Genomic DNA, 57,671 nt, shown 5'->3' with positions numbered 1-57,671 from the left:
TCGAAAAGTTTATATAGCAGCATCAGACCCAACAGATTACGGCGCATTCGAAAACTTTGAGTTTAGTACCGGTCTTTCATGCGAAATTGTTGTTGTTGATTATATTCAACTCGATACCAAAATTGAGCAATTACTAGATGCTACTGGCAGTTTAAATCTAACCGATGACGAGTTTCAGGAATTTGCTGATTTAGACTCAGAAAGCCAAAGAGATACAGCACCACAAGATGATGATAAAGATGATGCGCCTATCATCGTATACATCAACAAAATTTTAATGGATGCCATTAAGAAAGGGGCGTCTGATTTGCACTTTGAACCGTATGAGCACAAATACCGTATCCGCTTTCGTATTGATGGCATTTTGCATGAAGTGGCAAGCCCACCTAATACATTAGCAACCAAGCTTTCTGCACGTATTAAAGTAATGTCGCGACTCGATATTGCCGAAAAACGCAAACCACAAGATGGTCGTATAAAACTAAAAATTACTGAACGCAAAAGTATCGACTTTCGTGTAAGTACTATGCCTACCTTGTGGGGCGAAAAAATAGTAATGCGTATCCTTGATTCATCAAGCGCTATGTTAGGCATTGATGTATTAGGCTATGAGCCTGAGCAGAAAAAGCTCTATATGGATGCACTTGCCCAGCCCCAAGGGATGATACTTGTAACAGGGCCAACGGGTTCTGGTAAAACAGTATCGCTATACACAGGTTTAAATATATTAAATCAGCCAGAGCGCAATATTAGTACTGCGGAAGATCCGGTTGAGATTAACCTTGAAGGTGTAAACCAAGTACAAATTAACATTAAAGCCGATATGACTTTTGCCAATGCACTGCGTGCATTTTTACGTCAAGATCCTGATGTAGTTATGGTAGGTGAAATACGTGACCTAGAAACCGCAGAAATATCAATAAAAGCGGCGCAAACAGGTCACTTGGTTTTATCAACATTGCATACAAACTCAGCGCCGGAAACAATCACCCGTTTATTAAATATGGGTGTGCCGGCTTATAACGTAGCAAGTTCGATCAGCTTAATTATAGCCCAGCGTTTAGCACGTCGTTTATGCCCTAAATGTAAAACGCCAGAACAACTTCCGAGTGAAGAACTGGCTCGCCAAGGATTTAGCGCCAAGCAAATTGAAGAAATGACGTTATATACGCCTAAAGGGTGTGATAGTTGTACCGATGGTTATAAAGGCCGAGTGGGTATTTACGAAGTAATGCAAATTACTCCTGAAATTGCCCAAATTATTATGCGCGGTGGTAACTCGCTTGAAATAGCTGACGTTTCACTTAAAGCCGGATTTAATAATTTACGTTTATCGGGTTTACGCAAAGCAGCCGATGGTCTTACATCCCTTGGTGAAATTAATCGCGTGACTAATTTTTAAAGATCCATAGTAAAAGCTACAAGGTTCTGAACACTAAATTCAGAGCCTTACTTATACCTAGAGACTCATATCTAAGTAATGTAAAATGCAGAAAAAGATTGTAAAGAGTAAATTATGCCTACTATTGTAAACTGCCCAACCTGTAAAACTAAAGTTGAATGGTCAGAGCAAAGCCCATTTCGTCCTTTTTGCTCAAAACGCTGTCAGCTAATTGATTTAGGTGAATGGTCGTTTGAAAATAACAGAATTTCTGCACCAATCACGTCCGCAGAAGAGTTTAGCCAAGACATGATTGAAGATATTGAAGCTATGCTGGCTAAAAATGAAGATGACTTTTTTAAGTAATTTATCTTCATCATGCCCTAAATACGAAAACCAGCATTAAGCTGGTTTTTTAGTATTTACAAAAAGTATAATTAACTTTTTTGTTTACTGTGCTTTTTATTCATACGCTTTTGCATTTTAGCAAACTTCTCTTTTTGCTCAGCGTTAAGAACTTGCATTACTTGGTGCTGCGTTTTTAGTTTAATTAAACCAAATTGATCACCTTTTTCATGACGTTCATTTAATAGCTCTTTTGCTGCATTTTCGTCAAATGTTGCCGCCGAAAGTAACGCATCCATTTTAGCTTTATGCGCTTCACGCATCGCTTTACGGGCTTCTTTATCGTCGCCACGCAACGCTTTCATCTGTGTTTTTTGCGCTTCAAAAATAGCCTTTAGCTTAGTTTGCTGCTCATCTGTTAGGTTTAATTTTTCAACGCCGCGCTCAGAAAGTAAAAAACGAGCTTGAGAATGGCCTTGTTTATGTCCGTCGCCTTTAGCTAATACGCTACCAGCACCAAGCGTTGCTGTTGCTAAGCCACAGATAAGTACTAATTTTGAAAGTGTGTTTAATTTAGTCATAATCATTACCTTAATATTGGGTTGGTTGTGGCTGCTAAGCCAGTGAGTTAACTATACCTAACTCAATGCAAAGTAACGCAAAGCAGTGTAAAGGTTGTGTAAAGATTCACCTTTGCACTATTTAGCCGGTAAAATAACGCTATAAACAACTCTAAGGGTTTGTAAATGAAACTATTAATGATTGATGACGACACTGGCCTTTGTGAGCTATTAAGTGAGTATTTAACTGCCCAAGGGTTTGAAATACAAAGCGTACACGACGGTGAGCAGGGCCTTAAACTAGCACAAGCAAATGACTACGCCCTTATATTGCTAGATGTAATGTTACCAACGCTTGATGGTTTTGAAGTGCTTAAACAGCTTAGGCAAACAAAACTCACACCGGTAATAATGCTTACTGCAAAAGGTGAAGACTTTGACCGTATTTTTGGTCTAGAGCTAGGCGCTGACGATTACATACCAAAGCCTTTTAATCATCGTGAATTACTAGCCCGCGTAAAAGCAATAACACGCCGTATTGAGCACATTAATAGCTTAAATGCAGCTACCACGAGTAAGTTACTCGTTAATGGTATTACTGTTAACCTTGCAGCGCGAGAGGCCTCAATCGACGGCTCTACACTAACCCTTACCGGTACAGAGTACGAAATACTCACGCTATTGTGTAAAAATGCAGGCGAAGTTGTTAGTAAAGAGCAAATTAGCGAAGAAGTGCTAGGCAGGCGCTTAGCTTCTTTTGATCGCTCTATCGATATGCATGTAAGTAATATCCGTAAAAAAATAGCTGAGCATATTCCAGGTGAGCGAATTAAAACAATGCGAGGTACGGGTTATGTCTTTATCCAAGGCGAATAAAAGCACTTACTTTGCTTGGTTAAAACATCCTGGGCACTACCTGTTTTTTAAAGTATTTATTTGGTTTTGGTTAACTATAATCGGCACCGTAGCAGCGCTTATATTTTTAAGTAATATAACCGCTATTAATGCGGTATCTAACGAGCCACTTTATGGCCCGATGAAAAAAAACCTAATATACACCGCCAAAAGTATTGAGCGCACTGCTATTAAACATAAGCGCAGCCTAAGCGAAGTATTAGTACACCCTCGCCTATCAAAGCGTAAACTTTTATACTTAAGCGCAGCTCAAAGCGAGGACTCTCTTAGTAGTAAAGAGGTGCCAGAGAGCATCGACTTAAGTTTATTAAACTTCACTCAAAATATGTCACCGCAAATTATTTTCACTGAGAAATATCAAGCCTTCGGCCCTGTTAATATAAACGTGCCTGAAGGCAGTTTTTATCTTTACGAAATAGATATTAACCATCAACCACCGCTAATAATGCGCTTTAAGCTTATGCCTAATTGGATGAAAATAGTCATCGCAATTGTTGCCTCTCTTATTTTAAGCTTTGTATTTAGCCGTAACTTAATAGCCCCTATAAATAGCCTTAAAAAAGCGGCAATTAAACTATCAGCGGGTAACCTAAGCGCAAGAGCCGACATTTCTGTAAACCGAAAAGATGAGCTAGGAATACTAGGGCGAGATTTTAACAGCATGGCTAATCAGTTAGAGCTTTTAATTAGTTCACAAAAACGCTTATTAGCCGACATATCACATGAATTACGATCGCCTCTTACACGTTTAAAAATGGCTACCGGACTTGCACAAATGCAAGCTAACGACGCTAGCCAATCGTATTTATTACGCATAGAAAAAGAAGCTAACCAACTCGATAAAATGATTGCCGACGTGCTGCAAGTTTCTCGCTTAGAAGCAAAAAGCCAAGCGCTTTCACTGCAAAAACAATCACTGCAAATAATTGTAGATCACGTTATTAACGATGCGCAGTTTGAAGCAAAACAAAATAATAAGCAGCTAAATATAGTGGGCGCTGTAGACGTAAACATTAATTGCGACGAAGGCCTTATTGCCAGTGCGCTTGAAAACCTATTACGCAACGCTATTAAATACGCAAATAATACAATTAGCATTACTCTAAAGCATGCTGATGCCATTTATATAGAAATATGTGACGATGGCTCTGGTGTGCCAGATGATCAACTGAGCAAGCTTTGCGAGCCCTTTTTTAGACAGTCAGATGCGCGGGATCGCGTAAGTGGTGGCACGGGTTTAGGTCTTGCGATTGCTAAAAATGCTATTACTGCGCATGGCGGCAGTTTAGTATTATCAAATAAAGAACTAGGTGGCTTGTGTGCTAATATAACCTTGCCATTAATAAAAGAGTAAAGCATGTTTTATAGTAGTGAGCGTGAGCTTAAGAGTAATCAAATAACAATTAATAACTTTTATAAAAACACGCTAATTAAAGCTTATTTAGATACACCTAACGGGCAATTATTTTATGCTTATGCCATACCAGATAAAGCCAAAAATGCCATTGTAATAAGCTCTGGGCGCCTTGAAGGGTTAGATAAATATAAAGAGTTGTTATGGGAGCTGTATAACAATAATTTTGCCATATTCATAGCCGATCACCAAGGACAAGGCCGCTCTTATCGCCACCTACTAAATAAGCACAAAGGCCATGTTAATCAATTTAAAGATTACAGCGCAGACCTAAACTTATTTAATACACAAATAGTGGATACTCATTGGCAAGGTAAAAAGGTGTTAGTGAGTCATTCAATGGGCGGCGCCATAGCATTTGACTATCTTGCGCATTTTGAACACAACTTTAGTGGCGCGTTTTTATCAGCGCCTATGCTTGATATTTATACAAAAAACACACCAAAGCCTTTAGCTAAATTAATAGCAAGTACTGCAACCCTTTTGGGTCAAAAAGACAATTACGCACTAGGGCAAACCGATTACATACCCGATGAGTTTGCTACAAATGTATTAACCAGCAGCCCAGTGCGTTACGAGCTATTTAGGCAAACATATCAAGAAGAGCCATTACTACAGCTCGGCGGTGTTACTTACGGCTGGCTAAATGCGACGTTTGCATTTATAACTTCTGTGGATAACTTAAGCGTGACTATTCCACTTTATATTGCCAGTGCGCAAAACGACGAAGTGGTTGATAACAATGCCCAATATAAATTAGCAAACAGGCACGTAAACACGGTACTTAAAAGCTTTGAAGGCGCTAAACACGAGCTGTTTTTTGAACGTGATGAAATACGCCAGCCATTGCTTAAAAGCTTGTATCAGTTTTGTGAGTCGGTGACGGCTTAATAAGTACCGACAAAGGGTCGAGGTGGATCAGTATATCTACCTCAGACTCAAAGCGTTCTTTAAGCATTGCCTCTACTTCATCAGCTACGTTATGTGCGCGAATCAAACTTAAATGATCATCAAGCTCTAAGTGCATTTGGATAAACTTAACTTTTCCGCCTTGGCGCGTACGAATATCATGCACACCATGTACATCAGCATGGGCTCTGGCTATATCAAATATGCTTTGCTTTTCATCATCTGGCAGTTCTTTATCCATTAAATGATCGGCACTATCGCGAGCAATATCCCAGCTGTTATAAAGTAAGTAACCCGCTACACCTATCGCAAAAACAGGATCGGCATACAACACACCATTATAAGCTAACAAAATAGCTAATAGCACAGCAGCATTTAATATTAAATCACCTTTGTAATGTACTGAGTCGGCTTTTATAGCAATTGAATCGGTGTATTTAACCACCTTGTTTTGTACAAATACAATGACGAGCGTGCACGCAATAGCAAAAATACTTACCCACACACCTAATAAAGAATGGCTTAACTGTATAGGGTTAAATAATCGCTCAATACCATGAAAAGCAAGTAGGCAACCTGAGCCTGCAATAAACGCGGCTTGCCCAAGTCCAGCAAGTGCTTCAGCTTTTCCGTGTCCAAATCTATGGTCATCATCTGCTGGGCGCAGTGCGTAACCTAACACTAAAAAACTCATGGCGGTGGCAGTAATATCCATTAACGAATCAGTTAACGAGCCAAGCATTGAGGCAGAGCCAGAAGCCAGCCATGCCCATGTTTTTGCGCCAATCATTAAACTAACCATTACCATGGTAACAATGCTTGAAGTTTTAACCCAAAATTCGTAGCTACGGTTATGCACGTTTTAATCCGATAATTAGGAGTACTCAATAGTGTGAGTATATCATTTTTTTAAAAGGTTTCGTGTATACTGCCCTTCGTCAAACTACAGATTATTTTATAAGGCTCATTATGCTGGATATTGTTTTATACCAACCTGAAATACCGCCTAACACTGGTAATATTATTCGCCTATGTGCCAATACCGGCTATGCATTACATTTAATTGAGCCGCTAGGTTTTGAGTGGGACGATAAGCGCGTGAAACGTGCAGGACTTGATTATCATGAATTTAGTCATGTTCAACGCCATGCCTCATTTGAAGATTACCTTGAAAAATGTAAACCAAAAAAAATATATGCATGTACAACCAAAGGTAGTCAGTTTCACCATGAAGCAAGTTACGAAGCGGGTGACTGCTTGGTATTTGGCCCAGAAACTCGCGGCCTGCCTGACGATATGATCCAAGCACTGCCAAAAGAGCAGCGTGTACGTATTCCTATGCAAGCCAATAGCCGCAGCATGAACTTATCAAACGCAGTAGCCGTGTTTGTTTACGAGTCGTGGCGCCAGTTGGGTTTTCCTAACGCGCAGTAAATAGCTTTGAGCTAAACAACAAAAAACCGACATAACGTCGGTTTTTTTAGTTTTATAAACGCTTATAAAATTATTCAGAACGTTGCTCTCGGCCTAATAGCGCCATTGCAGCTTCTTTCATATCTTTATTTTCATAAAGCACTTTATAAATTTGCTCGGTAATCGGCATTTCTACACCGCTACGCTGCGCTAATAAATACACCTCTTTGGTATTTCTAAAGCCTTCAACTACTTGACCAATTGATTCAATAGCAGCATCAACGCTTTCGCCTTTACCTAACGCTAAACCAAATCGACGATTACGTGATTGGTTATCTGTACACGTTAGTATTAAATCGCCAAGGCCTGCCATTCCCATGAAGGTTTCTGGCTTAGCACCAAGAGCGCAACCTAAACGAGTAAGCTCTGCAAGACCTCGGGTGATAAGTGCGGTACGCGCATTAGCGCCAAAACCAACACCGTCCGAAATACCGGCACCAATGGCAATTACATTCTTAACCGCACCACCGAGCTGTATACCAATAAAATCATCATTGTTATACACACGGAATGAGCGACCACAATGAAGTAAATCAGCGAGCTGCTGAGCAAATTCAGGCGACGTAGAAGACACTGAAATAGCTGTAGGTGACCCCATCGCCATTTCTTTTGCAAACGTAGGACCCGACAGTACCGCAAGTGGAATATCATCACCTAATTCTTGCAAAGCCACTTCTTGTAACAAACGTCCAGTATTAGGCTCAAGCCCTTTAGTTGCCCACGCTACTTTAGCACCGTCTTGCAATGCAGGTTTAATCTGCGCAAGTGTGTCGCCAAAAGCATGGCTTGGCACAACAACAAGTATAATAGCGCTGCTAGCAACGGCATGTTGTAAGTTAGCTTCAAGAGTAAGAGTATCTGGAAAAGGAGCATCAGGTAAGTAACGTTGATTTTTCCGCTCAGCTGCAAGCGTGGCAACGTCGTCGCTATTTCTTCCCCAAAGTGTCACGTGGTGACCATTTCGGGCTAAACAAATAGCAAGGGCGGTGCCGTAAGACCCCGCCCCTAATACAGTAACAGCTGTAGTTGCTGTACTCATAAGTTATGCGTCTGCTGAAGCCTGGTCAGCTTGCGCAGTACGTTGTTGCATGTATTGTGCAAATAACGCATCAAAATTAACTGGCGCAAGGTTAAGCTGTGGGAAAGTACCACGGTTAACAAGGTTTGAAACAGCTTCACGTGCATATGGGAACAACACGTTAGGACAAAATGCACCTAGCATGTGCGCAAGTTGCACTTCTTCAACTTCAGCAATAGTAAAAATACCTGCTTGTTGAATTTCACATAAGAACGCAGTTTCTTCACCAAGAGAAGCGGTTACAGTTAGCGCTAAAACAACTTCAAATACACCTTCGTCTAGTTTATTAGAGCGTGTATCTAGGTCTAGCTTAACTTCTGGCGTCCATTCTTTTTGAAAAATGGCCGGAGAGTTTGGCGTTTCAAACGATACATCTTTAGTGTAAATACGTTGAATAGTAAATTGTGCGCCGGCTTCTGCAGCTGCTACGTTTTGATTTTCTTCGTTCATTGTTATTCCTAACTTGTTCGTTATTATAATTAAATTAAGCGTTTAGCTTGGCGTCAAGTTTACCTTGCGCTTCAATAGCCATCATGTCGTCGCAGCCACCGATATGTTCATCATTAATAAAAATTTGCGGTACTGTGCTTGCACCACCTGCTTTGGCAATCATTTCATCGCGTAGCTCAGGCTGTACACCAATATCATAATTTGTGTATTCAACGCCTTTGCTGTTTAAAAGCGAAAGAGCACGCTGACAAAATGGACAATACGCCTTGGTGTATAAAACAACATTACTCATAATAAATCCTCTATCGGCCTAGCTAAACTGATTAGCGACCTGTTGTAGTTGGTAAGCTGGCAGATTGCCACGCACCCATGCCACCTGCTAATAAGTAAACTCGTTCAAAACCAGCTTTACTCATAGCGGCTGCAGTACCTTGGGCAGTCATACCTGTAGTACATACAACTATAATGGGTTTAGTCTTGTACTTTTCAAGGCTTGAAAAGTCAGATTTTTTCGCATTCTCTGGGCTTAAGTGCTCAGCACCAGAAATACGCCCTGCATTAAACTCTTTTTGCGCACGTATATCGATTACTTGACCGTCATCACGGTTAATAAGTAACGTAAGCTGCTGAGGATTTATTTGACGAACAGCTGAAAGCTTACTTTTTATCCAGCCACTAACAATAAGGAAAACAATACCAACCCAAGCAAGGCTTAAAATGGGATGATTTGTAATAAATTCAATATATTGATCCATTCTACTTCCACTATGAAATTATGTTTTAAACCTAGGGCGTGTTGGCCTTTGTGGATTGAAATTTGTTCAATCTAGGGGCGATTAAATCGCGGCGCGAGATTTGTAACCTAGTGGGCTAAGTAAAAACCGAGCAACAAAGAGGTAATAGTCCCTAGAAAGAACCCAACGGGCAGCGTATGTTTGGTATTTATGCTACGTTATCGCCTATTTATGGGGAGTAACCACATTTCATAGGCTCTGCCTTGCCTAAAAACCAAACATACTGCTGCAAATTCAACCACCAAAGTGCAACACGCCCTAATATTTTAAGGATTTTGTACTTTAGCCACGCAAGTATACCCAAACCAACCTAAAATGCGAGTTTAGGAGCACTTAGAGACGTTTAAAAAACGATAAAGCCCCCCATATATAGTTAACAAGAACTCTGGATAATAAATCTATCTCAAGCAGAGTTCAGGTTAGTCAATGAGGTATAAGTGAAAAAATTTAATATCTTGTTTTCAATGCTGATCCTAGCTTAAAAACACGGTATGCTAAAACCACGCTAATAAACCTTTTAGGTGCACAGTATCCATCAACAGATACTAATTTTCAGGAGCTATTATGACAGAGCATAAAAAACCACTGGTATTAATGATTTTAGACGGTTGGGGATACCGCGAAGATACGCAAAGTAATGCTATTCTTGCAGCTAACACACCGGTATTAGACAATTTATGGGCCACACGGCCACACACATTAATATCAGCTTCGGGTTTAGATGTTGGTCTTCCTGATGGTCAAATGGGTAACTCAGAAGTTGGCCATGTGAACTTAGGTGCTGGTCGCATTGTTTATCAAGATTTTACCCGTATCACTAAAGCAATTAACGATGGCGAATTTGATTCAACCCCAGCCTTAGTTGAAAACATAGATAAAGCGGTAAGTGCAGGAAAAGCAGTTCACATAATGGGTCTTTTAAGCCCAGGTGGTGTGCATAGCCATGAAGACCACATAGTTGCTAGCATAAAACTTGCTGCAAAACGTGGCGCTAAAGAAGTTTACTTTCATGGCTTTTTAGATGGCCGCGATACACCTCCACGTAGTGCTAAAGCGTCAATCGAACGTATTGAAGCGTTATTTAGCGAACTTAAATGCGGTCGTTTGGCGTCACTTATTGGCCGCTACTACGCAATGGACAGAGACAACCGTTGGAACCGCGTAGAAAAAGCTTACAACGTAATTGCATTAGCTGAAGGTGACTTTAATTTTGATAACGGCGTAGAGGCACTTAATGCAGCGTACGAGCGCGACGAAAACGACGAATTTGTGGCCGCTACAACCATTACACCAACAGGCGCCGCTCCTGCTTCAATAAACGATGGCGACACTCTAATTTTTGCCAACTTTAGAGCAGATAGAGCCCGCGAAATTACTCGCGCTTTTGTTGAGCCTGATTTTGATGGATTCGCAAGAAAAAGAACGCCAGAGCTTAGTGCATTTGTAATGATGACAGAGTATGCAGCCGATATAGATGCACCTATTGCCTTTGGTTCAACACCGTTAGTAAACGTACTTGGTGAGTGGTTTGAAAAAAATAACAAAACACAGCTTCGCATTTCAGAAACTGAAAAGTACGCACACGTTACGTTTTTCTTTAGTGGCGGGCGCGAAAGTGAATTTAAAGGAGAAACACGCGAGCTAATTCCTTCGCCGCAAGTTGCAACCTACGACTTACAACCTGAAATGAACTCAGAAATGCTAACCGACAAACTAGTAGCAGCAATTAAAAGCGGTAAATACGATGCTATTATTTGTAACTACCCTAACGGCGATATGGTTGGTCACTCTGGTGTATTTGAAGCTGCTGTTAAAGCTTGTGAAGCTGTAGATAGCTGTATCGGACGTGTTGTTGATGCACTTGAAGAGTTTGGTGGTGAAGCACTAATAACAGCCGATCATGGTAATGCTGAGCAGATGGCTGATCTTAAAACAGGCCAAGCGCATACTGCCCACACTAGTGAACCGGTACATTTTATATATGTTGGTCGCGATGCAGAGCCTATGCAAGGTAAAGCATTAAGCGATGTAGCCCCTACAATGCTTCACTTAATGGGCATGGAGCAACCAAGCGAAATGACTGGTACGCCTATCATGATGTTGAAATAACACATGAATAGACGTATTAACCGGTTAATTAAGTGCGGTTTAATACTAACTTCATTAGTGACTGCATCTGCAGTTGCTAATGAGGATCGTACTAAAAAAGACTTATCAGAAGTTCAAAATGCACTTGAGCAAAGCCAAGCTGAGTATAACGCCCAAAGAAAAAAAATAGCGTCGCTACAAAAAAACCTAAAAAGCCATGAACTCGATATAGCTAAAAATGCTAAAGCACTTAACATGGCAGAACAATCAGTAAAAGAAACTAAAACACAGCAAAAAGAGCTACAAAATAAAGCCGATGAGCTCGATAAAAAGCACACTCAATTTCAGAAAATTTTAGCCGCGCAACTTAAAAGCGCCTATATGGCCGGTGGCGACGACTACTCTAAAATGCTGTTAAATCAAGAAGACACTGCAAAATTTGAGCGCACACTTAGTTATTACAACTACTTAAATAAAGCCCGTATTGAACAAATTGAAGATCTAAAAGACCTTCAAAAGCAAATAGTACAAAACCAAAAAGAGCTTGTTAAAACACAAGAAAAACTAGCGCTTTTATTTGATGAGCAAAAAAGACGTCAAACTGCATTGCTTAATGCACAAAGTGAACGCCAAGCTAATCTTAAAAATTTACAAGCTCAGCTCAACAGCACCAAAAGTTCAATAAACTATTTAAAAGAAAACCAACAAACTTTGGTAGCAACAATTGAAGAGCTCGAAAAAGAAAAAACACAGAAAATTGAATTACTGGGCCTAAATGAAAACAAAGGTAAATTGGACTGGCCGAGCAAAGGCAAGTTAGAGCACACATTCGGCCAACGTAAACATGGTGGTATTGATTGGAAAGGCGTATTAATTGGTGCAAAAGAAGGCACTAATATTAATAGCGTACATAACGGCCAAGTTGTATTTGCCGATTGGCTAAAGGGCTATGGTTGGGTAATTGTTGTAGACCATGGTGAAGGTTTTATGAGCCTATATGGTCATGCCCAAACACTGCTAAGAGATGTAGGCGACATGGTACGCGAAGGCGAAACCCTTGCTTTAGTTGGCCAAAGCGGCGGACAAGCTAGTTCTGGTCTATACTTTGAAATACGCCACAAAGGACGCGCAGTAAATCCTGTAAAATGGTGCAAACGCATTTAATTAAATAAATCGCTGCACCGCTCTGGAGCAGCTGATGACAACTAAAAAAACTGCAGTAATTACCATTGTTCAAAAAAATACAGGCTTTTATATAAGTCTGTATTTACTTGTATTACTAACCTTAATCGCTTTTTCTAGTAACGTACTAGCAAGCTCGATTAAAGATCTTAAAAGACAACAAATAGACGAAATACTCTTTAACATCCATGCCTACTACGTTGAAGATCTCACCTTACAAAATAGCCACCACATTAAATATAATAGCCAACAGTTTGAGCGCTTATATTCAAAGCTCGACTCTTACTCTAAGTACTTAAATGAGCACGAACTAACCTCATTATTTGATAACACAAACGGGCGCTATACAGGTATTGGTATTGAGGTTAAAAATATCGACGAGAATATGACTATTGTTAATGTGGTTAATAACTCCCCCGCAAAAGCAGCGGGTATTTTGCCAAGCGATATTATTGTAAGTGTAAACAACCAAGCAGCCCAAAACCGTACAATCGATGAAGTAGCAACACTAATAAGAGACAGTAAATTTTCAAATATAGAGCTAATTATAAGTCGTGATAACAATAAAAACCCACTCACGTTTCATGTAGCACGCCGCCAAATAAACCTCGAAAGCGTAACAAGCGAACTTCTAGATTTTGGTACTGGTTATATAGCTATCAATAATTTTTCTAACCACACATTGAATGAGGTTGCTCTGCAAGTTGCTGCCCTGCAAAGCCACTTTGGTTACCCACTTAAAGGCTTAGTAATTGATTTACGTGATAACCCAGGGGGTACATTACAAAGCGCAGTAGCGGTATCAGACCTATTTTTACAAAGTGGCACTATAGTGACTACTAAAGGACGTTTTTACGATGCCAACCAAGCATTTTATGCAAAGCGTGGAGACATTCTAAAAAATGCCCCCATTGTTGTGCTTATAAATGAAAACTCAGCCTCTGCAGCCGAAATACTTGCAGCAGCACTTAAAGATAATAAACGAGCAACCGTTGTTGGCAGTCAGTCTTTTGGGAAGGGTTCTGTACAATCGCTCATTCCTCTAGGTGACGGCAACACTGCATTAAAACTCACCACAGCTAAATACTTTACGCCGCTAGGTAAATCGATTGATGGAATAGGAATAACCCCAGATATGGCGGTTAATCAAACAAACCTTTCACAAAGTAATAAAGCCGTTATAATAAAAAATGAACACACTAACAGTAACGCGCAATTACTTACTGGTAACTTAGCCGACTTACAGTTAGTTAAAGCAAAACAATTACTCAGCATGCAGTAACTTGTATAAGCTGTTAAACAAAGCTAAAAAGATAATAAAAACTATAAACGTGAAAATAATAAAATGGCTAATATTAGCTATTTGTTTTAGCTCAGCAACAATTAGCGCTAAACAAATAGCAATAGTGATAGACGATATAGGCTATCATCAACGGGACTTAGAATTCCTTTCCTTACCAGGGCAATTGTCGTATTCAATTTTGCCCCACACCCCTTATTCGCAAATTTTTGCAACGCTTGCTAGTCAATCAAATAAAGAGTTATTACTTCATGTACCTATGCAGGCACTTAACGGTAAAGAACTCGGACCTGGCGCGCTTACTTTAAACATGAATAAAGAGCAGCTTCAGCAAACTCTAGGAACCGCTCTCGCTAGTTTACCGCAAGTTAAAGGCGTTAATAACCACATGGGCTCAGCGCTTACGCAGCAAAGCCAAGCTATGAAGTGGACAATGGAGGTGCTCAAAAAGCGCCATTTATATTTTTTAGATAGCCGCACAACCGATCTAAGCCAAGCACAAAACGCTGCTAACTTTTTAGGTGTTGCCAATATTAGTCGCCAAGTGTTCTTAGACAATATAACTACACCAGAACAACTCCAGCTAAGGCTTGAAGAATTAAAACAACTAGCCACTACTCATAGCTTTGCCATTGCAATTGCTCACCCCTATCCAGAAACAATTGATTTCTTGCGTGAAGCGTTACCCCAGTTAATAGATCAAGGCTTTGAACTCGTGCCGGTTTCGCAGCTGGTTGAGCGTAAATACATTCAGTTGGCGCAGGCTGAGGGTAAAGGGATTAGTGCTCGGTGATATAATCTTTAAATAAGGCTATATCCGAATGATAAACTAACCATTCGATAATACAGAGTATCGGTATTATACCAATCTGCTTAATTAAGTGATCTATTTTGAGGGCGGAAAAACGAGTTGATAGCCAGGCAAAAAAACTGCTATTTAGTTGTTCTAATTGAGAATTTTTTAACGCAGGTAGCGACACGCTTAGCCCTGCAAAATGATTAAGTATTATTGCGGATTGGTACTACTTAATTGGATATTTTATCGTTGGGTTTCGCTTCTCTCAAACCAACCTACGCGAAAGCAAAAAGCCCCGCATTTTAATGCAGGGCTTTTAAATTTGCTGCTTGAGCAATATTAGCTCATAGCACTTTGTAATTTTTTCATCGCTGTTTTTTCAAGCTGGCGAACGCGTTCAGCAGATACACTGTACTTTTGTGCAAGCTCTTGAAGAGTCGCCTTATCATCCGACAACCAACGTGCGCTAACAATATCTTGTGAACGTTCGTCTAGTGTTTTAAGTGCGCTAAATAAACGAGTATGCGCTTGCTCCTTCCACTGCTCTTGTTCAACGTCGTCAGCTAAATCAGCTGCGCCATCTGTTAAATATTGTACTGGAGAGTACGTGCTTGTTGGTGCGTCGTCGTTATCGTCGCCCGTTAGGTCAAAGCCCATGTCTTGGCCGCTCATGCGCGATTCCATTTCACGTACTTCTTTTTCACTCACACCTAGCTCGCTAGCAACGGTACTAACCTCAGCTTGATTAAACCAACCTAAACGCTTTTTGTTTTTACGAAGATTAAAAAACAATTTACGTTGCGCTTTAGTGGTTGCAACTTTAACTATGCGCCAATTTTTAAGCACAAACTCGTGAATTTCGGCTTTAATCCAATGCACTGCAAACGATACTAAACGCACACCCACTGTAGGGTCAAAACGTTTAACCGCTTTCATCAGGCCTATATTACCTTCTTGAATAAGGTCAGCTTGTGGTAAGCCGTATCCCGAGTAGCCTTTAGCAATATGTGCTACAAAGCGTAAATGCGACATAATGAGTTGCTTGGCAGCACTAAGATCACCTTCTTCCTGAAGCTTTTTAGCAAGTTCTTGCTCTTGTTCAACTTTAAGCATAGGAATAGTGCTTACCGCTTGAAGGTAACCGTCCATGCTTGCGCTTTGTTGTCCGACTGTAAGTGCCATTGCGTATAAATCTTTACTCATTTTTCACCTCGGTGATAAACATTTGAAACTATCTTAGCACTCTTTCTTTAAGAGTGCTAACCCCAATTTAAAACTTTTTTAAAGTATAAATCAAGCAGTTTTTAGTATGTGTTTAGTCTACTACAAGCGACTGAATAAGTGATGAATTGAGGGGCAGCAGCAGGTTAACCTCGCTGCATCACCTTATTTACAACTCATTACTTCATGGGAGGATAGTACATAAATATGACAGTTTTAATAACAGGAGGTACAACCCAGTTCGGTACGATACGCATATCAAGCTGGGTTGGTTCACTTATAGTTTGCAGGATTGTTTATACTTTATCGGGTTCTATTTCTTTAATATATCGATTTACAGAAAGGTACGAGCCTACAAATCCTAAGCTTGTTGCAAGTAACACTAAAAAGCCGAGCTCATTAAGCGATAATCCAATTAACGAGAAGCTTGTTTGATACACCCCCGCTACACTGCTCACAGCGCTTGAAAGCCACCACATCATTAGTCCTACGCATATAAAGGCAAATAAACCACCTATTACACCATACCAAATACCGGTCCACAAAAATGGGGCATGTATAAAGGTGTTAGTTGCGCCGACTAGCTTCATTACTTGTATTTCTTCTTTTTTATCCATGATCGACAAACGGATGGTGTTACCAATAATAAGCGTCACTGAGGTAAGCAGTAATAATGCGATGGTTATTACACTTTCTTTCAGTAAATCTAGTAATGCATTTAAACGCTCTAGCCACGCTATATCGAGCTTACCAAAATCAACTTCACGTTCACTTTCTAATTTAGTTAGCAGTACTTTAGCTGCATTTGGGTGTCTGTGACGTTTTGTAGGAGTAACAAGTACCACATCAGGTAATGGGTTTTTATCTAAGTACTCTAAAGCTTGCCCAAAGCCAGATACGTCTTTAAATTCAGTTAATGCTTTTTGCTTTGATATAAATTCAACGCTTTCCACTTCTGGATAAAGTGCTAAACGCTTTACTAATGTTTGCGTTTCTTGCTCGTTCATACTTTCTTTTACAAACAACGATATTTCACTCGCTTCTTCAAAACCACTACTTACTTGCTGGACGTTTTTAACAACGAGATAAAGTGTTGCAGGTAACGTTAGGCTCAAACCAAGTACAGCAATAGTCATCATAGATGCAAGCGGCGTACGCCACATTTCACCTAAGCTATGAACACCTTGGCGAAAAATATTAATAATGAAAAAATAACCGCCAGCTAATACTGATTTTTTTTGCTTGTCGTTACTATTTTGACGACTTTTAAAAAGTAAACTCATAGTGCTCCCTCAGCGAGCGGATCTTGAAGCATGCGGCCATCTTTTAAGGTTAGACTGCGGTACTTCATACGTGCAACCAAACCTAAGTCATGCGTCGCTATAAGAACAGTGGTGCCGTGTTTATTAAAGTCCTCAAACAGCTTTAGGATTTCCATTGAAAGCTCAGGGTCTAGGTTACCTGTAGGCTCATCGGCTAACAGAATTGGCGGGGAATTTACGATTGCTCTGGCAATACCAACACGTTGCTGCTCGCCTCCAGAGAGCATAGACGGATGACATTTTATTTTGTCTATCAGGCCTACTTTATCAAGCGCACCATGAACACGTTTAGCTATTTGCTTATGGTGAGTACCCTCAATAATAAGAGGCAGTGCCACGTTATCAAAAATAGTATAGCGCTCTAGTAAACGGTGGTTTTGAAAAATAATACCTATATCACGGCGAGCATAAGGAATTTGACGCGAGTTTACTTTATTTAAATCAACACCGTTGATAAATACACTGCCTGCCGATGGACGTTCCATTAAGCTAATTAACTTAAGCAACGTACTTTTACCCGCACCACTGTGGCCGGTTAAAAAGGCAAGTTCACCCGGTTTAACATGAAAATTAACTTTTTCGAGGGCGCGGTGCCCTCCAGGATAAGTCTTACTTACTTGCTGAAAATTTATCATCTTTTTATTATGCCAATTCAATTAGTTTACTAATAAAATTGGTATTCCTCGCAATTAAAAAGGGAGCAAGCTCCCTCTTTTGGTAAATTAAACGTCGTCCTCATCTTGGCTAAATAACGCATCAATAAAGTCATCGCTTTTAAAAGCGCGTAAATCATCAATACCTTCACCAACACCAATGTAACGAATTGGAATATTAAACTTATCTGCAACCGCAAAAATAACACCACCCTTTGCAGTTCCATCAAGTTTTGAAAGCGTAATACCAGTTAAGCCAACGCATTGATTAAATAAGTTCACTTGGCTAATTGCATTTTGACCTGTGCCAGCATCAATGGTTAACATCACTTCGTGCGGCGCATCAGGATCAATTTTTTTCATAACACGAGCTATTTTTTCAAGCTCTTGCATTAAGTTATCTTTATTTTGCAAGCGACCCGCTGTATCTGCAATTAACACATCTATATTACGTGCTTTTGCAGCTTGGAATGCATCAAAAACAACCGATGCACTATCTGCACCCGTATGCTGTGCAATAACAGGAATGCTGTTACGTTCACCCCAAACCTGAAGTTGCTCAACAGCAGCCGCTCTAAACGTATCGCCAGCAGCCAGCATAACCGACTTACCTTCGCTTTGAAATTGCTTAGCCATCTTACCAATAGTCGTTGTTTTACCAACGCCATTTACGCCCACCATTAAAATAACAAATGGCTTTTTATCTTTGGTAATTACTAAAGGCTGTTCAGCCGTTTTTAGCATCGCCGCCATTTCTTGTTTCATTAACTCATAAAGCGCATCACCATCTTTTAACTGCTTACGGTTTGCAGCATCAGTTAAGCTATCAATCAACTTCATGGTGGTATCAACGCCTAAATCGGCGGTGAGCAGCTGTGTTTCAAGATCTTCAAATAATTCGTCATCTATTTTTTTACCACTAAAAATAGATGCAAAACCAGAACCTATATTAACGCGAGTTTTTAACAAGCCCTTTTTAAGACGAGAGAAAAACCCTTCTTTTTTCGGCTTTTCTGCTTTTTTAGCTTCTTCAATTGCAAGCTCTGCTGTTATACGTTCTTGTTCTAAACGCTCGTTTTCTGCTTTTCCCGCTGCAATGCGCTCTTGCTCTAAACGTTCATTTTCTGCTTTTTCCGCAGTAATGCGTTCTTGCTCTAAACGCTCGCTTTCTACTTTTTCAGCAGCAGTACGTACTTGCTCTAGACGTTCGCTTTCTGCTTTATCAGCTGCAATGCGTTCTTGCTCTAAACGCATTTGCGCTTCTTGTTCTGCTAAACGTTTTGCTTGATCTTGTCTTTGTGCTTCAGCATCTGCTTGTTCTTTTGCTAATAACTCAGCATTCGCTTGCTCTATTGCAAGCTTTTCAGCTTTTACAGCTTCATCCTTTTTTTCAAGGCGTATTTGCTCTAGTCGCTCAGCCTCTACTTTTTCTGCAGCCAATCGCTCTTGCTCTAAGCGCATCTGCGTTTCTTGATCGGCTAAACGTTGTGCATATTCTTGTCTTTGCGCTTCTGCATCAGCTTGTTGTTTTGCAAGCAATTCAGCATTGGCCTGCTCAATGGCAATCTTTTCTGCGTTTTCAGCACGCTCTTGCTCTAAACGTTTTGCTTCAATTTGTTCAGAAGCAATACGCTCCTGCTCTAAGCGCTCTGTTTCGGCCTCTGCTTTTAAACGTTCAGCTTCAGCTTGCTCCTGTGCTAGCTTTTCTTGCTCTAAACGTTTAGCTTCAATTTGTTCAGCAGCAATACGCTCCTGCTCTAAGCGCTCTGTTTCGGCTTCTGCTTTTAAACGTTCAGCTTCAGCTTGCTCCTGTGCTAGCTTTTCTTGCTCTAAACGTTTGGCTTCAATTTGTTCAGCAGCAATACGCTCTAGCTCTAAACGCTCTGTTTCCGCCTCGGCTCGTAAACGTTCAACTTCAGCTTGCTGTGCAAGCTTTTCTTGCTCTAGCTTCTGCGCTTCTTCTTGCGCTAATGCTTGTTGTTTATCAGCGGCTGCTTTTTGCTCTGCTTCTTTTTTATCTGACTTGCCAAAACCGAGCCACGACATGAATTTACTTTTTTTTGTCATACTTGCTAATAACCACTTATAAAAATCTGATAAACTAAAATTTGAAATAGCTTGGCAATGCCCAGCAATAGTTGCTAATAAATACAACCATTCAAAACGTAAGTGTTCAATAGTAACACTTTTAATACGGTTGAAAAATGAAGCTACACGTAATCACCCATAATATTATCTGAGCTAGATACCATATACCATTTTTTAGTGAGCTAAATGAGAAAAAAAACAACGCAAAATAAAGCTACTAACAAGCCCAGTGATGGCTTTATTAGAGTGATTAGTGGCCAATTTCGAGGCCGAAAACTCCCTGTTAAAAATGTAGAAGGCTTAAGACCTACTACCGATCGAATTAAAGAAACTGTATTTAATTGGCTAATGCAAGATACGCGTGACACAAATGTACTTGATTGTTTTGCAGGTTCTGGTGGGTTAGGATTTGAAGCGCTATCTCGATTTGCTAAAAACGCCACATTTATCGAGCTCGACTCGTCAGCTGCCAAGCAATTAGAACAAAACATTAGCACTTTAAAACTCGACAACGCATACGTTAAACATACTAATTCACTCTCCTTTTTAGAGCAAAAAAACACAAACGAAGCGTTTAATCTTGTATTTGTTGACCCACCATTTCGTAAAGATTTAGCGCAAACAACCTGCGATTTATTAGAAAAAAACCAATGGTTAAGCGATGATGCATTAATTTATGTTGAAGTAGAAACAGAGTTAACCACCTTCAATAACCCGAGCAACTGGTTGTTAATTAAAGAAAAAAAGGCAGGCCAAGTGTTTTGCAAACTCTACCAGCGCCAAGCAAATTAATACTGTTTTACATGATGCGTTTCTGTTAATATTGTCCTTTACATGTGGTGTTGCTTCGGATTACAATACCGCACCATTTTTGAACCACTTGATCAATGTTTGATCAACTTGAGCAACGCTCATAATTTAGGTAGGTGAATTTTTAATGCCAGTAATTAAAGTAAGAGAGAACGAACCGTTTGACGTAGCACTTCGTCGCTTCAAGCGTTCATGTGAAAAAGCAGGAATCCTTTCAGAAGTTCGTCGTCGCGAGCACTATGAAAAGCCAACAGCTGAGCGTAAGCGTAAAAAAGCTGCTGCAGTAAAACGTCACATGAAAAAACTTTCTCGTGATAACGCACGTCGCGTTAAATTATACTAATATATTAGGTCTTGTATAAATGAGCCTTTTAATAACGCTAAAAGATGCGCAAAAAGATGCGATGAGAGCTAAAGACAAACAACGTCTTAACCCTATTCGTATGGTACTTGCTGCAATCAAGCAACGTGAAATTGACGAGCGCATAGAACTAGACGACGCAGGTATTACCTCCGTTATAGTGAAGCTTGTTAAACAACGTCGTGACTCTTACACTCAGTACAAAGATGCTGGGCGTGATGATTTAGCTGATATTGAAGCCAATGAAATAGTGGCACTTGAAACTTTCTTACCTCAAAAATTGAGTGAAGAAGAAATCATTGCTCTCATTGATGCGGCTATTGCTGATACTAACGCAGCAGGTATGCAAGACATGGGTAAAGTAATGGGTATAATCAAAAGCAAAGCCGAAGGTCGTGCCGATATGGGCAAAATCTCTGGTTTAATTAAGCAACGATTAACTGCCTAATACTCCCACATACATTAAAGTATGATTGAAGTGAACCGAGCCTTGCGCTCGGTTTCTTTGTTTTTAACTTTAATAAAAAAATACACCTACTAGGTTACTTTAAAATGAAATTTTTTATAGCTTCCCTATTTATTTTGTTATCATTTTGGTAAGTTAAAGCACGCTATACTTTGCATCAAGCAAGTATAAAAAAGTAAATTTCATATTCGTTATTCTTCTTATTATTTCAGGACTGTATTTTACTAATGGCTGGAAAGATCCCACGTAACTTTATAGACGATTTACTTGCCAGAACCGATATTGTCGACCTGATAGACTCAAAAGTAGGTCTAAAAAAAGCAGGTAAGGATTATCAAGCTTGTTGCCCATTCCATAACGAAAAATCGCCCTCATTTACCGTATCGCAAGACAAACAGTTTTATCATTGCTTTGGTTGTGGCGCTAATGGTAATGCTATTTCGTTTGTAATGGAGTATGAAAAGCTTGAGTTTGTAGATGCTATTGAAGAAATAGCAAGCATGCTTAACTTAGAAGTACCTCGAGAACAAGGCACAAACTCAGCACCAGAACGTACTGCTGCGCAAAAGCGCTCTGATTACGATTTAATGCTTCATACTGCGCGCTTTTATCAGCACCAATTAAAACACCACAGTAATTCTGCCGCCGTTATTGAATATGTAAAAGGCCGTGGTTTAAGTGGTGAGACAGTTAAAAAGTTTATGATTGGCTACGCCCCCAGCGAATGGGATGGATTATGTCTTCAGCTTGGCCGTAATAAAGAACAAAAAGAGCAATTAGTTGAATTAAAGCTAGCTTCAGAAAAAACACCGGGCAGACAATTTGATTTTTTCCGCGACCGATTAATGTTCCCTATTCGCGATAAACGCGGACGCGTTATTGCATTTGGTGGGCGTGTAATGCAAGCCGACCAAGGGCCAAAATATTTAAACTCGCCAGAGACCCGAATTTTTCATAAAGGCTTTGAGCTTTACGGACTTTATGAAGCAAAGCAAGCCCATAAAAAACTTGAGCATGTAATGGTTGTGGAAGGTTACATGGATGTTGTTGCCTTAGCCGAGCAAGGGATTGAATATGCCGTTGCATCACTAGGTACCGCAACAACAAGCGAGCACATGCATACGCTGTTTAGAACAACAGATAAAGTAATCTGTTGTTACGATGGCGACAGAGCTGGCCGTGATGCAGCTTGGAGGGCGCTTGAAAACGCACTTCCTTATTTAAATGACGGTAAAGCACTGCAATTTACTTTTTTACCCGATGGCGAAGACCCTGACTCTCTTGTACAAAAAGAAGGTAAGGAGCAATTCGAATTGCGCCTAAGCCAAGCAGATGACTTTACCAAAGTATTGTTTAATAAATTAAGCCAAGAAGTTGATTTAACACTCGACTCAGGAAAAGCTAAATTACTCAGTGCAGCACTTCCACTCATTGAAAAAATCCCAAGTGAATTTTATCAAGAAAACATTCTTGAACAGTTAGGGCGTTTAATCGGAAGAACACGTGAGCAATTAAATAACCGTTTAAAAACGCCAAAGCAACAGCATTCGATTGAACGTAAGTTTAAAATAACACCAATGCGTCAAGCGATTGGTATTTTAATTCAACATCCTAATTTGGCTAAAAATGTGCCATATTTGCCTGAACTCGCACAAATGAATATTGCTGGTATAGGGCTATTATTACGCTTACAAGAGCAAGCTTTAGAAAAAGAAAGCATTACCACAGCGCAACTACTCGAATTTTTTAGAGGAACTGAAGATTACGAGCCCTTAATCAAGCTTGCAACGTGGCAACACGACATAAATGAAGAGCGTTTAGAGACGGTTTTTAAAAATACTTTCAAGTTTATTGAAGATCAGTGTTTAAATTATCGACTCGAGACCCTATTAATAAAGGACAAGACTCAAGGCCTTAGTAGCGACGAAAGACTTGAGTGTCATTTGTTAATGACAGCGTTAAAAGCCACTAACAGCTAGTCAAAATTGATTTAAACTGTTATACTGTGCTATTCACTGCGTCACATTATTCTAGTTAGCTTTAATGCAAACTACATGATGGCGCCTGTTGTATCAACTTATCAGAGTGGAAGAAACAATCTCTATGGATCCAACTCCTCAGTCACAATTAAAACTTCTGATTCAAAAAGGTAAAGAGCAAGGCTACTTAACTTTTGCAGAAGTAAATGATCACCTTCCACAAGACATTATAGACTCAGATCAAGTAGAAGATATCATAAGCATGATTAATGATATGGGTATCAAGGTTAGCGAAAACGCGCCTGATGCTGATGAATTAATGATGCAAGAAACAACGACAGACGAAGACGCAGCTGAAGCTGCCGCTGCAGCCCTTGCGACTGTAGAAAAAGAAATCGGCCGTACAACGGATCCGGTTCGCATGTACATGCGTGAAATGGGTACTGTTGAACTTCTTACACGTGAAGGCGAAATTGTAATCGCTAAACGTATCGAAGAAGGCATTAACCAAGTACAGATTTCTGTTGCAGAGTACCCTGAAGCAATCACTTACCTGCTAGAGCAGTGGGATAAGTTTGAAGCTGAAGAAATGCGTTTAAGCGATATCATCGTTGGATTTATCGATCCTAATGAAGATACAGCGCCAATTTCAGCAACTAATATCGGTTCAGAATTAAGTGCTAAGCAACTTGATGACGATAAAGATGACAAAGATGATGCTGATAGCGATGACGAAGATGAAGAAGAAGTAGACACAGGGCCAGATCCTGAAGAAGCGCGCATTCATTTTGAAAATTTACGTGATTTATACAATAAAGCACGTGATACGTTTGAAGCTAAAGGTCGTTCGCATCCTGAATCACAAGCCGCCATTTTTGAAATTGGTGAGCTTTTCAGAACCTTTAAATTAATACCTAAACAGTTTGACCGCATGGTAAATAACATGCGTGAAATGATGGATCGTGTTCGCGTTCAAGAACGTCTAATCATGAAACAAGCTGTACAAATTGCTAAATTACCGAAGAAAACATTCGTTAAGCATTTTGCTAATAACGAAACTGACGCTTCGTGGGTAGATTTAGAAATTTCAGGTAACGAAAAGTATTCAGCTAAACTTGAAGAAGTTAAGCCAGAAATCATTCGTAGCATTAATAAACTATCTGTTATTGAACAAACAACAGGTTTAAGCATTGAGCGTATTAAAGACATTAACCGTCGAATGAGCATTGGTGAAGCGAAAGCACGCCGTGCGAAAAAAGAAATGGTTGAAGCTAACTTACGTCTTGTAATCTCAATTGCTAAAAAATATACAAACCGTGGCTTACAATTCTTGGATTTAATTCAAGAAGGTAACATTGGTCTGATGAAAGCAGTTGATAAGTTTGAATATCGCCGTGGTTATAAGTTCTCTACTTATGCTACGTGGTGGATACGTCAAGCAATCACTCGCTCTATTGCTGACCAAGCAAGAACAATCCGTATTCCAGTACATATGATTGAAACGATTAATAAACTTAACCGTATTTCTCGTCAAATGTTACAAGAAATGGGTCGTGAGCCAAATCCAGAAGAATTAGCAGAACGCATGATGATGCCTGAGGATAAAATCCGTAAGGTACTTAAGATTGCTAAAGAGCCAATTTCAATGGAAACACCAATCGGTGATGATGAAGATTCTCACTTAGGTGACTTTATCGAAGATACAACTATTGATTCGCCAATCGATTCGGCAACAATGGAGTCTCTTCGTGGCGCAACTAACGATGTACTTGCAGGCCTAACAGCCCGTGAAGCTAAAGTACTACGTATGCGTTTTGGTATTGATATGAATACCGACCACACCTTAGAAGAAGTAGGTAAACAGTTTGACGTAACACGTGAACGTATTCGTCAAATAGAAGCGAAAGCGCTGCGTAAATTACGCCACCCTTCTCGCTCAGATTTACTGAAAAGCTTTTTAGACGCTAAATAATTTAGCGCTACTATATAAACTAAAAAGGCCGCTATAGCGGCCTTTTTTCTATTTGAAGGAAATAATCATGGCTTGGATCCAAATTCGTATTAACGCCAATGCTGCAACAGCAGATGCAGTAAGTGACCTATTAATGGAAGCGGGTAGTGCTTCAGTAACCTTTATTGACGCAAAAGACACCCCTATTTACGAACCCAAAATTGGCACCGTTGTATTTTGGGCTGATACAACAGTAATTGGCTTGTTTGAAGCTAATCACGATATGAATGCAGTCGTTGCGTTATTGAAACGCCATGATGAACTAAAAGACAATTTAGTATACAAAATAGAGCAGCTTGAGGATAAAGACTGGGAACGTGAATGGATGGATAACTTTCACCCTATTCAATTTGGTGAAAGGCTATGGATTTGTCCAAGCTGGCGCGACATTCCAGATCCTGATGCAGTAAATGTACTGCTTGACCCTGGCCTTGCTTTTGGTACGGGCACACATGCAACAACGGCCTTATGTCTTAAGTGGTTAGAAAGCCAAGATCTAACAGGTAAAACGGTTGTTGATTTTGGTTGTGGCTCAGGCATTTTAGGTATTGCAGCTATAAAACTAGGCGCAGAGCGCATGATTGGGATTGATATTGATCCTCAAGCGCTTGAGGCAAGCTTAGATAATGCTAACCGTAATGGCGTTGCAGACAAACTTGAAGTATACCTTCCAGAAAACCAACCTGAGTTTACCGCCGACATAGTAGTGGCAAATATATTAGCCCAGCCACTTCGCGAATTGCACAGTGTAATTTTAGGTTTATTAAAGCCTGGTGGAAAAATTGCCATGTCGGGTATTTTAGAAGAACAAGCACAATCAGTTGCTGATATTTATGCACCGTTTATTGAACTAGATGACATTGCCGTTGAAGGTGATTGGACTCGAGTAAGTGGCACTAAAAAAGCGTAATAAACTGCACAACCAAATTTAGAGCATTAACTCAAAACCTGCATGTAAAGCCTGTATTTAACAGGCTTTACTATTTTTTTACATATTAAAAGTTTTCTGATTATTGTGTAAAAAATAAAACTTGTATAAATTTCAAACAAATCAACCTACTTGTCATGTGGTTATCAAATGTCAATACGAAAAGGGCAAAAAAAAGTTACTTTTGTTCAATTTATAGCCTTTGATTTTTGTGAAAAAAACCGTAAACTTAGCGCCCCTTGAAAAGAGGCCTATTGAATATAGTGCGTATCGGTAAATACCAACTTGAGAATAATGTAATTGTCGCGCCAATGGCTGGCATTACAGACAGACCATTTAGACAACTTTGCCGTCGTTTAGGCGCAGGGCTAGCTGTTTCTGAAATGCTATCGTCTAATCCTAAGGTTTGGAAAACGGAAAAGTCGATGAACCGTATGGATCACAGCGGTGAGTCGGGTATACGCGCTGTGCAAATTGCAGGAGCAGATCCTGAGCTTATGGCGCAGGCCGCACAATTCAATGTTGCTAACGGTGCACAGATCATAGATATCAATATGGGGTGCCCAGCAAAAAAAGTGAACAAGAAACTCGCAGGCTCTGCCTTATTACAGTTTCCTGAACTTGTGGAAGAGATTATTGATGCAGTCGTTAATGCTGTTGATATACCTGTGACACTTAAAATCCGTACAGGATGGGATCCGGATAACCGTAATGGTGTAGAGATTGCGAGAATAGCTGAACGTTATGGCATTGCATCACTTGCTGTACATGGGCGTACGCGCGCATGTATGTACAAAGGTGATGCTGAGTACGCCACGATTAGGGATATAAAACGTTCAGTGTCGATTCCTGTTGTTGCCAATGGTGATATTACATCACCAGAAAAAGCAAAACAGGTTTTAGACTATACGGGTGCAGATGCCATTATGATTGGCCGAGCCGCCCAAGGTCGCCCTTGGATATTTAGGGAGATAGACCACTATTTGCGAACTGGGGAACACTTACAGCCGCCTGCTATTGCAGAGGTGCGCAGTATTTTAATGGAGCATTTAACAAACCTCCATCTGTTTTACGGTGAGCCAATGGGAGCGCGAATTGCTCGCAAACATGTATCTTGGTATTTGCAAACCCATGACAGTGATGGTCAGTTTAGGCGAGTATTTAATGCGCTCGACAACCCACAAGTACAAGTCGTCGCATTAGAGCAATACTTTAAAACACTAGCAGCTAACTAAGAAAGAAAGAGACTTAATAATGTTCGAACAAAACGTGACTTCTCCATTTATCACTAACCCTCATGTTCAGTCACACGAGAAACCGCAGCCATTGCGTGATGCAGTAAAAAAAGCTGTTCACCACTATTTAAAGCAGCTTAACGGTCAAGATGTGCAAGACGTTTACGACCTTGTTCTTTCAGAGCTAGAAGCGCCATTACTTGAAGAAGTAATGACATATACACGTGGTAACCAAACTCGTGCAGCAATTTTACTAGGTATCAACCGTGGTACTTTACGTAAAAAGCTTAAAAAATACGGCATGAACTAATATGCTGGCTGTGATTTATCACAGCTAATTATTAAAAAAGCACCCTAGGGTGCTTTTTTTATGCCCGTAGTTTAATAGCCGAGTTGCAAAATGCTCACCCTCATCGGCGCTTTATAAGTCGTTTTTTGAGTTGTAATCAGTTAAAATGCCCGCTTCTAAGCTAGCTCATTAACTGAGGAAATCAAACTACAATGGATACTCATCGTCCCATTCGTCGCGCACTATTAAGTGTGTCTGATAAAACCGGTATTGTTGAATTTGCCCGCGCACTAGAAGCGCAAGGCGTTGATATATTATCAACTGGCGGCACATGTAAACTACTTGCTGATAACGGCATAAAAGTGACTGAAGTATCAGATCACACAGGCCACCCTGAAATCATGGATGGTCGCGTAAAAACTCTTCACCCAAAAATTCACGGCGGCATATTAGCCCGTCGCGGACAAGATGAAAGCGTAATGGCAGATAACAACATTTCTGCTATCGACATAGTTGTAGTTAACTTATACCCCTTTGCGAATACAGTCGCTCAAGAAAACTGCAGCCTTGAAGATGCTATTGAAAATATTGATATTGGCGGCCCTACAATGGTTCGTGCAGCCGCTAAAAACCACAAAGACGTAACAATCGTGGTAAACGCGAGTGACTACGACCGTGTTATTAGTGAAATGCAAAACAATAATGGCTCTACTACATATAAAACACGTTTTGACTTAGCGATTGCAGCTTACGAGCACACTGCCGCATACGATGGCATGATTGCTAACTACTTCGGTAAAATGGTTCCTGATTACACCGAGGAAGCTGCTGTAGAGACTAAATTCCCACGTACTATCAATATGCAGTTCACTAAAAAGCAAGATATGCGTTACGGTGAAAACTCACATCAAGATGCTGCTTTTTATGTTGAAAGTGACATTGCTGAAGCATCAGTTGCAACAGCAACTCAATTGCAAGGTAAGGCCCTTTCGTTTAACAACATTGCAGATACCGATGCAGCACTTGAATGTGTTAAAGAATTTGACGTACCTGCGTGCGTAATTGTAAAACATGCTAACCCGTGTGGTGTTTCAATTGGGGACAATATTCTACAAGCATACGAGCGCGCTTTTAAAACAGACCCTACATCAGCATTTGGTGGCATTATTGCCTTTAACCGAGAGCTAGATGCAGCAACTGCACAAGCAATTGTTGATCGTCAGTTTGTTGAAGTAATTATCGCACCTAGTATTTCGAGCGACGCTGCAAAAATTGTTGAAGCTAAAAAGAACGTTCGTTTATTAGAATGTGGGCAGTGGACAGGTAAAGCAGCTGGCCAAGATATTAAACGCGTTAACGGCGGTATTTTAGTTCAAGACCGCGATTTAGGCATGGTAACGCAAGGCGACTTAAAAGTTGTTTCTAAGCGCCAGCCTACAGAGCAAGAACTTAAAGATTTACTATTTTGTTGGAAAGTAGCTAAGTTTGTTAAATCAAACGCAATTGTTTATGCCCGTGACGGTATGACCATTGGTGTAGGCGCAGGCCAAATGAGCCGCGTATACTCAGCTAAAATTGCAGGCATAAAAGCTGCAGACGAAAACCTTGAAGTTAAAGGCTCAGTTATGGCGTCTGATGCGTTCTTCCCATTCCGTGATGGAATTGACGCAGCAGCAGCCGCAGGTATTACTGCGGTAATTCAGCCAGGTGGCTCAATGCGTGATGAAGAAGTGATTGCAGCTGCTGATGAAGCTGGCATGGCAATGGTACTTACTGGTATGCGCCATTTCCGCCACTAATCACACAAAGGGTTAAACGTTGGTTTAACCCTTTTTGTTTGCTATAAATTCACGTATTCTGATTATTCAATAACCTATTTAAAATTATAATGTGAAGGAACAAACAATGAAATTTGCGCTAAAATCGCTACTTGTAGCCACACTAACGATGACATCGACTATGGCGCTTAGCCATAACCACGAATCGAGCCTTGAGCATGCACTTCAATCAAGCGAACGTAGCGCTAAAAACAGCGTTCGTGACGAATATCGTCACCCAGCTCAAACACTTGCATTTTTTGGCTTTAAACCCACTATGACAGTTGTTGAAATTGCGCCAGGCGGTGGTTGGTATAGTGAAATTTTAGCGCCAGCACTAAAAGAGCAAGGCACTTATTATGCCGCGCACTTTCCTGCTGATTCATCAGTTGGCTACTACCAACGCTCTCTTGCGGGCTTTAAACAAAAAGTAGCTGAAGATGAGCGCTTTAGTAGCGTTAAAATTACTGAGTTTGCACCTGTAACACATTTAGATATTGCGCCAGCTGGCAGTGCCGATATGGTTTTAACTTTCCGTAATGTACATAACTGGTATATGGGCAAAGATAAAAGCGGTGCATTAAGTGCATTCCAAGCTTTTTATAAAGCCCTTAAACCAGGTGGTACATTAGGTTTAGTTGAACACCGTTTAGCTGAAGAACGTGCTGACGAAGATCAAAAAACATCAGGTTATATGAAGCAGAGCTACGTAGTAGACCTTGCTGAGCAAGCTGGGTTTGAATTAGTAGCAAGCAGTGAAATAAATGCAAATCCAAAAGATACAGCCGATCACCCTAAAGGTGTATGGACGCTACCACCAAGCTTAAGACTCGGCGAACAAGATGCTGACAAATATAAAGCCATTGGTGAAAGCGACCGCATGACGCTGAAATTTAAGAAACCGCTTTAAATAGGAATTTTCGCCATGAATGTTTTAGTCATTGGCAGCGGCGGCCGCGAACACGCACTTGCGTTTAAAGCCGCTCAAAACACCAAAGTAAATACTGTATTTGTAGCCCCTGGTAATGCAGGTACTGCACTTGAACCAAAACTTGAAAACGTAGCAATAAACGTTGACGACTTAGAGGGTTTACTTAGTTTTGCACAGCAAAACAAGGTAGAGCTTACTATTGTAGGTCCAGAAATACCGTTAGTACTGGGTGTTGTTGATAAGTTTCGTGAACATAACATGGCTATTTTTGGCCCAACGGCAGGCGCAGCCCAGCTTGAAGGCTCTAAATCGTTTACTAAAGATTTTTTAGCGCGCCACAATATTCCATCAGGCGATTATCAAACGTTTGAACAAATTGACCCTGCCCTTGCTTATTTAAAAGAAAAAGGCGCGCCAATTGTTGTAAAAGCAGATGGTTTGGCTGCGGGTAAAGGCGTAATTGTAGCAATGACGGAAGCCGATGCCGAAGATGCTATTCGCGACATGCTTGCGGGTAATGCTTTTGGCGATGCGGGAAGCCGTGTTGTTATTGAAGAATTTTTAGAGGGTGAAGAAGCGTCTTTCATTGTAATGGTTGATGGCAAAAACGTATTACCATTTGCTACCAGTCAAGACCATAAACGCGCTTACAATGGCGATGCCGGTCCTAACACGGGTGGCATGGGTGCATACTCACCTGCGCCAGTTGTTACGGATGAAATCCACCAGCGTATTATGAACGAAGTGATCTACCCTACGGTAGAAGGCATGGCAAGCGAAGGCCATCCGTACACAGGATTTTTATACGCAGGTTTGATGATTGACGAAACAGGTACCCCTAAAGTAATTGAGTACAACTGTCGCTTTGGCGACCCTGAAACTCAACCAATGATGCTACGTTTACAATCAGACTTAGTTGAATTGATTGAAGCTGCTAACCGTGTAGAACTTGATAAAACAACGATTAAGTTTGACCCACGCGCAGCCGTTGGTGTTGTACTTGCAGCTAAAGGTTACCCTGGTGATTACCCTAAAGGTGATGCAATTTCGGGGCTAAAAGTTGATTACCCTGCGGGTGAAAAAGTGTTTCATGCGGGTACTAAGCAAAGTGGCAATGACGTTGTAACCGCAGGCGGTCGCGTATTATGCGCAACAGCACTTGGTAACACTGTTACAGAAGCGCAGCAGCGCGCCTATGAGCTTGTTAAACAAATTAGCTGGGATGGTATGGAATATCGTACTGATATAGCTTACCGTGCTATTGCACGTGAGCAATAGCCTGTAATACCTATTCATTGGTATAACCAGTTAATTTAACTACAAAAGCGCAGTTTATCTGCGCTTTTTTAGTGCTACACTAATTAAAAGGTTTTTTAAAAGTAAATTAACGTTGGAACTAAGAACTTTACGTTACCATGCAATTGCTGTTGCCATACTGATATTTATATTTTTTATAATCAGTACATTGGCATCGAACCTTGTCGTGCCTACACGATATACAATTGATAAAACGGCTCCAATGTACCTCGATTACGCCTACTATATTGACGAAACCAAAACTAAAACATTCGATACCATCATTAACCAACCTGAATTACTTACTCATCAACCATTTTCAGATGTTCCATGGAGTTTTAGCCAGCAAAACTATTGGTTGTTTCTTGATTTAGAAAATAAAAGCCTTAACAAGCAAAATATTGTGGCACATTTTGACAACCCTATGGTCGATCACCTTACGGTTTATCGCCTCGATAAAAACAACAAACTAATTGAAACATACAAACTCGGCGATAAAGAAGAAGCCCTCTCTTTGTTTGAATACAGCGTACCGCATATTCGTTTTTTAGTAGAAAGAAAATCGTCACAGCGCCTAGTAATGAAAATAGACACAGTCGGCATAAGTAAAACACCTGTAAACTTATATCGTGATAAAGAGTTTATTGACTTAGTGCGCTCTCAAACTGGGATCTGGGGTATTTTTGTAGGCGTGCTATTGATGGCTGCGCTTTATAACTTGGTGCTTTATTTTGGCATAAAAGACCGTGTTTATTTAATTTATATTGGCTATATCATTAGTGCGTTAACCTTATTGGGTGCAGTGCTTGGTTTTGGATTTTATTTATGGCCAGTGCAATGGCAGTTATATATTCACGAAAAAGTCATATTTTTTAACTACGCAATATCATTTTTCACTCTCGCCTTTTGTACTATGTTTTTACGCTATCACAAGGACAATTGCTGGCGATACAAAATGAGCGTAAAACTGCTTTTGTTTATGTCAGTAATGGCTATAGCTAGTTTATTTATTCCTGAGTACATTGCAGCCCCGTTGTTTTTTTGTGTAATGGCACTTTTATACGTTGTTTGTATTATTTTAATTTATAACAAGCTACGTAGCGGCTTTAGGTGGGCTAAGTTTTATGTACTTTCGTGGATACCACTGATATTTGGTGCGGTAATACAGCCTATGGAGCTCACTGGCTTTTTGGCTTATAGCTTTACCTCCCGCCATGCCTTTTTAATGGCTATTTTGTGCGAAGTTATTTTAATGGCAATGGCGTTAGCAGACCGAGTAAGGTATCAGCGCGAACGTGCGCTTTACCATGCCACGCACACACAACAAACAAAGTTACTTAATAGCTCCAAGCTAAAACAAGCATTTATGGCGCTACAAAGCCAAAACCGCTCAACAACTTTATGTTTAATAAAAATACGTCACTTTAATTCGCTCAATACAATTATTACCTCTTCTCAGGGCTACACACTTATAAAGCATGTAGCCAAAGAGCTTGAATTAGAACTCAGCCATGAACGCGAATTTACAAACCTCGAAACAGATTTAAACACCAGCCCACGCTTAGCCGATTTAAGCAGTGGCGTATTTGCCTGTATTTCTACTAAAACACAAAACCAAGAAATGCTAGAAGCACTACTGACTAAAATAATTAGCAGCCTACCAAAACAATATGAAATTAAAGGGCTAAACCTGCAGCTTAGTTACAGTATAGGTATTAGTAGTGCAGGTAAGAGTAACGACTTTGAATATTGGTTAAAGCGTGGTTATTTAGCGCTTAAAAAAGCAAAAGGTAGCGTTAATCAAGTTGGGTCATCGTCAAACGGTAATAATCTAATGATGGACGTTGCTCTAGCCGCTAAGCTGCAACAAGCCATCAAAACAAATCAACTGGCACTTTATTACCAACCTCAAATAAACTTATTAAGTAACCACGTAAGTGGTGCTGAAGCTTTATTACGTTGGCCCGACCCAACTTACAGCAACTTATCAATTGAAGAACTAATAATACTTGCTGAGCACACAGGCATTATTAACGAGCTAACACTGTGGGTAATAGAGCAAGCCTGTAAAGACATAGTCAAGCTTACAAAAAATGGCTATAACGAGCACACAATTAGCGTAAATTTAAGCGCTAAAAACTTAACTATAAATAACTTAGCCGAAAAAGTAGAAAATATTTTAATTAAATACCAAGTGCCGGCACAGTTACTTAAATTTGAACTAACCGAATCGGCCTTCGTAGATAGCCAGGATGCACTTATAAAGTTAGTTGATGAGCTAACCGCATTAGGTATTAAAGTAGTACTGGATGACTTTGGGACAGGCTATGCGTCACTTAGCTACTTAGTCAATTATCACTTTAGTGAACTTAAAATAGATAAGTCATTTGTTTTTGATTTACCTAATAACCCTACTCACCAGGTTATTGTACAAACAGCCATTGATATGGCGCATAACCTCAATTTATCAATAACAATTGAGGGGGTAGAAACCCAAGAAATCCATCACTTACTCAAAGATATGAACGCTGACTACGCCCAAGGTTATTTATACGCAAAAGCACTGCCTTACACCGACTATTTACACTTCTTAAAAAGCCAATATAGCTTAAAAATGTTAGACTCCTCTTTTTAACATCTTTAGGGGCCAAGTAAAGATGCAAGGCACACTGCGTAAATTAAAATCGAGCTTAACCGAACCAGTACAATATCACTTACCTGTAGGTGAACACCTAGTAGACTTAAATGCATTTATAGGTAAGGAGCTTACGCTTACCTTTAGTGGCACTATTTTATGTTCTAACTGCGGTAAAAAAACCAAAAAAAGCTATTCTCAAGGTCACTGTTTTGTATGCATGCGCAAGCTCGCTAGTTGCGATATGTGTATTATGAAACCAGAAACCTGCCACTACGATCAAGGCACTTGCCGAGAGCCACAGTGGGGCGAAGAAAACTGCATGATCCCACACTATGTATATCTCGCTAACACCTCTGGGTTAAAAGTAGGTATTACCCGCCACACACAAATACCGACTCGTTGGGTTGATCAAGGCGCGACTCAGGCATTACCTATTTTTAAAGTGCAAACTCGCCTGCAATCAGGTTTAGTGGAAGTTGCATTGGCTGAATTTATTGCCGATAAAACTAATTGGCGCAATATGCTAAAAGGTCAAAACGAAGCGATTGACTTAAAAGCAGCTGCAGCCGAGCTGATCCCACAAATTAGTGAAAAGCTAAACGAGCTCAGTGAATTATTTGGCGCAACAGCAATAGAACAACTTGATGAAGATGTGGTTGATTTAAACTTTCCAGTAACCGAATACCCAACAAAAATCAGCTCATTTAACTTTGATAAAGACCCTGTTGTAAGTGGTGTTTTACAAGGTATTAAAGGCCAATACTTAATTTTTGAAAAAGGCGTTATTAATATTCGTAAATTTACGTCTTATGAAGTAACCGTAGGCTAACGGGCTATGCTAAACAGCTACCCACAGTTATTGGTTATTTATAATGAGCTTGAGATAGCCCATAACCAACAAGAGCAACAAGAGTGCTTACACAGCGTTATGCAAAGTGAACTAAGCGATGTGCGAGTACTTAATAAGCAAGGTGACTACCTTAATTTACAAGGCACTGCTTGCCCTGAATTGAATGGCGAGCAACTAGCACAGCTTGTTACAGCTTACTTATTAAATGAAGGACAATGCTGCCTTGGTAAAATCAAAACCCTAAGCACAGCGCAAGCGTTTGATTTATTAGGGCTATAAACACTCTCTTTATTTAGATATCAGTAAGCACTTTTATATGCGCTACAGCACTGCGACCTAAAGCTGATAGCGCATAGCCACCTTCTAAGTACGAAATAACACCTTTGCAGCCGCCCTCTTTAGCAACACCACATAGTTGCTCGGTAAGCCAAATGTAGTCATCCTCTACAAACTTTAAGCTCGCCATATCATCTTCTAGGTGTGCATCAAACCCTGCGCTTATAAAAAGTAATTCAGGCTTAAACGCTTTTAATTTTGGTAGCCATTGCCCAGTAAACACTTCTTTTAGGTCGTCGCCATTACTAGCAATTGGCAGAGGTGAATTAACTATATGACTATTATTTTTAACCGCTGTATTTGGGTAAAACGGATACTGAAATAACGAACAAAGCAGTACGTTTTCGTCATCAATAAAAATGTCTTGTGTGCCATTCCCATGGTGTACATCAAAGTCAGCAATCGCAATCCGCTTAATCCCTTTGCTTTGTGCGTACTTAACGGCAATAGCTAAGTTATTAAACACACAAAACCCAGATGATGAATCCTTATTAGCATGATGCCCTGGCGGGCGTACTGAGCAAAAAGCAGCATCGAGTTTATCAGCAAGTATTTCATCAACAGCTAACAACCCGGCACCTACTGCCCGCTCAATCGCTTTAAACGAATCGGGGCACAACCACGTATCGCCATCTAAATTAGCGAGTCCTTCGGTTGGGAGTGTAGTTTCTACGTGCTTAACTAAAGCTTCATCGTGAGCAAGTAAATAATGTTCACGCTCAGCCTTAGGTGCCTGCAGGTGTGTTAAGCCAACATCTACACCGCTGGCTAATAACCTGTCGGTAATTGCATCTAAGCGCTCTGGGCACTCAGGATGGTCGTCTATCATTTTATGCTTACGGCAATGAGGATGTGAAATAACTGCTGTACGCATAAAATGCTCCTAGCCAAAGTAAATTGAGTGTTTAATATAACAAAGCCACCTAATGGTGGCTTTGCGACTTTGGTGTATATCGATACTTTAAATATCGGTACTTTAAATACTAATGTTATTAGCTATTTTGCTTTTAAATGCAGGTTTCTAAAATCAAAGCTAAAGTCGGTAACTTGTGTTGATACTGCACGCATTTTAGCGCTGTTTACACGGTTTTGTGAGCTCATTTCAAAACGAATAAACGCATCCGCTTCAAGCAGCTTTTCATCCCACTTAACTATAAATGTATTACCAGTGTAATGCTCAAGAGTGCCTTTTAAGCGCTTGGTATGCGTAAAATCAATATGTAACTTACTATCAAGCTGTTCAATAATTACATCGCCATACCAATCATCATGTAATGTACCGGTATAGTTAATATTTGGTAATTGTGGTTGGTAGTCAGCGGGTGCTTCTGGTTTTGCATTAGCGTACGCGTGTTGCTTACCTTCAAAATGACTTTTAGCTAAATCCTCTACCCAGTCTTTATCTTCAAGCTCAAGCGCATCTTCAAGTACTTCATGGGTTACCGCCGAAAGCGCACCAAAAGCTTGTTGATTAGATAAAATAACAATACCAAGTTTTTTCTCAGGCAATAAAGTAACTTGCGATACCATCCCTAAAATACCACCGCCATGACCTAGCTTTTTAAAGCCGTGGTAGTCTTCAATACTCCAACCTAACCCATAACCCCTAAACTGCTGATGATACGATTCAAACGCACTTTTAGACGCCATAGACGTAATATGTGGGTGCCACATTTGCGCTTGTTGCTTTTCGCTAAACAGCTGCTCGCCACTTGGCATTTTACCGCCCGCTAATTGCGTACGAAGCCATTGGCTCATGTCGCTTACACTTGAAGCAATGGCACCTGCGCCTCTAAAATCTTCTAAGTAATTCACAAAAAATGGATGAAGCGTGCCATCCATAGGAATATGACCTGTCGCCCAATTTTTATTACTTTTTGGAATACGTGAAAATCCCGCGCGTGAGTTATCCATGTGCAGCGGCTGTAATATATTTTTTTCGATGTAATCGTTCCAGCTGATACCCGACACACGTGCAACCACCTCACCAGCGGTAACAAACATCAAGTTGTTATAAGCATACTTACTACGAAAACTGCTCGCTGGTTTTAAATACTGTAATCCCGCTAAAATTTCATCAACTGACTTATCGGTACTTGGCCAAATCATTAAATCGCCCTGCCCAAGCCCTAGCCCACTGCGGTGACTTAATAAATCACGAATACGCATTTCGCGTGTTACGTATGAGTCGTATAATCTAAACTCTGGTAAATGATCAATTACGCGGTCATCCCAGCTTAACTTCCCCTCATCAACCAACTTGGCAAGCGCTGCTGTTGTAAACGCTTTCGTGTTTGAAGCAATACCAAACAAGGTGTCTTTGTTTACTTTTTTGTTGGTATCGAGGTTAGTTACACCAAAGCCTTTAGCAAATATTACTTTATCGTTTTCAACAATGGCGACTGCCATACCGGGTACGTCAAAACGCGCCATTGACGCTTTAATAACGTCATCAATTTTGTTGGTATCAACTTGTGCCCAGCTACTAAACGAAGTGCCTGCTAGTAGTGCAATTGCGGCAAGTTTGGTTAATTTCATATCAATCCTATTTTATTATTTTTGATGAACTGCAAATTCAATTGCTGCGCGCTCTTGATTGGTATCGCTTTTTTGTGCGCGATTTAATATCGCATCACTGTATTCTTTTGGTACGCCCGCTTCAAGTGATCCGCGATGAACGTGTTTTATGTACCAATCGTATGGGAGTACATCGCTGTCATGGGTATTAGCTATATAACAATGTGCAGTTACAGTCTCACCCGTTAAAAGCGTTGGGGCTATATCTACGCAGTCGTAACCTATGCCCTCAATACCATCTAAAATAACTTTTTCATCTTCATTAAGCTCATAAATAACGCCGTAAACCAGCGCGCCTTCTTTATCGCTTGGGCAAATACTGCATTTGCCAGAGCCATCTTTAAATAGCATATCAAAAGTTAGCTCGTAACCTTTAAGTACCGCTGTTCCTACACGCTTTACATTAGGTAAGCGCGCTAACAAACGATTAGATGACATATTAGAGCCAAACGAAAAATTATATAACGGCATTTTATCTCCTGTACTTTTTAAATAAGTTAAATAACAACACGTACTGCAAGGGCAATTAAAATAACGCCAATTCCACGGTCAAACCAATAACCGCGTTGTTGGAAAAAACCCCTTACATTATTTCTAGAAAGTATTATTGAAAGCATTGAAAACCACGCCCAAGTAGCCAATGCCATGTACACACCGTAACCGACCTGTACGCTAGTCGGTGTTGTTGGGCTAATCACGAGTGTAAATAACGACATAAAAAATAACGTGGCTTTTGGGTTTAATGCATTTGTGAAAAAGCCGCGCCTAAAAGCAAGCCAAACGGATTCTTCTTGGACGGTTTTGTTTTCAACATCTTTTGCAGCCTCGCCTTCATTACTTGCTGGAGGTTTTGCAGCTCTGAGTGCTTGTACGCCTAAATAAGCTAAATATGCACCGGCAAGATACTTAAGCGCCATAAATAAACTAGGCGATTGCGTTAAAATAAGCGCAACACCTAAAACGCAATAGGCAACGTGCAGTAAAATAGCAGCGCCAACACCGGCGCTTGTCCACAATGCATTGCGCCTTCCTTGTTGCACACTTTGCTTAAGTACTACGGCAAAGTCGGGCCCTGGGCTTGCTACTGCAAAAAAATGAGCAATAACAATCAGTAAAAATTCATCTAAGTATTCCACGCAGATCCTTGCTAGTTTGGCGAATAAGCTAATAACAGCGGGTTAGCCGAGTTATTTACCAATGCTTTAATTTCTTTTTGCGCTTTTTTAAACTGACCACGTAAATGCGGCTTTAAATGCTTTTTAGACACTTTATCGTTTTTAAAGTAGCTAATCAGGGCATGCATAAATACCGTATGTGTTTCACTTAACTTAGCTTCACGGTTAGCGTATGGATTATAACAAGAGCCACAACCGCCTTTAAACTGATACACCGTGTTGCTCATCATCACACCAAATCCTAAAAAACAGGCAAGTGCATCGGCAGCTTGTGGTAAATACTCCCTACCTCCTGGCGGTAGCACCCCAACGTGATGAATAAGTATGGTGGCCAGAGTACCCGCATAACTTGCCACTAAATCTTGTGGCTGATTAATCTGATTAGGATTAAAAGAGATACTGACCTTATGGCTTGGCGGCACAATTAGATGGCTGCCTTCGCCACGTATTCCATCACTAAATTCAAAGTGCGGAAAAACTTGCGGTTGTAACTGCTGAGGTGCGACTAATTGAATAGGCCATGCATTCATACCCGCGTAATTAGTAACGCGGGTAAAAACATTACTCGCCATTTCCTCAATGCTCGATACCGAATCAGGGAAAAAAGTGGCCGTTGGCAGTATTATTTGAGTGTGCTTTGTAAAAAATTCAGCATCAAAGTTTTCTACAGCCCAAATAAATGTATCAATAAGCCATTGCTGCTCTTGATCTTCCAATAAAGGTGCCGATTTAAATAAAGCTAACATAAGGTGCTCTTATAAGTTTTAGTGCTAGTTTAGTTTTTTTGTGTAAGCGCCCAATCCCACGCTTGAGTATTGTATAGCGGCACTGTTGATAGTGCATGGTGGTGGCTACCACTGGATTCTTTAGTTGAATACGATAAGTACAATAAAGTACGATTCTCAGCATCGTAAATACGGCGCACTTTTAGTGATTTAAATAATATACTTTTAGATGATTTAAATATCACTTCACCTGACTTACTGCGGTCTATTTTTTGTAGCTGCTGCGCTGTAATAGGCCCGGTTTGACGACACGCTATAGACATATCAGACGGATCAGAAAAGTCCAAATTAGCCTCTATATGACTAATATGACAAGTAACACCTTTAAGGATTGGATCTTGCTGCGAATTAACCACAACATCTTTAGTTGTAAATAATCCCAGACTTACCGATGCAACATCGTCAGAGCAAGCACTTAATGTAACAACTGCACCTGTAAGTAAAGCTAAACGTCTAAATTTTTGTGGTAATTTCATACTTATCCTTAATTAATATATAAGTAACTTAACACCTACGTTACTAAGCGAAGGTTCACCTGTTTGTTTTTATACTAACATCAAAAATAAATACGACTAAATTAGTTTAAAGTAAAGATTTTAGATAGCTCAGGGTTTAGCGAACCCTGTTGTATTTGATACAATTAACTCTCGCTCATGCAGTAACTCATAATAGGAAACGCCTAAATGCCGCACATTATTATTGAACACTCAGAAGACCTCCCTGTTTTACCACAAGTACTGGTAGAAAAAATTCATACTACCGCTTTCGAAAGTAACTTATTTGAATTAGAAACCATCAAAACACGCGCCATTGCTTATCAGCAATATCAACTTGGCGCAGGAAAATCAGGGTTTATACATATCGCGGTACATATTTTAGCGGGACGCTCAATTGAGCAAAAACAAATGTTAAGCGAACTATTACTTTCATGCTTAAAAACATACTGCAGAGCATCAGACAGTTTAAGCGTAAATATTTACGATATTGAGCATGAGATATACCGTAAAAATTAGTTAACTCTTGTAGTTTTGAGCAATAGAAGTAAACACTAGCAAGTAAAAAGCCCCAATAGGGGCTTTTTTTGTATTCTGAAATCAGATGCAGCTCATTATTATTTACAAGACAGAGCATGAATAGCGTCCGATCTAACGCTGGAATTTAATAGTGCATTCGCACTCTTTCAAATTTAAGAAAGCTTAGCTTAATCTATGGATTAACTTTATTTAAATTATATTTATTATTAGAGGTAAATAAAGAATAATAAATTACACGATATTAAGTTCATGTAGCTTTAAATAATTTGAGTAGGTATTTTTTGGAAAGTTTGCAAAAGTGGTGGCCCCTCCCAGACTCGAACTGGGGACCTAACGATTATGAGTCGTGTGCTCTAACCAACTGAGCTAAGGGGCCAACTTTTATATAACTGCCAGGCAGTTAATTTTTGAAGCGTTCAGTCACAGAGCGACTAAAGCGGGTTGCAGTATAAAAACTTTTTAGGTGCTTGTCACTACCAAACACCTTTATTTTAACAATCAGTAAGCTAACTGCTTAAATAGTAATCTTTTAGGTGGGTATAAGCATAAAATACAAGATATTCCCCATGATATTCTCTGCATTAAATTATAAAAACCTTCCTCCCACATGTAGTCTTTTGTATTTAACGCTCTACTTTTTAAGTAAAGCTAACATATATGTGTAGGCATACATGGCTGTAAAAAATATGCTTGGGGCTACTGTAAGTGCCAAATTAGGTGTCTGATTGATTACATTCACCATAATCACTAAGCTCGATTGAACAGTAATCGGAATAATAGGCGCAAAAAGTACACCTGCTATTTTTTGTTACCTAAATACGAGGCGCTAGAGTTAATTGCATTATTGAAGCTTTGTCGTATTGCTACGTTTTGTGGTGTTTTAGAATGAAACATACAAATAACTGGAGTTACAAACGCAAGCGTTACATAACTAGACTTATACTTGTTGACGACCTTTTCTAAAATAAAAGCAAAAAACAGCGTTACAAATCCACTATACAAACCTTGTACTAATGCAGCTTGAAGCGTGACCGATTTAGCAATATCTGCCGAACTGTTCGCCCAGTAGGCCCAGCTAAAATAAAAAACGAATGACACAACGCCTGACAGTATAAGTCGAATATTCAATTAGCTACCTCAATATGCGTAAAAGCTTGGTTTAATGATAACACTAGAAGTGATGGTAATATTGTCACTAAATAATAGAGTAATTAATCGCGTATTGTAGATATATAAACAAACTAATGTTAAAGATTTCCTAACTGGCATCAATACAGAATCAGAACACTGCAGTTAGTTAGAAAGCTTAATTGAAGTAAGCAATGGTTTGGCTGAGGGAATTTTGGGAGTGAGTTACAAGAAATAATCACTTAGTTTGAGTAAATTAAAAATTAGATTTTGATAAAAAATATTTAATTTAAAAACTAATATTGTGAGCCGAACAGTACTGTGGCAATTGTATCATTAGGCCTCAGTAGTCGGCTTACACAATATATAATCTGTCATTATTTTTTCGCAATAATGTAGATTGCATGTATTAAACCTGGGAAATAACCTAGCAGTGTTAATAAAATATTTAACCAAAAATGCATACCTAAGCCAACTTGCAAAAACACACCTAATGGCGGTAATAAAACCGAAAGTATTATACGAATAATATCCATGACTAAACTCCATTTAAATTAAGCATTAAAAAGGCGTAAAGCCCAGTGTTAGTGGGCCTTAACTATACTGTATTATTCAGCAACAATAGCTAGTTTATCAACTACGTCACGAACATCTTCAGCATTTTTAGCAATTTTAACTGCTAGTTGTTTTTCAGCTTCAGACTCTACTGAACCGTTCAGAGTTACAATACCGTTGTCGGTATCAACATCAATGTCTGTACCACCTACTTCTGAGTCAAACAGGAAGCGAGTTGTGATTACAGTGGTGATTTTAGCGTCCGTTAGGTCGTTATCATCATCGTCCATCATGTCATTGCTTTTATCTTTGGTATCCATGCTTTTAACAACAGTAAGGCTGTTATCAACATCAGATACACCATCTAGGCTAAGTACAAGTTCTTCTGCTAGCTCTTTATCAAGCTCGCTATTAACTTTACCAGTAAGTACTACTTTGCCATTTTTTACATCAGTGTTAATGTCAAAGTTGTTTAGATTAGTGTTCATAAGTAGAACTGTTTCTGCCTTACCATCAATCCAAGCATCTTTACTTTCGTTTTCCCAGCTGTTTGCTTGGGCACCCATAGCCGTAGTACCAAGAACTAGAGCTGCGATAATAGACTTGTTAAATGTTTTCATAATCTTTCTCCTTTTGATTAAAGACACTTTAACTAATGCGAGCTTTGGGCCAACTTTATTTATACTTAAATTTCAATAGGTTGAGTTTATTTTGGAGTGAGGCATTATCTATAGTTGTGTAACTATTTACAGGCTACTCGGTAAAACTTTCTCAAATAGTGAAAATAGCTAGATAATTGCATTTTTGGTTAATCTATCGTTAATATAACAAAATAAAAAACATCATTATAAATTAACCTACTGATAATTAAGGTGATTATATTTGGTGCGTGCTTTGCATATAAACATCAAGAGCAGTATCAATAGTAAATATAATAAGGAATGCCCCATGTCTGTAAAAGTTGAAGACCGCCCAATAGAGCAAGTACGCGAACAAGTGATTGACCAATTAATTTATAATTACAGTCATGGGGTTATTTCTGTTGATGCATTTGAAAGACGACTCGATAACGCGATGGATGCACCTAATAACGACGCTCTTTTAGCCTTAGTAGAAGACTTAACACTTAATACCGATCAGCAATATAAAGCAGAAAAACAATCGCAATTTAAACCACATTATAGTGCACAGCAAAACAGTGATGATGATTTTACATTACGCAGTATTTTAGGCTCTAACGAACGAAGCGGTCAGTGGGTCGTGCCAAAAAATATATATTTAAGTAACTTTATGGGATCGGTGGTACTTGATTTTACTGATGCCATTTTTGCGCATCAAAATGTAACTATTCACGTTAACTGTATTTTTGGTAGCGATGAGATTTACGTACCAGAGCATGTAAATGTAGTGTCTAAAATGTTTTGTATTTTAAGTAGTCTTGAAAATAAATCTGTGTCGCTTAACAAACGCCAAGGTCCTACTATTCATATTGAAGGAAAGGCAGTTATGGGATCGGTTGAAGTAAAAATAAAGCGCACAATTAAAGAAAAATTTATGAGCTTTGCAAATGAGCTAAAAACCCAGTTTGGCACGGGTAATAATAACCGCTCACTATAATTGAGTAGCAGCACTTTAGCGTGCTGCTGAGTATTTTATTATAAATCGTTATTTCGCTCGCTTGGTACATCACTTAAATACTCTACAAATTCCACCTCAAACCCGGCGGGATCAATAAAGTAGACATTCTTTCTGAAAGGATTCTCGCTACCTTGCTTGCTTACTGTAAAACCCACTTTATTTAAGCGCATTACTACTGCGCTTAAATTATTAGTTACATAAGCAAAGTGTGCAAAACCAATTTGATGGCCCGATAAGTTTCTGTTTTCACCCTCACCATGGCTGCTTATCGCAATGTAATGCGTGTCATCTCCAAAGTGTACCCAGCGTCTTGGTTTTCCATGCCAATCGCCTCTGCCCTCACTTCTAATCGACCAATGTGGAAATACAGCGCGATAAAATTTAAGCATGCTATCTATATCACTCGCGACTAAGTTTACGTGCTCTAAATACATAATGTTGTCCTATCAATTAAGTTAGGATTACGATAAAACCTCAAGCTAACTTTAGGTAAAGCGTTATTTAAAATTAATTAAATTTAATTAACACACAAAGGAACATAATGACTTATTAGTTGCTCATTATTATTTTTTAAAAATATAGACACTTTTCAATCTTGTATAAAAAACAAACATAAGTATTTAGGGTTTATTGTTTACTTTATGTCAAAAGTCGCTAAAATACGCCGGCTGAAATATATAAACGTTCTTTTACAACCCAAAGGTAATACCATGCATCCAATGTTAAACATTGCGGTTCGCGCTGCGCGCAACGCAGGCAAAATTTTACTTCGCGCAAGTGAAGATTTATCAAAAGTTGAAGTGCAACAAAAAGGCGCTAACGACTTAGTAACTAACATTGATAAAGAAGCCGAAGCCGTAATTCGTGACACTATTTTACAGTCTTACCCTACTCACTCTATTGTTGGTGAAGAATTAGGTGAGCATAAAGGCAAGGATGATGATTACCAATGGATTGTAGATCCTATCGATGGAACAACTAACTTCATCAAAGGTATCCCTCATTACGCGGTTTCTATCGCACTTAAAGTTAAAGGTCGTTTAGACCAAGCTGTTATTTATGATCCAATTCGTGGTGAGCTTTTCACTGCATCTCGCGGTCAAGGCACTCAGTTAAACAGCAAACGTCTACGTGTTAGCAAAACTACGGTTCTTGCAGGCACTGTACTTGCTACTGGTTTCCCTTTCAAAAACAAAAACCACATGGATGCATACACTGAAGCGTTTAAAGCATTATTTGTACACACTGCAGACATTCGCCGCGCTGGTTGTTCTGCTTTAGATATGGCATACGTTGCAGCTGGCCGTGTTGATGGATTTTTTGAAATTGGTTTAAAACCTTGGAACTCTGCTGCAGGCGAACTTATGGTTAAAGAAGCGGGCGGTATGGTTGTAGATTTCGCTGGTGGTAATAACTATAACCACAGCGGCAATATTATCTGTGGTTCACCAAAATTGACTCAAGCAATTATTCGTGAAATTCGTCCAGTACTAACTGAGTCGTTACTTCGCTAATTTGATGCTATTAATAGCATGCTAAAAAGGAGCTCAGGCTCCTTTTTTTGTGCCTAAAAATAAGGGTTATCGAGCTTAATCTCTATCGTTTTGCCTTTTGTATAAGGTAGTGTATTTAAATCCTTTGCGAAGTATTCATTAAATAATGCGTCAAACTCACCGCTTTCCTGCATCATTATTAATCCCTCTTCAACAGCCTTTGCTAATTCAGGTTTACTCTTAGTCACAAAGTAATAAATACCGGTTGGATAACTTATGTATAAATTAGGCACGATTACTAAATTACTTTGTTTGTTTTCAATAAGCTCAGAGTTAACCTCAATAAACGAACGAGGAAAGTAATCTATTCGACCACGGCTCGTTAAAGTGAACATGGCTTGGTAGTTAGTAAGCGGCCTTACATGTAATCCGTTATAGGACATTATTCTTGTATCTGGCCAGTTGTGCCCTTGTACAGCCGAAAACGTAGCTAGCTGCTCAATATTTTTTACCTTTTTAAAGCGCGCCAAGTTTTGCTTATTAGTTAATAAAGCTCGCTTACCTATATAGCCTTTAAATAGTGGTATTTTTATTGCCAAAGCAAGCGCCTCTCGCTCTGGACTACTCATACTCCAATACATGTCTAATTCGTTATCATCTAGGTTTATTAGCTTACGCTTTTGCAGTTCTGATATGGGGGTCATTCGGATAACACCGGAGTAGTTAACACTTTCAAGTGCACGTACTAATAACTCATTGAGGTACTCCTCTCGTGCGTTTTGGGTATCTTGCTTTTGAGCAACATTAATTATTTGCTCTTGCGCCACGAGTGCAAAACTTACGAACAAACTAAATACACTGATAGAAACTTTTATTGGTAACATAATAATTACCTGCTTTATTTAAATTACCTATTATTGGCTGAAAGGCTAAACACTTCTAAAGCATCCCTTGAGCACATAAATAAATAGATAACTAGAGCGATAACACTTGGCTTATTTTAGCCTCAGTGGCCGGTGACTTAACCTATGGCGATTTATATATTATTGCAAAAAGGTCCTACCGATTCACACTACAAAGTTAGCACTGTTTTCGTAAGCTTGCACTGTTACATCCGCTAATGAAAACTTAGACGCCTGAATAATTAATAAATTGCAGGTATAAAAAAACCGCTCATAGGAGCGGTTTTTATTTAATGAGACTCTACTACGGCATTGCGTCTAGGTCTGCACCTTCTTTTTCAATTACTTCTGGTATTAAGTCTTCTTTGCTTACGCCCATTGCTATAGCAACAGAGCTTGCAACATAAATCGAAGAATAAGTACCAATAAACACACCAAACAGCAATGCAGTTGCAAAGCCATGAATGGTTTGTCCGCCCCATGCAAACAAAGCAATTAATACTAAAATAGTGGTGATTGAAGTTACAAGTGTACGGTTAAGTGTTTGCGTAAGTGAAATATCAATAATTTCTACTGTATCGTCAATGCGTACTTTACGGAAGTTTTCACGAATACGGTCAGATACAACAATCGTATCGTTAAGTGAATAACCTATTACCGCAAGAATTGCCGCTAATATAGTTAAATCAAACTCTAAACCTAATATCGAAAATAAACCCACAGTAATAATAACATCGTGTAGTAGTGCACCTACCGCACCCACAGCAAAGCGCCATTCAAAACGAAATGCAACGTAGATTAAGATACAAATAAGTGCAGTTAACATGGCAAGGCCACCCTGCTCTTTTAAGTCTTCACCTACACTTGGGCCCACAAACTCAATACGGCGCATTACTACGCTGTCATCAGCTTTTTTAAGCGCATCGATTACTTGGTTACCAATTACTTCAGCTTTAACATCACTACCGCGCGGTGCTAAACGAACTAAAATCTCTTGGCTTGAACCAAATAGTTGTACTGATGCATCAGCAAAACCATTATCAGCTAGCGCAGCACGTACTTTTTTAAGGTCTGCTGGCTGTGAAAAACCAACTTCTACCGCAGTACCGCCGGTAAAATCTAAACCAAAATTTAGACCTTTAACAAAAACTGATGCAAACGACGCTAAAATTAATAACGTCGAAAAACCCATAGCCACTTTACGAAGAGACATGAAACGAAGGGTTCTACTACCCAAACTTAAAATTTGCATGTCAGCTCCTTAAATCGAAAGTTTATCAATACGTTTACCACCAACAAATAAGTTGATTACCGCACGGGTACCAACAATGGCTGTAAACATTGAAGTTAAAATACCAATCGCAAGTGTCACTGCAAAGCCCGCAATCGGACCTGTGCCTACTGCAAACAGTATAATGGCAGCGATTAACGTGGTGATGTTAGCATCAAATATAGTGCTAAATGCGCTATCGTAACCGAAATGAATCGCTTGTTGAGGGCTGCGGCCATCGGCCAGCTCTTCACGAATACGTTCAAAAATAAGTACGTTAGCATCAACTGCCATACCTACGGTTAATACAATACCTGCAATACCAGGTAGCGTAAGTGTCGCGCCTGGAATTAAGGACATAACACCAACAATCAGTACTAAGTTAGCCGCAAGCGCAAGGTTTGCAACCATACCAAAGCCTTTGTAGTACACAAGCATAAACACAAGTACAAACGCAAAACCAAGTGCAACCGCAGTCATACCCGCTTCAATATTTTCTTGACCTAAACTTGGACCTACAGTGCGCTCTTCAACAATTTGAATTGGTGCTACAAGCGCACCTGCACGAAGTAGCAAACTTAAGTTATGTGCCTCAGCTGGGTTATCGATACCTGTAATACGGAACGAGCGATCAAGACGTGCTTGAATTGTTGCTACGTTAATAACTTCTTCAACCTTAATAGGCGGAAGCGCTTTACCGTCTGCATCTTTTTTACCTGATGGCTTGTACTCAATAAATACCGTTGCCATACGCTTACCAATTGCACGTTTGGTAAAGGCATTCATTTTTGCCCCACCTTTGCTATCTAGCGTAATACTCACTTGCGGACGTTGGTATTCATCAGCGCCAGATTGCGCGCCAGTTATATGGCTGCCTTCTAGAATAATACGCTTTTTAAGTACAACAGGGTAACCGTCGCGGCTCATGATCATTTCAGTACCCGCAGGGATACGACCTTGAGCAGCTGCGCTAATATCAGCATTTTCGTCTACTTCACGAAATTCAAGTGTTGCTGTCGCGCCTAAAATTTCTTTAGCGCGTGCTGTGTCTTGAATACCAGGTAGTTGAACAATAATACGCTCAGCGCCTTGGCGTTGTACGTTAGGTTCTGCAACACCAATTTGGTTGATACGGTTACGAATAATCGTTTCATTTTGCTTGATAGCGTAGTCACGAATTTCTTTGAGTTTTTGCTCACTCATTGTCGCAAAAAATGCTTTATCGTTACTGCTGTCATCAATGTAGACATTTAGCGGGTAGCGAGTTTCTAAGAAGCTCTCTGCTGCATTTTTGTCTTCTTCAGTACGCATTTCTACACGCATACGATCGGAGCCTGCTACGCGGCGAACACTACGGTAACGTAGTTTTTCTTCGCGCAGGTCGCTACGAAAATCTTGTTCCATTTGCTCAAGCTGGTTATCAACCGCTGTTGCCATGTCGATTTCCATGGTGAAATGTACGCCACCACTTAAATCAAGACCTAGCTTCATAGGGTTACCACCAACCGCTTTTAACCAAGCTGGTTGAGCAGGTGCCATATTAATAGCAGAAATGTAATCGTCGCTCAGCGAATCACGCAGTAAATCATGCGCTTTAAGCTGTTCTTCAACATTTTTTAAACGAACTAAAATTTGCCCATCTTCAAGTATTGTCGATTTAGCGGTTACATTATTTTTTTCAAGGATTGCGTTTACTTTGTCTACAACACTGAGATCGACATCAGCGCCTTTAGCACCTGAAACTTGTATAGCCGGATCACGACCATACAAGTTTGGAGAGGCATATAAAAGGCCAATGGCTACCACAGCTAAAACAAGTAAATACTTCCAAACTGGAAACTTGTTTAACACGGGGTCGTCCTTATTATTTTTATAGCGACTTCATTGTGCCTTTTGGCAATACTGCAGATACTGCAGATTTTTGTACTGTTACTTCTGCTTGCTCGTTTAAAGAGATAACGATGAAATCTTTCTCTTCAGAAATCTTCACAATTTTACCCACTAAACCGCCTTGGGTAAGTACTTCATCGCCTTTAGCCATCATACTCATTAAGCTTTTGTGCTCTTTAACGCGCTTAGCTTGCGGGCGGTAGATTAAAAAGTAAAAAACCAAACCGAAAATAGCTAACATTATTAGCATTTCCCAACCACCGCTTGCTGCAGGTTGACCAGCTGCTGCGTGTGCATTTGAAATAAATAAACTCATGATACTTCCTCTTTAATTTTAAAGTTTAATTTTTTATATCTACTAGCTCTGGCACGTCTTGGCCTCGGCGAGCATAAAAATCTTGTACAAATTCTTCTAATTTACCTTCGCTAATTGCATTACGTAAACCTTCCATAACACGTTGATAGTAACGTAAGTTATGAATTGTGTTTAGTCGCGCACCTAAAATTTCGTTACATTTATCAAGGTGATGCAAATAAGCTCGTGAATAGTTTCCACACGTATGGCAATCACACTCAGGGTCAAGTGGCCCTGTGTCTGTTTTATGTACTGCGTTACGTATTTTAACGACACCCGTGGTAATGAATAAATGGCCGTTACGCGCATTACGTGTTGGCATAACACAGTCAAACATATCAATACCACGGCGAACAGACTCAACTAAATCCTCTGGCTTGCCTACACCCATAAGGTAGCGTGGTTTGTCTTCTGGCATTTTAAACGCACAATGATCAAGAATATTCATCATTTCGTTTTTAGGCTCGCCTACTGATAGACCACCTAATGCATAGCCATCAAAGCCAATTTCTTCTAAGCCTGCTTGCGATTGTGCACGTAATTCTGGGTACATACCACCTTGAATAATACCAAACAAAGCAGATGGATTGTCGCCATGCCCTTCTTTTGAGCGCTTAGCCCAACGAAGAGATAACTCCATAGAATCTTTAGCTTCTTTTTCAGTTGCTGGATATGGCGTACACTCGTCAAAAATCATAACGATGTCTGAGCCTAAGTCGCGCTGTACTTCCATCGACTTTTCAGGCGACATCATAATCTCATCACCATTAACTGGAGATTGAAATAACACGCCTTCTTCAGTGATTTTACGCATTGCGCCTAAGCTAAATACTTGAAAACCACCTGAGTCAGTTAAAATTGGGAAATCCCAATTCATAAAGTCGTGTAAATCACCATGTTGTTTAATGATTTCAGTACCTGGGCGAAGCATTAAATGAAAGGTATTACCTAAACATATTTGCGCACCAGTCGCTTTTACTTCATCTGGCGTCATACCTTTTACAGTACCGTAAGTACCAACTGGCATAAATGCAGGTGTTTCTATTACACCACGGTCAAAAATTAAGCGGCCGCGGCGCGCTTTTCCGTCAGTACAATCTAATTCAAATTTCATATCATCCTCAATGTCAGAAAAACAGTCCAACAAGCTATAATTTAACCGCTCGATTCTACCCTTTTTGCCTCATTAATACTATTAACTGCGATGAATTCAGTTTTGCTTATTATGCTAAACAAAAACCCCAGCTTCGTTGCTGGGGTTTTTAGTGTTTTTTAATGAGTATTAAATAATAAATGGTTACTTACGTGTTAAAAACATCGCATCACCGTAACTAAAAAATCGGTACTTTTGTTCAATTGCCGTATTGTATGCACCCATAATATTGTCTTGTCCGCTAAAAGCGCTGACTAACATTATAAGCGTTGATTCTGGTAAGTGAAAATTAGTGACCATGGCATCAACAACATTAAATTGGTAACCCGGAAAAATAAATATATCGGTATCACCAAAATACGTATCTAATTTGCCGCCGTGAACTTTAGCTGCCGACTCTAATGAGCGTACTGATGTTGTGCCAACCGCAATTACGCGCCCGCCACTTGCTTTGGTTTGTGCAACGGCAGCAACTACATCATCGGGTACTTCAATGTACTCGGAATGCATTACATGCTCATCAACACTATCCACTCGTACTGGCTGAAAAGTACCGGCGCCAACGTGCAAAGTAACAAAAGCCATGTTTACACCTTTATCTTTTAGTGCCGTCATTAACTTATCGTCAAAATGTAAGCCCGCTGTTGGCGCAGCAACTGCACCTGGCTTTTCTCCATAAACAGTTTGGTAACGCTCGCGATCAGCTTCGGTATCAGGTCGGTCAATATAAGGAGGCAATGGCATATGGCCAATATCATTAAGTATATCTAGCACGTTTTGGCTATGATCAAACTCAAGCTCAAATAATGTATCGTGGCGTGCAACCATTATTGCCTTGGCTTTGCCCTCTAAAATAACTTCGTTACCAACCTTAAGCGACTTACTTGCCCGTACGTGCGCAAGTACGCGATGTTCATCTAGCACCCGCTCTACAAGCACTTCAACTTTGCCGCCAGAGGCTTTTTGACCAAACATACGTGCTGGAATAACGCGTGTATTGTTAAAGACTAACAAATCGCCTTCGTTTACTAAATCAAGTATGTCGCTAAACACTTTATGTTCTAGAGTTCCGCTTGGGCCATCTAAAGTAAGTAAACGGCTGCTAGTTCTGTCCGCTTTAGGAAAACGAGCTATTAATTCATCAGGTAAGTCAAAGCTAAAGTCAGCCACGCGCATAATTAGTAATCCACATCATTTAAAATCGCGCCAAGTGTATATGTATCGGATATTAAGCTCAAGAAATCAGCCAAACTTATAATATCTTGTTTGCGTGTTTCTCATTAAATTTTCTTGTTCTTATGGTTAAATGTCACTATTCTTGTTCGGCTGAATTATTATAAGTTACATTAGGGGTGTTCAACACGTGCCAAACCAGCTTAAATTGCTAATATTAAACGCAAGTAGTGCTGAACGTCGCGCGATTAAGGGCACTTTAGATAGCTTAAATGTATTTACCTTTATTGATGCGCAAGATAGCCAACAAGCTTTAAAGCTTTTAAAACAACACCCTGTTGATATTATAATAACGGGCATTAATGTTGGGAAAATTGACGGCTGGCGCTTTTCGAGGATGATCCGCTCAGGATTATTAAAAACACCAAAAAACACCCCAATTTTACTTATTCCGCCAATTTACTGTGAGCGTATTGCCGAAACAACAGCCCGAAGCTACGGGATAGATGCTGTACTACCATTTGAGCACAAAGATATGCTCCCTCAAGTACTTGCGAATGTTTTATCTACTCACTTAGAAAAAAGTAGCCGACTAAATTTATTATTATTAGAGCCACTTCAAAATACGGCCGACAAAATAAGTGAACAGCTAAAGTTAAACTTTGCTATTACTCACGTTACCTCAGCCAAGGCAGCACTAAACGCTTACAACCAACAGCAGTTTTCAATTGTGCTACTCGATGCCACTACATCAAGTGCAGAGAGCTCAAGTGTACTCGTTGAAGAAATCCTACAGCACAATTCTAAACAAGCTATTGTTACGATTATAGAAAGTGATGATGCTGATTACGCTGAGCAGCTTTTGCTGTCTGGTGTTACCGATTTTATTAGAGCCCCATACGACCCTTCATTTTTAAACAAAGTGTGTGACCACGCCGCACGACGTGAAGATTTTATGGTGAGTTATGCTGAGTTTGCTTACAAAGTAGAGCAACTAAGCGTGAGCGAAGTGCGTTACAAAGAGTTATTTTCGGCTCATCAGCGTATTTTATTGCATTTAAATACGGTTGTTTTAGAGCTTGATCAGCAAGGGCATATTCGTTTTATTAACCCTGCATGGGAGACATTAAGCGGTTTTGGTGTTAAATCATCACTACAAACCCCATTAAGCGCTTATTGTAATAACGAAGATAAAGGAAGACTAAATTATACTATTAATGACATTTTACATGGTGGCGAGCAACAGCAACAAATAGAAGTAAAGCTCACCCATAAAAATGGCAATTTAATTTGGGTCGAATGCAGATTACAGCTAATCAAAAATAGTCGTAATAACGCGACCATAACCGCCACTATCGACAACATACACGAACGTAAACAAGCAGAGATCCAACTACGTCATTTAGCACACCATGACCCATTAACTGGTTTACATAACCGTTATTACTTTGATCAACAGCTTAATAAAATATGCCAAGATAAATACACGTATGATGGCATAGAGCATGCTGTTATTTATATTGACCTCGATCACTTTAAAATAATAAACGACAGCAAAGGTCACCACCAAGGTGACATAGTATTAAAAGAAGTCGCGCAATTATTTAAAGCAAATATTGGCGAAAACCATTTAGTGTGCCGAATAGGCGGCGATGAGTTTGCAGTAATACTTACCGATATGAATTTACTAGATGCACACCTTATTGCTGAAGGTGTGTGCAGCGCAATAGAAAAACATGCTTTTAAATCAGAAGATCAGATATACACAATTAGCTGCTCTATCGGTTTAACTCAAATTACGACACAAAACAATGATCCTAATGAATGTTTAAAGCAAGCCGATATTGCTTTGTATATTGCCAAAAATTTAGGGCGTAACTTAGTACATTGCTACTCAAAAGAGGACGCTCAAAACAATACGCTTCAAACTGGGCTTGAATGGGGTCACGAAATTCGCCAAGCATTGCAGCAAGATAATATTGAACTGCATTACCAACCTATTTGGGATTTTAAAGAGTGTAAAGTTGCTTATTTTGAAGCGCTCTTACGCTTAAAACTCAAAGGTGAACTTGTGTACCCAAATCAATTTATTCCCTCTTTAGAGATGCTTAACGACACATTTTTGATGGATCAATGCGTTATACGTAATGCAGTTGCTTGTGTGTCTAAGCACCCAGAGTTAAACCAAGTTGCTATTAATTTGTCAGCACAATCATTCTTAGATGAACGCTTATTGCCATTAATTGAATCAAACCTTGAAAAGTATAACGTGCCCCCTTCGCGGATAATTTTTGAAATAACTGAATCAGCAAGTATTAACAACTTAAAAGCGACTCGTAAAATGATTGAGAAGCTTAATAGCTTAGGCTGTCATTTTTCTATTGACGATTTTGGAACTGGCTTTAGTACATTTAACTATTTAAAGCAGCTTCCAGCACAACATGTAAAAATTGATGGCTCATTTGTAAGCGACATGCTTAATGACCCTATAGACTTAGCGTTAGTAAAAGCAATAAATGATATTAGTCGGTCTCTCGATAAGCGCTCTGTAGCTGAGTACGTTGAAAACGAAGAGATATTTTTTGCACTAAAAGAGATAGGTGTTGATTATGGACAAGGCTACTTTATTGCACGCCCAGTACCTGTTGAAAAAGTAAAAGATGAACTTGAAAAAATTTCAAAAAATAAAACGTTTTACCAACAACAAGCTAGCCCAAAATAAACAAAATTAAACAATTTGTTACTACCAATATTACCTTTCTTGCCTATACTTTCAGTATCAAATAAAAATGTCGTGCCTTTTGATGTATTTCACTTTAAAAACATGACATTACCTTTTGGCGACGTAGTACTGATATTTATAGTGGGTTTCAAAGCTATTTAAGCTTTTAAGGAGAAAGGTATGACACAGCTAGTTATGTTATTACTGATTATACATTTTGCAATCGCGTATCAGTGTTATCGTTACGCAAATATTAAAGGCTACCCAGTTAAGGTTTTTACTGTATTAGGTTGCGTGCCTTACTTTAACTTGGTGGTATGGATTTATTTACTATTTTTACCCGAACTTGAGCCTTTTGAAAGCCATCTTCAAAATCAAAAGCAGCCTTTATAGGCTGCTTTCATTCATTTCCTATTCTTATTTAGAAAAATCTAAACTACATTGGCGCTTTAAAAATATCTCAAGCTGTTGACTAAATAACTTAAAGTCGCGGATCCGCCCCGTAGTTTTACGCCACAATATGCCAATATCTCTATATGCATCGCTTTGTGATGGTGTCGCCACCATATTTTTATTATCTAAAATTCCGGCGTTAATCGCCATTTGTGGTAAAAAAGTCACCCCGAGCTGATGCTCAACCATACTCAATAATGTATGCAAGCTTGCTGCTTCAAATGGGTTAATACAACTAGCACGGTTTAAATGACATGCACTAAGCGCATGGCCTGTCATACAGTGCTCACGCTCGAGTAAGAATACGCTAGCCTCTGGTAATAGATTAAAGTCGACTACGCCCTTTGCAGCGCTGTAGTCCTTATGGTGCACTAAACTAAACTGATCTTTTGCCAATACTTGTGTATGAAATTTATCGGTTTCGTATGGCAGTGCAAGTAGCGCTAAATCAATATGCCCATGCTCAAGTTTATCCAGTAGCTTATCACTCGTATCTTCTATTAATACCAACTCTAAATCACAAAAGGTTTCTTTACAAAAGTGATACAGAGGAGCCGCTATAAAGCTAGCAATTGTAGGTATAACACCCACTGTTAATTTACCACTCAGCGGTGTTAAAAAGCTTTTAGTGAGCTCTTTTAAACTAATTGTGTCGTTAATTATTTTACGAGAGCGCTCAACAACTTCTTCACCAATACTGGTAAACATAAGGCTGCGATTTTCGCGTTCAATAAGCTGGCAACCCAACGTTTCTTCAAGATTTTGAATAGCACTGCTTAAAGTAGATTGCCCTATAAAACAGGCACTGGCAGCTCTGCCAAAGTGCTGATGTTGATGAACAGCTAATAAATACTGTAGCTGTTTGATACTTGGAAGATTGGTCATTTTTTCTTTCCACAAATAAAAAGACCCCAACACCTAGGGCATTGAGATCTTTTCAAGCTAAAAGTCTTTGAGTACTTTTTTGTTAAACCCCAAATGCGGTTCTTAGTACGTAGAAAATAACAATAGCAAGGGCAGCGCCAACTGGCAATGTAATTACCCAAGAAACTACAATGTTTCTGATAACACCCATGTTAAGTGCACCAATTCCACGTGCCATACCTACACCTAATACCGCACCCACTAAGGTTTGAGTAGTAGAGATTGGCATACCAGTACCTGATGCAATAACAACGGTAGAAGCAGCGGCTAGTTCAGCAGCAAAACCACGGCTAGGCGTTAAATGTGTAATGCCTTCACCAATCGTTTTAATTACTTTTTTGCCCAAAATAGCAAGACCCGCAACAATACCAAAACCACCTAGAGGTAGAATCCACCAAGCAATAGCCGCTTTTTTAGCAATTTCACCATTGTTTTCAACAATATTTACAACAGCAGCTAGTGGACCGATTGCATTAGCAACATCGTTAGAACCATGTGCAAAGGCCATACAACATGCTGTTAATACCA

At 39.7% G+C, this 57,671-nt stretch carries 56 protein-coding genes, 1 tRNA gene and 1 pseudogene (2 of these 58 cut by a window edge); 29 read left to right on the top strand and 29 right to left on the bottom strand.

Annotated features, from left to right (window positions below; translation table 11 throughout):
- Positions 1–1,402, top strand: the 3' portion of a protein-coding gene (gene pilB / locus GQR45_RS03450) for a type IV-A pilus assembly ATPase PilB (RefSeq protein ID WP_024608869.1). 275 nt of this gene lie to the left of the window's left edge; 1,402 of the gene's 1,677 nt are visible here — the last part of the coding sequence; the start codon falls outside the window, past its left edge; it ends in the stop codon at positions 1,400–1,402.
- A 114-nt stretch (positions 1,403–1,516) separates the two neighbouring features.
- The gene (gene yacG, locus GQR45_RS03445; RefSeq protein WP_007586146.1) at positions 1,517–1,747 is read left to right on the top strand and encodes a DNA gyrase inhibitor YacG; all 231 of its coding nucleotides are present in this window, start codon (positions 1,517–1,519) and stop codon (positions 1,745–1,747) included.
- 71 nt (positions 1,748–1,818) lie between these two features.
- Here the strand turns inward: yacG and GQR45_RS03440 are convergent, their stop codons facing one another.
- On the bottom strand, positions 1,819–2,307 hold the full coding sequence (locus GQR45_RS03440) for a Spy/CpxP family protein refolding chaperone (protein WP_165725133.1): 489 nt from the start codon (positions 2,305–2,307) through the stop codon (positions 1,819–1,821).
- A gap of 165 nt (positions 2,308–2,472) precedes the next feature.
- On the opposite strand from GQR45_RS03440, the gene GQR45_RS03435 reads away from it, so the two are divergent.
- From GQR45_RS03435 to GQR45_RS03425, 3 genes are read left to right on the top strand one after another with little or no spacing between them, the layout of a single operon-like run.
- Positions 2,473–3,162 carry a response regulator gene (locus GQR45_RS03435; RefSeq protein WP_007586150.1) on the top strand — a complete coding sequence of 230 codons (690 nt, stop codon included), beginning with the start codon at positions 2,473–2,475 and terminating at the stop codon, positions 3,160–3,162.
- Positions 3,140–4,555 carry an ATP-binding protein gene (locus tag GQR45_RS03430; protein ID WP_024590618.1) on the top strand — a complete coding sequence of 472 codons (1,416 nt, stop codon included), beginning with the start codon at positions 3,140–3,142 and terminating at the stop codon, positions 4,553–4,555. The genes GQR45_RS03435 and GQR45_RS03430 overlap by 23 nt, the downstream gene beginning before the upstream one ends.
- Positions 4,556–4,558: 3 nt before the next feature.
- Positions 4,559–5,506, top strand: a complete 948-nt coding sequence (locus GQR45_RS03425; protein WP_007586153.1) for an alpha/beta fold hydrolase — start codon at positions 4,559–4,561, stop codon at positions 5,504–5,506.
- Here GQR45_RS03425 and GQR45_RS03420 read toward each other — a convergent pair.
- On the bottom strand, positions 5,466–6,332 hold the full coding sequence (locus tag GQR45_RS03420) for a cation diffusion facilitator family transporter (protein ID WP_165725209.1): 867 nt from the start codon (positions 6,330–6,332) through the stop codon (positions 5,466–5,468). The two genes, GQR45_RS03425 and GQR45_RS03420, sit on opposite strands and share 41 nt — an antisense overlap.
- A gap of 161 nt (positions 6,333–6,493) precedes the next feature.
- Here GQR45_RS03420 and trmL point away from each other — a divergent pair, with 161 nt between their 5' ends.
- Positions 6,494–6,958 carry a tRNA (uridine(34)/cytosine(34)/5-carboxymethylaminomethyluridine(34)-2'-O)-methyltransferase TrmL gene (gene trmL, locus GQR45_RS03415; RefSeq protein WP_007582820.1) on the top strand — a complete coding sequence of 155 codons (465 nt, stop codon included), beginning with the start codon at positions 6,494–6,496 and terminating at the stop codon, positions 6,956–6,958.
- A gap of 70 nt (positions 6,959–7,028) precedes the next feature.
- On the opposite strand, the gene gpsA is transcribed toward trmL, so the two are convergent.
- The 4 genes from gpsA to GQR45_RS03395 are packed head-to-tail and all read right to left on the bottom strand — an operon-like array spanning position 7,029 to position 9,280.
- Positions 7,029–8,036 carry an NAD(P)H-dependent glycerol-3-phosphate dehydrogenase gene (gpsA, locus tag GQR45_RS03410; RefSeq protein WP_165725132.1) on the bottom strand — a complete coding sequence of 336 codons (1,008 nt, stop codon included), beginning with the start codon at positions 8,034–8,036 and terminating at the stop codon, positions 7,029–7,031.
- A gap of 3 nt (positions 8,037–8,039) precedes the next feature.
- Complete coding sequence (secB, locus tag GQR45_RS03405) at positions 8,040–8,525, bottom strand: protein-export chaperone SecB (RefSeq protein WP_010553360.1); 486 nt, start codon at positions 8,523–8,525, stop codon at positions 8,040–8,042.
- A 34-nt stretch (positions 8,526–8,559) separates the two neighbouring features.
- Entirely contained in the window at positions 8,560–8,817 is a 258-nt protein-coding gene (gene grxC / locus GQR45_RS03400; RefSeq protein ID WP_002957783.1) for a glutaredoxin 3, read from the bottom strand.
- 31 nt (positions 8,818–8,848) lie between these two features.
- Entirely contained in the window at positions 8,849–9,280 is a 432-nt protein-coding gene (locus tag GQR45_RS03395) for a rhodanese-like domain-containing protein (RefSeq protein ID WP_002957784.1), read from the bottom strand.
- Between the two features lie 603 nt (positions 9,281–9,883).
- Here GQR45_RS03395 and gpmM point away from each other — a divergent pair.
- From gpmM to GQR45_RS03375, 4 genes are read left to right on the top strand one after another with little or no spacing between them, the layout of a single operon-like run.
- The gene (gpmM, locus tag GQR45_RS03390) at positions 9,884–11,428 is read left to right on the top strand and encodes a 2,3-bisphosphoglycerate-independent phosphoglycerate mutase (protein ID WP_007582830.1); all 1,545 of its coding nucleotides are present in this window, start codon (positions 9,884–9,886) and stop codon (positions 11,426–11,428) included.
- Positions 11,429–11,431: 3 nt separating this feature from the next.
- On the top strand, positions 11,432–12,571 hold the full coding sequence (locus tag GQR45_RS03385; protein ID WP_007582832.1) for a peptidoglycan DD-metalloendopeptidase family protein: 1,140 nt from the start codon (positions 11,432–11,434) through the stop codon (positions 12,569–12,571).
- Positions 12,572–12,605: 34 nt separating this feature from the next.
- Positions 12,606–13,871: a S41 family peptidase gene (locus GQR45_RS03380; protein ID WP_165725131.1), complete on the top strand. Its 1,266-nt coding sequence runs from the start codon at positions 12,606–12,608 to the stop codon at positions 13,869–13,871.
- 49 nt (positions 13,872–13,920) lie between these two features.
- On the top strand, positions 13,921–14,682 hold the full coding sequence (locus tag GQR45_RS03375; RefSeq protein ID WP_024590613.1) for a divergent polysaccharide deacetylase family protein: 762 nt from the start codon (positions 13,921–13,923) through the stop codon (positions 14,680–14,682).
- Between the two features lie 342 nt (positions 14,683–15,024).
- On the opposite strand, the gene rpoH is transcribed toward GQR45_RS03375, so the two are convergent.
- From rpoH to ftsY, 4 genes are all read right to left on the bottom strand, one after another.
- Complete coding sequence (gene rpoH, locus GQR45_RS03370; RefSeq protein WP_007582838.1) at positions 15,025–15,888, bottom strand: RNA polymerase sigma factor RpoH; 864 nt, start codon at positions 15,886–15,888, stop codon at positions 15,025–15,027.
- A gap of 314 nt (positions 15,889–16,202) precedes the next feature.
- Complete coding sequence (gene ftsX / locus GQR45_RS03365) at positions 16,203–17,189, bottom strand: permease-like cell division protein FtsX (protein WP_007582840.1); 987 nt, start codon at positions 17,187–17,189, stop codon at positions 16,203–16,205.
- Complete coding sequence (ftsE, locus tag GQR45_RS03360; protein WP_007582842.1) at positions 17,186–17,863, bottom strand: cell division ATP-binding protein FtsE; 678 nt, start codon at positions 17,861–17,863, stop codon at positions 17,186–17,188. The genes ftsX and ftsE overlap by 4 nt, the downstream gene beginning before the upstream one ends.
- 87 nt (positions 17,864–17,950) lie before the next feature.
- Positions 17,951–19,948, bottom strand: coding sequence for a signal recognition particle-docking protein FtsY (gene ftsY, locus GQR45_RS03355; protein WP_165725130.1), 1,998 nt, complete (start codon positions 19,946–19,948; stop codon positions 17,951–17,953).
- A gap of 207 nt (positions 19,949–20,155) precedes the next feature.
- Between ftsY and rsmD the strand changes: the two genes are divergently transcribed.
- The 14 genes from rsmD (at position 20,156) to GQR45_RS03285 (ending at position 35,859) form a co-directional block, all read left to right on the top strand.
- Positions 20,156–20,761, top strand: a complete 606-nt coding sequence (gene rsmD, locus GQR45_RS03350; protein WP_165725129.1) for a 16S rRNA (guanine(966)-N(2))-methyltransferase RsmD — start codon at positions 20,156–20,158, stop codon at positions 20,759–20,761.
- 145 nt (positions 20,762–20,906) lie between these two features.
- Positions 20,907–21,122, top strand: coding sequence for a 30S ribosomal protein S21 (gene rpsU, locus GQR45_RS03345; protein ID WP_002957797.1), 216 nt, complete (start codon positions 20,907–20,909; stop codon positions 21,120–21,122).
- A 19-nt stretch (positions 21,123–21,141) separates the two neighbouring features.
- On the top strand, positions 21,142–21,588 hold the full coding sequence (locus tag GQR45_RS03340; RefSeq protein WP_007586535.1) for a GatB/YqeY domain-containing protein: 447 nt from the start codon (positions 21,142–21,144) through the stop codon (positions 21,586–21,588).
- Between the two features lie 245 nt (positions 21,589–21,833).
- Positions 21,834–23,585: a DNA primase gene (gene dnaG, locus GQR45_RS03335; protein ID WP_007586534.1), complete on the top strand. Its 1,752-nt coding sequence runs from the start codon at positions 21,834–21,836 to the stop codon at positions 23,583–23,585.
- Positions 23,586–23,709: 124 nt separating this feature from the next.
- Positions 23,710–25,557 carry an RNA polymerase sigma factor RpoD gene (gene rpoD / locus GQR45_RS03330; RefSeq protein ID WP_007586533.1) on the top strand — a complete coding sequence of 616 codons (1,848 nt, stop codon included), beginning with the start codon at positions 23,710–23,712 and terminating at the stop codon, positions 25,555–25,557.
- Positions 25,558–25,624: 67 nt separating this feature from the next.
- Positions 25,625–26,506, top strand: a complete 882-nt coding sequence (gene prmA / locus GQR45_RS03325) for a 50S ribosomal protein L11 methyltransferase (RefSeq protein ID WP_024590609.1) — start codon at positions 25,625–25,627, stop codon at positions 26,504–26,506.
- A gap of 281 nt (positions 26,507–26,787) precedes the next feature.
- Positions 26,788–27,759: a tRNA dihydrouridine synthase DusB gene (dusB, locus tag GQR45_RS03320; protein ID WP_346774190.1), complete on the top strand. Its 972-nt coding sequence runs from the start codon at positions 26,788–26,790 to the stop codon at positions 27,757–27,759.
- 19 nt (positions 27,760–27,778) lie between these two features.
- Entirely contained in the window at positions 27,779–28,069 is a 291-nt protein-coding gene (gene fis, locus GQR45_RS03315; protein ID WP_002957804.1) for a DNA-binding transcriptional regulator Fis, read from the top strand.
- 191 nt (positions 28,070–28,260) lie between these two features.
- On the top strand, positions 28,261–29,847 hold the full coding sequence (gene purH, locus GQR45_RS03310) for a bifunctional phosphoribosylaminoimidazolecarboxamide formyltransferase/IMP cyclohydrolase (protein WP_007586526.1): 1,587 nt from the start codon (positions 28,261–28,263) through the stop codon (positions 29,845–29,847).
- A 106-nt stretch (positions 29,848–29,953) separates the two neighbouring features.
- Positions 29,954–30,775 (top strand): class I SAM-dependent methyltransferase, encoded by an 822-nt coding sequence (locus GQR45_RS03305; RefSeq protein WP_149593807.1) that lies wholly within the window; start codon positions 29,954–29,956, stop codon positions 30,773–30,775.
- Positions 30,776–30,790: 15 nt separating this feature from the next.
- Positions 30,791–32,074: a phosphoribosylamine--glycine ligase gene (gene purD, locus GQR45_RS03300; protein ID WP_165725127.1), complete on the top strand. Its 1,284-nt coding sequence runs from the start codon at positions 30,791–30,793 to the stop codon at positions 32,072–32,074.
- Positions 32,075–32,186: 112 nt separating this feature from the next.
- Entirely contained in the window at positions 32,187–34,727 is a 2,541-nt protein-coding gene (locus tag GQR45_RS03295) for an EAL domain-containing protein (protein ID WP_165725126.1), read from the top strand.
- A 22-nt stretch (positions 34,728–34,749) separates the two neighbouring features.
- Complete coding sequence (locus GQR45_RS03290; protein WP_010553372.1) at positions 34,750–35,559, top strand: DUF2797 domain-containing protein; 810 nt, start codon at positions 34,750–34,752, stop codon at positions 35,557–35,559.
- A 6-nt stretch (positions 35,560–35,565) separates the two neighbouring features.
- On the top strand, positions 35,566–35,859 hold the full coding sequence (locus GQR45_RS03285) for a hypothetical protein (RefSeq protein ID WP_010553373.1): 294 nt from the start codon (positions 35,566–35,568) through the stop codon (positions 35,857–35,859).
- Between the two features lie 13 nt (positions 35,860–35,872).
- Here the strand turns inward: GQR45_RS03285 and GQR45_RS03280 are convergent, their stop codons facing one another.
- From GQR45_RS03280 to GQR45_RS03255, 6 genes are all read right to left on the bottom strand, one after another.
- Positions 35,873–36,790 carry a histone deacetylase family protein gene (locus GQR45_RS03280; RefSeq protein WP_010553374.1) on the bottom strand — a complete coding sequence of 306 codons (918 nt, stop codon included), beginning with the start codon at positions 36,788–36,790 and terminating at the stop codon, positions 35,873–35,875.
- Positions 36,791–36,912: 122 nt separating this feature from the next.
- Complete coding sequence (locus tag GQR45_RS03275) at positions 36,913–38,454, bottom strand: serine hydrolase (protein ID WP_007586502.1); 1,542 nt, start codon at positions 38,452–38,454, stop codon at positions 36,913–36,915.
- 15 nt (positions 38,455–38,469) lie between these two features.
- Positions 38,470–38,964, bottom strand: coding sequence for a gamma-glutamylcyclotransferase family protein (locus GQR45_RS03270; protein WP_101217085.1), 495 nt, complete (start codon positions 38,962–38,964; stop codon positions 38,470–38,472).
- Between the two features lie 26 nt (positions 38,965–38,990).
- Positions 38,991–39,629, bottom strand: a complete 639-nt coding sequence (locus tag GQR45_RS03265; protein WP_007586498.1) for a LysE family transporter — start codon at positions 39,627–39,629, stop codon at positions 38,991–38,993.
- A gap of 11 nt (positions 39,630–39,640) precedes the next feature.
- The gene (locus GQR45_RS03260; RefSeq protein ID WP_165725125.1) at positions 39,641–40,414 is read right to left on the bottom strand and encodes a hypothetical protein; all 774 of its coding nucleotides are present in this window, start codon (positions 40,412–40,414) and stop codon (positions 39,641–39,643) included.
- A gap of 29 nt (positions 40,415–40,443) precedes the next feature.
- Positions 40,444–40,929 carry a CreA family protein gene (locus GQR45_RS03255; RefSeq protein ID WP_165725124.1) on the bottom strand — a complete coding sequence of 162 codons (486 nt, stop codon included), beginning with the start codon at positions 40,927–40,929 and terminating at the stop codon, positions 40,444–40,446.
- Positions 40,930–41,136: 207 nt separating this feature from the next.
- Here GQR45_RS03255 and GQR45_RS03250 point away from each other — a divergent pair, with 207 nt between their 5' ends.
- Complete coding sequence (locus GQR45_RS03250) at positions 41,137–41,466, top strand: 5-carboxymethyl-2-hydroxymuconate Delta-isomerase (protein ID WP_002957818.1); 330 nt, start codon at positions 41,137–41,139, stop codon at positions 41,464–41,466.
- A gap of 320 nt (positions 41,467–41,786) precedes the next feature.
- Here GQR45_RS03250 and GQR45_RS03245 read toward each other — a convergent pair.
- The 4 genes and pseudogenes from GQR45_RS03245 to GQR45_RS03230 all read right to left on the bottom strand — a co-directional run bounded on the left by GQR45_RS03245 (position 41,787) and on the right by GQR45_RS03230 (position 43,790).
- Positions 41,787–41,863, bottom strand: a tRNA-Ile gene (locus GQR45_RS03245).
- Positions 41,864–42,118: 255 nt separating this feature from the next.
- Positions 42,119–42,615 (bottom strand): annotated as a pseudogene (locus tag GQR45_RS03240) (hypothetical protein).
- A 377-nt stretch (positions 42,616–42,992) separates the two neighbouring features.
- The gene (locus tag GQR45_RS03235; protein ID WP_002957822.1) at positions 42,993–43,151 is read right to left on the bottom strand and encodes a YqaE/Pmp3 family membrane protein; all 159 of its coding nucleotides are present in this window, start codon (positions 43,149–43,151) and stop codon (positions 42,993–42,995) included.
- Positions 43,152–43,223: 72 nt separating this feature from the next.
- Positions 43,224–43,790 (bottom strand): BON domain-containing protein, encoded by a 567-nt coding sequence (locus GQR45_RS03230; RefSeq protein WP_007586486.1) that lies wholly within the window; start codon positions 43,788–43,790, stop codon positions 43,224–43,226.
- A gap of 328 nt (positions 43,791–44,118) precedes the next feature.
- On the opposite strand from GQR45_RS03230, the gene GQR45_RS03225 reads away from it, so the two are divergent.
- Positions 44,119–44,787 carry a LiaF domain-containing protein gene (locus GQR45_RS03225; RefSeq protein ID WP_165725123.1) on the top strand — a complete coding sequence of 223 codons (669 nt, stop codon included), beginning with the start codon at positions 44,119–44,121 and terminating at the stop codon, positions 44,785–44,787.
- 38 nt (positions 44,788–44,825) lie between these two features.
- On the opposite strand, the gene GQR45_RS03220 is transcribed toward GQR45_RS03225, so the two are convergent.
- Positions 44,826–45,242 carry a VOC family protein gene (locus GQR45_RS03220; protein WP_165725122.1) on the bottom strand — a complete coding sequence of 139 codons (417 nt, stop codon included), beginning with the start codon at positions 45,240–45,242 and terminating at the stop codon, positions 44,826–44,828.
- Positions 45,243–45,518: 276 nt separating this feature from the next.
- Here GQR45_RS03220 and suhB point away from each other — a divergent pair, with 276 nt between their 5' ends.
- Positions 45,519–46,322: an inositol-1-monophosphatase gene (gene suhB, locus GQR45_RS03215; RefSeq protein ID WP_002957826.1), complete on the top strand. Its 804-nt coding sequence runs from the start codon at positions 45,519–45,521 to the stop codon at positions 46,320–46,322.
- Between the two features lie 53 nt (positions 46,323–46,375).
- On the opposite strand, the gene GQR45_RS03210 is transcribed toward suhB, so the two are convergent.
- The 6 genes from GQR45_RS03210 to queA all read right to left on the bottom strand — a co-directional run bounded on the left by GQR45_RS03210 (position 46,376) and on the right by queA (position 53,047).
- Entirely contained in the window at positions 46,376–47,185 is an 810-nt protein-coding gene (locus tag GQR45_RS03210) for a transporter substrate-binding domain-containing protein (protein WP_165725121.1), read from the bottom strand.
- 322 nt (positions 47,186–47,507) lie between these two features.
- On the bottom strand, positions 47,508–48,455 hold the full coding sequence (gene secF, locus GQR45_RS03205) for a protein translocase subunit SecF (RefSeq protein WP_007586474.1): 948 nt from the start codon (positions 48,453–48,455) through the stop codon (positions 47,508–47,510).
- A 9-nt stretch (positions 48,456–48,464) separates the two neighbouring features.
- Positions 48,465–50,324, bottom strand: coding sequence for a protein translocase subunit SecD (gene secD / locus GQR45_RS03200; protein ID WP_007586473.1), 1,860 nt, complete (start codon positions 50,322–50,324; stop codon positions 48,465–48,467).
- Positions 50,325–50,343: 19 nt separating this feature from the next.
- The gene (yajC, locus tag GQR45_RS03195) at positions 50,344–50,679 is read right to left on the bottom strand and encodes a preprotein translocase subunit YajC (RefSeq protein ID WP_007586472.1); all 336 of its coding nucleotides are present in this window, start codon (positions 50,677–50,679) and stop codon (positions 50,344–50,346) included.
- Positions 50,680–50,704: 25 nt separating this feature from the next.
- Positions 50,705–51,832, bottom strand: coding sequence for a tRNA guanosine(34) transglycosylase Tgt (tgt, locus tag GQR45_RS03190; protein ID WP_007586471.1), 1,128 nt, complete (start codon positions 51,830–51,832; stop codon positions 50,705–50,707).
- 183 nt (positions 51,833–52,015) lie between these two features.
- The gene (queA, locus tag GQR45_RS03185; protein ID WP_010554380.1) at positions 52,016–53,047 is read right to left on the bottom strand and encodes a tRNA preQ1(34) S-adenosylmethionine ribosyltransferase-isomerase QueA; all 1,032 of its coding nucleotides are present in this window, start codon (positions 53,045–53,047) and stop codon (positions 52,016–52,018) included.
- Positions 53,048–53,234: 187 nt separating this feature from the next.
- Here queA and GQR45_RS03180 point away from each other — a divergent pair, with 187 nt between their 5' ends.
- Positions 53,235–55,766, top strand: a complete 2,532-nt coding sequence (locus GQR45_RS03180; protein ID WP_165725120.1) for a GGDEF domain-containing protein — start codon at positions 53,235–53,237, stop codon at positions 55,764–55,766.
- 180 nt (positions 55,767–55,946) lie between these two features.
- Positions 55,947–56,159: a hypothetical protein gene (locus tag GQR45_RS03175; RefSeq protein ID WP_002957835.1), complete on the top strand. Its 213-nt coding sequence runs from the start codon at positions 55,947–55,949 to the stop codon at positions 56,157–56,159.
- Between the two features lie 24 nt (positions 56,160–56,183).
- Here the strand turns inward: GQR45_RS03175 and GQR45_RS03170 are convergent, their stop codons facing one another.
- Both GQR45_RS03170 and GQR45_RS03165 read right to left on the bottom strand, forming a co-directional pair.
- Positions 56,184–57,104 carry a hydrogen peroxide-inducible genes activator gene (locus tag GQR45_RS03170; RefSeq protein ID WP_007586467.1) on the bottom strand — a complete coding sequence of 307 codons (921 nt, stop codon included), beginning with the start codon at positions 57,102–57,104 and terminating at the stop codon, positions 56,184–56,186.
- 82 nt (positions 57,105–57,186) lie between these two features.
- Positions 57,187–57,671: the 3' end of an inorganic phosphate transporter gene (locus tag GQR45_RS03165; protein WP_007586466.1), read on the bottom strand. 784 nt of this gene lie beyond the right edge of the window; 485 of the gene's 1,269 nt are visible here — the last part of the coding sequence; the start codon falls outside the window, past its right edge — the gene reads right to left on this strand; the stop codon is at positions 57,187–57,189.

Origin of the sequence: Pseudoalteromonas sp. SA25 (assembly GCF_011378705.1) — a bacterium.
Classification (GTDB): domain Bacteria; phylum Pseudomonadota; class Gammaproteobacteria; order Enterobacterales; family Alteromonadaceae; genus Pseudoalteromonas; species Pseudoalteromonas arctica.
This window is presented reverse-complemented; position numbering and strand designations above follow the sequence as displayed.

Excerpts from the sequence above, each read along its gene's own strand:
- secB (WP_010553360.1), bottom strand. The coding sequence starts at position 8,525 with ATGAACGAAGAAAATCAAAACGTAGCAGCTGCAGAAGCCGGCGCACAA.
- suhB (WP_002957826.1), top strand. The coding sequence starts at position 45,519 with ATGCATCCAATGTTAAACATTGCGGTTCGCGCTGCGCGCAACGCAGGC.
- trmL (WP_007582820.1), top strand. The coding sequence starts at position 6,494 with ATGCTGGATATTGTTTTATACCAACCTGAAATACCGCCTAACACTGGT.
- GQR45_RS03285 (WP_010553373.1), top strand. The coding sequence starts at position 35,566 with ATGCTAAACAGCTACCCACAGTTATTGGTTATTTATAATGAGCTTGAG.
- GQR45_RS03340 (WP_007586535.1), top strand. The coding sequence starts at position 21,142 with ATGAGCCTTTTAATAACGCTAAAAGATGCGCAAAAAGATGCGATGAGA.
- purD (WP_165725127.1), top strand. The coding sequence starts at position 30,791 with ATGAATGTTTTAGTCATTGGCAGCGGCGGCCGCGAACACGCACTTGCG.
- GQR45_RS03225 (WP_165725123.1), top strand. The coding sequence starts at position 44,119 with ATGTCTGTAAAAGTTGAAGACCGCCCAATAGAGCAAGTACGCGAACAA.
- GQR45_RS03420 (WP_165725209.1), bottom strand. The coding sequence starts at position 6,332 with ATGGTAATGGTTAGTTTAATGATTGGCGCAAAAACATGGGCATGGCTG.
- tgt (WP_007586471.1), bottom strand. The coding sequence starts at position 51,832 with ATGAAATTTGAATTAGATTGTACTGACGGAAAAGCGCGCCGCGGCCGC.
- GQR45_RS03275 (WP_007586502.1), bottom strand. The coding sequence starts at position 38,454 with ATGAAATTAACCAAACTTGCCGCAATTGCACTACTAGCAGGCACTTCG.
- GQR45_RS03270 (WP_101217085.1), bottom strand. The coding sequence starts at position 38,964 with ATGCCGTTATATAATTTTTCGTTTGGCTCTAATATGTCATCTAATCGT.
- rpsU (WP_002957797.1), top strand. The coding sequence starts at position 20,907 with ATGCCAGTAATTAAAGTAAGAGAGAACGAACCGTTTGACGTAGCACTT.
- dnaG (WP_007586534.1), top strand. The coding sequence starts at position 21,834 with ATGGCTGGAAAGATCCCACGTAACTTTATAGACGATTTACTTGCCAGA.
- GQR45_RS03435 (WP_007586150.1), top strand. The coding sequence starts at position 2,473 with ATGAAACTATTAATGATTGATGACGACACTGGCCTTTGTGAGCTATTA.
- rpoH (WP_007582838.1), bottom strand. The coding sequence starts at position 15,888 with ATGAGTAAAGATTTATACGCAATGGCACTTACAGTCGGACAACAAAGC.
- GQR45_RS03235 (WP_002957822.1), bottom strand. The coding sequence starts at position 43,151 with ATGGATATTATTCGTATAATACTTTCGGTTTTATTACCGCCATTAGGT.
- GQR45_RS03380 (WP_165725131.1), top strand. The coding sequence starts at position 12,606 with ATGACAACTAAAAAAACTGCAGTAATTACCATTGTTCAAAAAAATACA.
- GQR45_RS03175 (WP_002957835.1), top strand. The coding sequence starts at position 55,947 with ATGACACAGCTAGTTATGTTATTACTGATTATACATTTTGCAATCGCG.
- queA (WP_010554380.1), bottom strand. The coding sequence starts at position 53,047 with ATGCGCGTGGCTGACTTTAGCTTTGACTTACCTGATGAATTAATAGCT.
- GQR45_RS03290 (WP_010553372.1), top strand. The coding sequence starts at position 34,750 with ATGCAAGGCACACTGCGTAAATTAAAATCGAGCTTAACCGAACCAGTA.
- prmA (WP_024590609.1), top strand. The coding sequence starts at position 25,625 with ATGGCTTGGATCCAAATTCGTATTAACGCCAATGCTGCAACAGCAGAT.
- GQR45_RS03425 (WP_007586153.1), top strand. The coding sequence starts at position 4,559 with ATGTTTTATAGTAGTGAGCGTGAGCTTAAGAGTAATCAAATAACAATT.
- GQR45_RS03280 (WP_010553374.1), bottom strand. The coding sequence starts at position 36,790 with ATGCGTACAGCAGTTATTTCACATCCTCATTGCCGTAAGCATAAAATG.
- ftsE (WP_007582842.1), bottom strand. The coding sequence starts at position 17,863 with ATGATAAATTTTCAGCAAGTAAGTAAGACTTATCCTGGAGGGCACCGC.
- grxC (WP_002957783.1), bottom strand. The coding sequence starts at position 8,817 with ATGAGTAATGTTGTTTTATACACCAAGGCGTATTGTCCATTTTGTCAG.
- purH (WP_007586526.1), top strand. The coding sequence starts at position 28,261 with ATGGATACTCATCGTCCCATTCGTCGCGCACTATTAAGTGTGTCTGAT.
- yajC (WP_007586472.1), bottom strand. The coding sequence starts at position 50,679 with ATGAGTTTATTTATTTCAAATGCACACGCAGCAGCTGGTCAACCTGCA.
- rsmD (WP_165725129.1), top strand. The coding sequence starts at position 20,156 with ATGAGAAAAAAAACAACGCAAAATAAAGCTACTAACAAGCCCAGTGAT.
- GQR45_RS03305 (WP_149593807.1), top strand. The coding sequence starts at position 29,954 with ATGAAATTTGCGCTAAAATCGCTACTTGTAGCCACACTAACGATGACA.
- secF (WP_007586474.1), bottom strand. The coding sequence starts at position 48,455 with ATGCAAATTTTAAGTTTGGGTAGTAGAACCCTTCGTTTCATGTCTCTT.
- fis (WP_002957804.1), top strand. The coding sequence starts at position 27,779 with ATGTTCGAACAAAACGTGACTTCTCCATTTATCACTAACCCTCATGTT.
- gpsA (WP_165725132.1), bottom strand. The coding sequence starts at position 8,036 with ATGAGTACAGCAACTACAGCTGTTACTGTATTAGGGGCGGGGTCTTAC.
- yacG (WP_007586146.1), top strand. The coding sequence starts at position 1,517 with ATGCCTACTATTGTAAACTGCCCAACCTGTAAAACTAAAGTTGAATGG.
- GQR45_RS03250 (WP_002957818.1), top strand. The coding sequence starts at position 41,137 with ATGCCGCACATTATTATTGAACACTCAGAAGACCTCCCTGTTTTACCA.
- GQR45_RS03255 (WP_165725124.1), bottom strand. The coding sequence starts at position 40,929 with ATGAAATTACCACAAAAATTTAGACGTTTAGCTTTACTTACAGGTGCA.
- GQR45_RS03430 (WP_024590618.1), top strand. The coding sequence starts at position 3,140 with ATGTCTTTATCCAAGGCGAATAAAAGCACTTACTTTGCTTGGTTAAAA.
- GQR45_RS03395 (WP_002957784.1), bottom strand. The coding sequence starts at position 9,280 with ATGGATCAATATATTGAATTTATTACAAATCATCCCATTTTAAGCCTT.
- GQR45_RS03220 (WP_165725122.1), bottom strand. The coding sequence starts at position 45,242 with ATGTATTTAGAGCACGTAAACTTAGTCGCGAGTGATATAGATAGCATG.
- GQR45_RS03260 (WP_165725125.1), bottom strand. The coding sequence starts at position 40,414 with ATGTTAGCTTTATTTAAATCGGCACCTTTATTGGAAGATCAAGAGCAG.
- GQR45_RS03385 (WP_007582832.1), top strand. The coding sequence starts at position 11,432 with ATGAATAGACGTATTAACCGGTTAATTAAGTGCGGTTTAATACTAACT.
- rpoD (WP_007586533.1), top strand. The coding sequence starts at position 23,710 with ATGGATCCAACTCCTCAGTCACAATTAAAACTTCTGATTCAAAAAGGT.
- GQR45_RS03230 (WP_007586486.1), bottom strand. The coding sequence starts at position 43,790 with ATGAAAACATTTAACAAGTCTATTATCGCAGCTCTAGTTCTTGGTACT.
- GQR45_RS03170 (WP_007586467.1), bottom strand. The coding sequence starts at position 57,104 with ATGACCAATCTTCCAAGTATCAAACAGCTACAGTATTTATTAGCTGTT.
- ftsX (WP_007582840.1), bottom strand. The coding sequence starts at position 17,189 with ATGAGTTTACTTTTTAAAAGTCGTCAAAATAGTAACGACAAGCAAAAA.
- gpmM (WP_007582830.1), top strand. The coding sequence starts at position 9,884 with ATGACAGAGCATAAAAAACCACTGGTATTAATGATTTTAGACGGTTGG.
- GQR45_RS03210 (WP_165725121.1), bottom strand. The coding sequence starts at position 47,185 with ATGTTACCAATAAAAGTTTCTATCAGTGTATTTAGTTTGTTCGTAAGT.
- GQR45_RS03440 (WP_165725133.1), bottom strand. The coding sequence starts at position 2,307 with ATGACTAAATTAAACACACTTTCAAAATTAGTACTTATCTGTGGCTTA.
- ftsY (WP_165725130.1), bottom strand. The coding sequence starts at position 19,948 with ATGACAAAAAAAAGTAAATTCATGTCGTGGCTCGGTTTTGGCAAGTCA.